This window comes from Sphingorhabdus lacus, from assembly GCF_009768975.1.
GTDB classification, from domain to species: domain Bacteria; phylum Pseudomonadota; class Alphaproteobacteria; order Sphingomonadales; family Sphingomonadaceae; genus Sphingorhabdus_B; species Sphingorhabdus_B lacus.
The window spans coordinates 402221-459891 of the sequence record NZ_CP035733.1 but is presented as its reverse complement, the minus strand read 5'-3'; the positions used below and the strand labels follow the sequence as shown (position 1 = coordinate 459891).

Sequence of the window (57671 nt, the reverse complement as noted above, 5' to 3'; positions counted from 1 at the left end):
AGTGGTGGGCGCGATGCCGCGTAATGCCCAGGCCCAATATCTACTGGGCGCCAGTTATATGGCGCTTTCGGACTTCAAAAAGGCCAAGGGTCCGTTGACGGCAGCTGTGCGCTATGACGACAAATTGATTGAAGCACGGCGGGATCTCGGAATTGTGCATGCCAAGCTTGGCGCCGCCGACAAAGCCAACGAACAGGTTGCGGCGCTGAAGGCCATGGCGTCCAACTGCGGCACCGGCTGCCGCGATGCGGCGCGCCTGAATGATGCCATTGCCAAGGTCGAAGCTGCGGTTGCGGCCGGTAAGACGGCCATGGGCCCGGTAAAACCTGATGTCGATCTGGCCCAGGCTATTACCGCCGACGCCGTCTATGTGCAGGCCGTCAGCCTCATCAACGAAAAGCGTTATGAAGAGGCGATTGCCCAACTCGACAATGCCCTCTGGGCTGCAGGACCGCACCCCGACATCCTCACATATCTGGGTTTCGCCAACCGGAAGCTGCATAAATATGATGTGGCCGAGGGCTATTATCAGGCGGCGCTTTCCATCGCACCGAAGCATCGCGGCGCGCTGGAATATTATGGCGAATTGAAGTTGGAGCGTGGAAATGTGGCCGGGGCCAAGGCGCATCTGGCGCAGCTGGAAACAATCTGCGGCTTTGGCTGTCATGAGGCCGACGAGCTTCGCCGCTGGATCAAGGAGGCGGCCACATCCGCAGGCTGATTACAGCTTTCGTAACCGCACTATTGGGCGGAGCGGCCTTGGCGGCCTCTCCGTCCGATGTCCTGCAATCGCTCTGGTGGACAGCGCCCGGCCATGAAATGGTCGCGGCAACGAAGCAGCCAAGCGCCTGCCTTTCCTATTCCGAAACAGACGCGAAGATGGTGTATGCCGGACAAGCGCTCTTCAACACCCCTGCCCTATTGGGCGGACAAGCAGCGAAAGCGAACATCAGTTGCGCCAGTTGCCACGCTAACGGCCGCGATAATCCGCATTTTTTCGTGCAGGGTTTGTCCAAGGAGCCCGGCACGGCCGACGTCACAAGCGCCTTTTTCAGCCTTGCACGGGCGAATGCCGTTGCGGATGCGGCGCATATTCCCGACCTTGCGCAACCGGGCAAAATCTCCCGGGCGGATAATGACCCTGCCCTCGAACGCTTCATTCGCACGCTGATTGTCGAGGAATTTTCGGGAAAAGAACCGAATGCGACGACCTTGTCGGCCTTGGCACATTATGTCCGCTCCATCCGGAACTGCGAGGGCGGCGGCCTGCAATCGCGCAGTGTGCGCGACCAGATCGCTCTCATTGACGCGGCATTTGAAGGTCTGCAGCGCCCAAGCGACGCCGCCACGACACAGTTGCTGATCCGCACCGTCCGCCACCAGCTCGGCCTGATCAATGAACGCTACCCCGGCGCGCGCTTTGCCGCACAGCGTCAGGCGTTGCTGAACAGTTCACGGCATCTTGAAACACTCGGCGAAGAAAGCGACATCGCGTTGCGTGCGGTAGCGCTTGCCGCGTGGCGCCACGACTTCAAGGCTGACTTTGTCCCCGGCCTGATCGCGGCTGAGCGCCATTCGCTCTACAATGAAAGGGTCTTCAGTGCCGCCCTGAAAAAGGCCCGCTGACGCATCTCTGTCCGTTTGCACGACACATATCCCACGCAGACCGCAGGAATTGCGGATGGAAAGACGTTCGAATGTTGCGCCGCAGCACATATTGGGTTAAGGGCGCGCCAGAATCTGGTGGCATGTTGCTGCCAAACTGACCTCCCAAAAGGCCTATTGCACATGTCTTTGCGTAACATCGCCATCATCGCGCACGTCGATCACGGCAAAACCACCCTTGTTGACCAGCTTTTCCGCCAGTCCGGCACCTTCCGCGACAACCAGCGCATTGAAGAGCGCGCCATGGATTCGAACGACCTCGAAAAAGAACGCGGCATCACCATTCTTGCCAAGTGCACCAGCGTCGAATGGAACGACACGCGCATCAATATCGTCGACACCCCCGGTCACGCCGACTTCGGCGGCGAAGTTGAGCGGATTCTCAGCATGGTCGACGGCGTCATCCTGCTGGTGGACTCGTCCGAAGGCGCAATGCCGCAGACGAAATTTGTGACCGGCAAGGCCCTCGCCCTCGGTCTGCGCCCCATCGTTGTCGTCAACAAGGTCGACCGCCCCGATGAGCGTATCCAGGAAGTGCTCGACGAAGTGTTCGACCTGTTCGTCTCGCTCGACGCGACCGATGAGCAGCTCGACTTCCCCGTACTCTACGCATCGGGCCGTAACGGCTATGCCTCGATGGACCCGAGCGCACGCGAAGGCACGTTGACGCCGATGTTCGAAACCATCGTTTCGCACGTTCCCGAGCCCAAGGCCGATGTCGATGGCGAATTCAAGATGCTCGTCACCTTGCTTGACCGCGACAACTTCCTCGGCCGCATTCTGACCGGCCTCGTGCTTTCGGGCACGGTCAAGGTCAATCAGCAAATCCATGCGCTGAACCCCGATGGCAAGATTGTCGAGGCGGGCCGCGCGTCCAAGATCATGTCCTTCCGCGGACTGGAGCGTATTCCGGTCGAACAGGCACAGGCGGGCGACATCATCTCGATCGCAGGTCTGACCACCGCAACTGTGGCCGACACCATCGCCGAACCAAGCGTGACCGAGCCGCTGCACGCGCAGCCGATCGATCCGCCCACGCTGTCGATGCGCTTTTCGGTCAATGACTCGCCCATGGCGGGCCGCGAAGGCACCAAAGTCACGAGCCGTATGATCCGTGACCGTCTGCTGCGCGAAGCCGAGAGCAATGTGGCCATCCGCGTTACCGAATCCGATGACCGTGACAGCTTCGAAGTTGCCGGTCGCGGCGAACTCCAGTTGGGCGTTCTCATCGAAACGATGCGCCGTGAAGGCTTTGAACTCGGCATCTCGCGTCCCAAGGTGCTGTTCCGCGAAGACGAATCCGGCAACCGGACCGAGCCTTATGAAAGCGTCGTGATCGACGTTGATGACGAACATTCGGGTACCGTCGTCGAGAAAATGGCGCTGCGCAAAGGCGAAATGACCGACATGCGCCCTTCGGGCGGCGGCAAGACCCGCATCACCTTCAGCGCACCTTCGCGTGGCCTGATCGGTTACCATGGCGAATTCCTGTCCGACACGCGCGGCACTGGTATCATGAACCGCCTGTTCGAAAAATATGGCCCCTATCGTGGTCCGATTGAAGGCCGCAAAAATGGCGTGCTGATTTCGAACGGCAACGGCGAAGCAGTAGCATATGCCCTTGGCCCGTTGGAAGAGCGTGGCATCCTGTTCGTATCGCCCGGTGAGGCCCTCTATGAAGGCATGATCATCGGCGAAAACGCGAAGCCGGATGATCTTGAAGTCAATCCGATGAAGTCGAAGCAGCTCACCAACTTCCGCTCGACCGGTAAGGACGATGCCATCCGCCTGACACCGCCGAAGGTGATGACGCTGGAACAGGCCATCGCCTATATCGACGACGATGAAATGGTCGAAGTAACGCCAAAGAATATTCGTATCCGCAAATCTTTGCTCGATCCCAATGAGCGCAAGAAAGCATCGCGGAAAAAAGAAGCGGCCTAACCCGCAGCCTCGCATAACCGAAAACACAAAGGGCGCCGGAATTCCGACGCCCTTTGTTTTTGTCTGACGTCCGTTTCGTTTAGAAGCGGAACGCTGCGGTCAGGCGGATATTGTGCATATCGAAATCGCTGTCGTCACGCTTCATGTTCGTACCCGCCGCATTGGTAAGCAGGAACGGATTGGTTGCGGCTGCGGTTCCCGGACCAACGGCGACCACGAAATCATCGTCGACATAATTGGTGTAGAGATATTCGAGACCCAGCGAGAAATTGCGCGAGATCTTCACTTCGGTACCACCGCCATAGCTGTAGCCCCAGCTGCTGGTCTTGCCATTGGTTGAGAAGCTGTTCGCGCCGTTGCTGGTCGCAAACCCGTTATCGATCTTGGCGTAAGCAGCACCACCGGTTGCATAGAACAACGCTCCCCGTGCGGCATAACCCACGCGTGCGCGGGCACCGAGCGAATAGTCGAGTTCGCGGGTGAAGGTGTAAAATGCGGGGGTCGTGCTGTAAGCAGTTACGCTGTCGCGCGACTTCGACTTACCGCCGTCCAGCACCACACCGAAGACAATGTTGCCGTTTTGCACGTCATAACCGGCACGGCCATAATATTCGAGGCCGTCCTTATCACCACGGCAGCCGTCGATCGGCGCAGTGCCATTGGCCGCACCACCGCAGAAACCGGGCGAGAACGCATCTGCGCCCAATACGGTACGAACAGTGTCGCTGTAATCTCCGTCGAGATTAGTGTCGAAGACAACGCCTTCGTTACGGTCGTTATTTTGCGCACCGATACCAATGGAGCCGCCAATATAGCCGCCTTCCCACTGTTCATCTTCAGATTGTGCGAAAGCAGGGGTGGCGAGGAGCGCGAGCGATGCCGTCGCCAGCATCAAGGGAGAGGAGAATTTCATAAGCTTGTCCTTTTCGTGTCAGTAAATGACGCGGGACAAACACGGCAAAGCTGCTTTGGTGCCAGAAATGGGCAAAAAATTTTACGCTGCGTCCTAAAAGACACGCGTAAAAAGCTGAAATTGTTCCCTAATTGCGACGAACCGAGTACGGGGACGCAACAATTGAGGCTATCAACGCTTAGAGGGATGAGCCCGCGGCCACCCCGCTGGCCCAGGCCCATTGGAAGTTGTAGCCGCCGAGCCACCCGGTCACATCAACCGCTTCCCCGATGAAAAACAGACCTGGGACCGTGCGCGCTTCCATAGTCTTCTGTGACAGGCCATCCGTGCTGATCCCGCCTGCAGTGACTTCAGCCTTGGCATAGCCTTCGGTGCCATTGGGGGTGAAAGGCCAGTCGGACAATTTGCGTTCCGCTTCCTCCAGCCGGCGGTCAGGCCAGTCGGCCAAATTGCCCCCATCCCCGATCCGGTCGGCCAAGATGTCGGCAAGCCGCGAAGACAAGGACGCGGAAAGCGCGGACTTGATCGTCGTGCGCGGTTTCTCTCGTTTCAGGTCACGCAACCATCCTGATGGCTGGTCCGGCAGGAAATCGACGCCGATCGGCTGCCCGTGCCGCCAATAGGAGGATATCTGCAGAACAGCGGGGCCCGAAAGACCCTTATGCGTCAGCAATGCCGCCTCGCGGAAACGGACCTTGCCGCAGCGCGCCTCGACATCGGCCGAAACGCCCGAGAGTTCCCGAAACAGCACGTCGTCACCGCCCAAGGTGAACGGAACCAGCGCAGGACGCGGCTCGACGATTTTCAGGCCGAATTGGCGGGCAAGATCATAGGCAAAGCCGGTCGCCCCCATTTTGGGAATGCTCGGGCCGCCTGTCGCGATCACCAGCGCTGGTGCCGAAGCCTTCAGGCCATTGTAGACAACATGATATAAGTCATCCGCGCGGCGGACATCCGAAATGGGTGCGTGGAAAGCAAAATCTACCCGACCACCCGCGGCTTCGGATTTGTCGCACTCGTCCATGAGCATTTCGACAATTTGCCGCGCACTGTCGTCGCAGAACAACTGCCCCAGCGTTTTTTCGTGAAAGGCAATGCCGTGCGCCTGCACCATTTCGATAAAATCGGTCGGAGTATAACGGCCCAAGGCCGACTTGGCGAAATGCGGATTGGCAGAAAGATAGCGTTCCTGAGCATTGGCGCTGGTCGCGTTGACATTGGTAAAGTTGCACCGGCCACCGCCCGAGATCAGGATTTTCTTTCCCGGTCCGCTCGCATGGTCGATCACGAGAACGCGCCGCCCTCGCTGCCCCGCTGTTAGGGCGCACATCAGCCCTGCCCCGCCTGCCCCGAGGATGATCGCATCATAATTACCGGATTTTGCCATAGAAAGCCTCTGCACTGCTCAGTCGATATTGCCAAGTGCGAAGCTTTCCGGCAAAGGCGCGGCCTATGACCGACAAAGCCGATACTCCGCCCGATCACCTCTCGATCAATCCCATGAGCCCCCATTTCGATGGCGACCTTCTTTCGCGAGGCGTTGGCATTCGCTTCAAGGGCGAACAGCGCACGACGGTGGAAGAATATTGCATTTCCGAAGGCTGGATCAAGGTTCAGGCCGGCAAGGCGCGCGACCGCAAGGGCAATCCTCTGCTGATCAAGCTGAGCGGACCGGTCGAAGCCTGGTTCGAAGATCTGGGCGACGACGCACCGGTCGCCAAGGCCTAAACGTCTTTTTTATCCCCGCGGAAAAAGCGCGATCAGCTTGACGAATTGATCGTCGAGTGGATCGAGCTTGTCATCCGGTGTCTTACCCAACCGCACGATCGTCAGGCGATGTTGCGGCGACACGATGACGAACTGCCCCAGATGCCCCAGTGCGGCAAAAACATCCGACGGCGCCTTTCCGGGAAAGAGCACTTGATCCTGCCCATTGGCGCGGGGACGGTTCAGCCAGATATGTGCGCCATAGCTATTGTCGTTCCGGCTCGGTGTTTTCATGAACCGCGTCCAGCTCGTCGGCAGAAGCTGCGCCGCCCGTACGGACCCATTGTTCCTCAGAAACTCGCCGAACTTCGCCCAATCGCGGGCGGTGGCATGGATCATGCTGCCGCCAAGCATCGTGCCGTTACGGTCAAACTGGGGAACGGCGCTGGTCATACCCAAGGGTTCGAACAAACGCCCCCGCGCATATTCAAGCATGGCGTCGCGCCGGACTTCGGGGTCTTTGCTTTCCGTGAGCGAGCGCGTCATGATGTCGGCCAATATGTTGCTGGTCGCGCTGCTATATTCGAACTTCTTGCCGGGGTCGGCTTCCAATGGTCGCGTTTCGGCATAGCGGGCGACATTTTCGCGGCCATCCAGAAACAGCATTCGCGGCGTATCGGCATCGAAAATCTCGACCTCACCTTCCGCCATTTCGGTATGGTCGAGGCCGGACGACATATGCAGCAAATGGCGCAGGGTAATCGCAGCCCGTCCGTCGCGCGGGGTTTGCCATTCAGGAACCGGTGCCGGTTCATCGAGCGCGAGCCGTCCGTCTGCAACCATTAGGCCCACAAGAGTGGCGGTGACGCTTTTCGCCATGGACCAGCTGATCAGCCGCGTGTCGGGACCATAGCCCGGCGCATAACGTTCGGCGATGACCCGTCCGCCCTGCATGACAACCAAGGCCCGTGTCTCGGACAGTGCGGGATCTTCAAAAAAGGGTGCAATCGCAGCCGCAAGACGATCCTTGCTGACCACGGCGTCATCGACAATGTAGGTTTCACCGGGTCCGGCAGCTGCTTTCGCAGTTGGCTCTTGGGCACAGGAACCCAAGGCGATTGACGCGATGGCACAAAAAGCGGTTGCGGCGGTGGTAAATTTGTTCCTAGGCATGGCGCGTACCGATGCACCAGATGGAGGCCATATGGCAACCGCAACTTCAAAGCCGACCGCGAAAGAGCCGAACATCCTGATGCGCAGGCTGCGTCTTGCCGTCCTCGTCGTTGCGGCGTGCGTTATAGTGTGGGCCGTCTGGAATTGGGGAACCATCAAGGGACAGGCCAAGGTCGGCGCGGCCTATGGCGCGCATATCACCTGCTCATGCCGCTATATTGAGGGCCGCAGCATGGACAGCTGCGAAACCGACAAGGAAGCGGGCATGGAAATGGTCCGGCTGTCCGATGACCCCGAAAACAAGCGCGTCTACGCAAGCGTACCCTTTCTGGCCGAAGCGGTCGCCGAACGGCGCGGGACTTTCGGATGTGTCCAGTTGAACGCGAAAGAGATTGAAGCGCTCTGACCCAAATCGTCAGGCGGCGTTGACCAGCTCGACCGCCATTGTTTCTTCGATCCAGCCACCACCCAGTACACGCTCGCCATCATAAAAGACGGCGGCCTGACCGGGGGCAACGCCATATTCGGGCGCATCAAAGCTCAGCCATTCGCCATCCATCCGCGCAGCCACCGGCTTTGCCATAGAACGCACTTTGGCGAATATGGCGCGTCCCTGAACATCCGCCAGCCAGTTTGCGTCCACAATGCGCGCCGCCTGCACCGCCAAGGCCTCGCGTGGTCCGACAATTACCTGCTGCGTCGCGGGATCAAGGCGGATGACATAGAGAGGCACCGGCTGTCCGCCGACTTCCAGACCTTTGCGCTGTCCAACGGTATAGTGGATCATGCCCTTGTGCTGCCCCAGCACGCGGCCGTCGAGATGGACGATATCACCGCCCAGTTCGGCATCGGGGCGCACCTTGCGGACGACTGACGCATAATCGCCATCGGGTACGAAGCAGATATCCTGACTGTCGGGCTTCATCGCGACTACGAGACCCAGTTCCTGCGCAATGGCCCGCACCTGTGGCTTGGGCATACCGCCCAACGGGAAACGCAAATAGTCGAGCTGGTCTTGTGTCGTGGCAAACAGGAAATAGCTCTGGTCCCGCGCCGGGTCCGCAGCACGATGCAGCTCCGCGCCTGCGGGGCCTTCGACACGGCGGACATAATGGCCGGTGGCGAGGCAGTCCGCGCCCAATTCCTTGGCCAGCCGGAACAGATCGGTAAATTTGACACCCATATTGCAGCGCACGCAGGGGATCGGTGTGCGCCCCGCCATATATTCATCGGCGAAATGGTCGATTACGGATTCGCGAAAGCGGCTTTCATGGTCGAACACATAATGGGCGATGCCCAATTTGTCGGCAACAGCCCGGGCATCGCGGATATCCTGCCCGGCACAGCACGCCCCGGCACGCTTTACCGCGCTGCCATGATCGTAAAGCTGCAGGGTAACGCCCACGGTTTCCGCGCCGGAACGCGCCGCCAGGGCCGCCACGACGGACGAATCAACGCCGCCGGACATCGCGACAACGATCCGTTTTCCCGCCAAATCGGGGCCAAGTTGAAAATCGTTCAGATATATATCGTCAATCATTTGACAGGCCACATAGGCGCAGCGGAACGAAAAGGCCAGTTTTCCGTCGTTACTTCTCAATTTGAAACAGCATTGGGGGCAAAAAGATAATTACCGTTAACCTCGGCTAACATCCTCTGAATGGCGCCTTTACCCCATGTTATAAAATGCTGCGCTAGGGGGGTGTCATGGAAATGACATTCCCCCACTCGGCACCGCGTCAAGATTCGGTCGACCGCAAAAATGATTATGTGGCGATGTTGGCGATGGCTTCGGCGCGCCAGGCAAATAGCCGTACCGTGCGTGCCGTGCGACAGGCTGCAAATGGCATGGAAGCAAGTGGGGACTTTATTACCCGGCGGATCAATTTTTTCGCTACCAAGGACCGGGCGAAAGTGGCGGTTTGCGGTGCTTTCGGGCAGAAAATTAAGGCGGAACCAATGTGTGAAGCGGATGTTTACCAATCCGATTCAGGCTATATCAAAGACCATCGCCTAGAAGATGAAGCAACCGGGGTACAGTTAACCCATGCGGGGCATGGAGTATCGAGGACGTTATGATTGAGAATCAAAAAATTCGCCCGGCACAAGTAATCGGCCCGTTGGGAGAGCCGTTAACATTGTCGAGTCTTCCACCGGCTGGGACCACACGCTGGGTTGTGCGGCGCAAGGCTGAAGTGGTCGCAGCGGTCAATGGTGGTCTCTTGTCCATCAACGACGCCTGCGAACGCTATGGCCTGACGCTGGAAGAGTTTGCCTCTTGGCAACGTGCCGTCGATCGTTCGGGCATGCCGGGTCTGCGCGTCACGCGTATCCAGCATTATCGTGACCTGTACGAGCGTCAGCAAAAATACTAAGAAATGCATGCTAAGCATATGAAAACCCCTGCGCTTCGGTGCGGGGGTTTTTCTTTTGCCCGATAAGTTTACAAGATATCGGCCTATTGCATGTAGCGTTCCCGCCCGACCGCGTTATTATCTTGCCGCGCCCGTTCCTTTGGAGAACGGCCGAGAGGAGGTAAATATGGGTTGGATAGTTGCAATTATCGTGGGCGGAATCGCTGGTTGGCTCGCGAGCAAGGTGATGAACCGCGACGCTTCGATGGGCATTTTCTGGAATGTCGTTGCTGGATGCGTCGGATCCGTAGTCGGCAATCTGATTGCCAACCGCTTTGGAATCATGGGCAGTGTGCAGCAGTTTTCGCTGACCGGACTGATCGTGGCCTTTATCGGCGCAATCATCGTTTTGGGCATTTTAAACCTGATTCAGCGCGGTCGCGTCCGCTAAATTCTCATTCGCAGATTATAGGAGCCGCGCAGAGATTCTGCGCGGCTTTTCTGTGCGACGTCGTTCGTCGAATAGTGTAGGTATCCCACTGTATTGTGGTTCAACCGCAATGACGGTAGGGTTAATGAAAATGGGTCGTTAATCGAAACCTAAACGCACGCCTTGCAGGCGGTGACTTATTAGGGTAACACAGTTCTGCAAACGTGCTGGCACTGTGTATCATTGCCCCGCGATCAAATTTGGAAAGCCGATATGAATTACGAAACTACAATGAGCGGAACGTTGGACGGCGGAGTGCTCGCGGAGCGCGAAAACACGAGCCGTCGTCGGGTCATCATCGCCTTGATCGTCGTGGCCATATTGGTTGCCATCGGTGCAGCCTATTATTTCATGGGCGGAAGCGGCGCTGCAGCCCCTGCCGGTGACGAAAAGAACTCGCAGGCGCAGACAGTGACTGTGGTGGCCCCCGGACGCGACACCGTTGTCCGCGCGATCAACGCCACCGGCACATTGGCCGCCCGCCGCGAAATCCCCGTCGGCGTCGTCGGCGAAGGTGGTCAGGTAACGCGCGTTTTTGTCGACGCAGGCGACTGGGTCCAGCGTGGCCAGGTTCTCATTTCCGTCGACCGTTCGGTGCAGGTCCAGCAGGCCGCCGCGCTGGAGGCCCAAATTGGGGTCGCCCGTGCAGACCTGTTGCTGGCACAAAATGAACTAGACCGCGCACTTCAACTGGTTGAGCGCGGCTTTATTTCGAAGGCGGATGTGGATCGCAAAACAGCGACTCGTGATGCCGCCCGCGCCCGCGTCAATGTTGCCAATGCGCAATTGGGTGAAACCCGCGCACGCAATGCACGGCTCGATATTCGTGCGCCTGTTTCGGGCTATGTTCTGGAACGCAATGTGGAGACCGGCCAGACCGTCTCGGCCGGCAGCGGCATCCTGTTCCGCTTGGCCCAGGACGGTCAGATGGAATTGCAAGCACAGCTGAGCGAAAATGACCTCGCGCTCGTCACCGAAGGCGTGCCCGCAAGCGTTACGCCCGTCGGCACCGACCGCGTGTTCAACGGGACCATCTGGCAGGTTGCGCCGATGATTAACACGCAGAACCGCCAAGGCATCGCCCGCATCTCCCTGCCCTTTGACAAGGCCCTGCGTCCGGGCGGCTTTGCCTCGGTCGAGATCAAGGCCGGATCAATGTCGGCGCCAGTATTGCCCGAATCCGCCGTTCAGACCGGTCGCGAGGGTAGCTTTGTCTACATCGTCGGCAAGGACAATAAGGTGAAGCAGCGTCCTGTGAAGGTTGGCGACACGACCGCAAATGGTCTGATCATCGCCAGCGGTCTGGACGGAACCGAACGCGTCGTTCTCTATGCAGGTGGTTTCCTGAATCCGGACGAAACGATCAATCCCAAGCTTCTGAAAAAGCCATAATAACATTGTACAATCGGGACCCTCGCCCATGAATTTCAGTAATATCTCCGCATGGTCCATCCGTAATCCGGTGGTTCCGATTGTATTGTTTTTGGCGCTCACGCTGGCGGGCATCATGTCGTTCCGGAATATGGACGTACAGAATGACCCGGATATCGAATTTCCGGTTGTGGTGGTTTCCATTTCGCAACCCGGCGCGGCGCCGTCCGAAATCACAACCCAGATCACGCAAAAGGTCGAATCTGCCATCCGCAGTGTGCAGGGCGTGCGCAACATCGATGCGTCGGCAAGCGAGGGCAACACCACCGTCAGCGCGGAATTTGAAATTGGCGACGACATCAATGCCGCCGTCAGCGAAGTCAAGAATGCCGTAGACCAGATCCGCAGCGATCTACCCGACGGCATCTTGGAACCCCAGATTTTCAAGGTTGCAACCTCGAGCGACCCCATCGCCTATTTCGCCGTTGAAGCCAGCGACATGACGCTGGAACAGCTGAGCTGGTTCGTGGACGACACGGTCGCCCGTCGCCTGCTGGCGGTCGAAGGCATGGCCTCGGTCAGCCGGAACGGCGGCGTCAACCGCGAAATCCGCGTCATCCTCGACCCTGCGAAGATGCAGTCGCTCGGCGTCACAGCTAGCCAGATCAACGGCGTTTTGCGCCAACAGAATGTCAACGCATCGGGCGGCCAGTCGCAAATCGCTGGCTCGCGCCAGTCCGTCCGCGTTCTTGGTAACGCCCCGGATGCCTATGCCCTCGGCCAAGCCCAGATCAGTCTGGGCGGCGGACGCAACATCAAGCTTGCCGACGTAGCCGAAGTCACCGACGGCTTCAGCGAACAGCGCGCCATGGCCTTCGCAGGCGGAAAGCAGGTCGTTACATTCGGCATGTCCCGCGCAAAAGGCGCGTCCGACGTGACCGTTTTCGATGAAGCGATGAAAAAGATCGCGGAAATCGAAAAGGAAAATCCCGGCGTCAAATTCACGACCCTGTTCAACAGTGTCGACTATACGAAGGCGCAGTATAAGAGCTCGATGGCGGCGATGATCGAAGGCGCATTGCTTGCCATCGTCGTCGTGTTCCTGTTCCTGCGCGACTGGCGCGCGACGGTCATCTCGGCCATCGCGATTCCGCTGTCCGCTATTCCGACTTTCTGGTTCCTCGATCTTCTGGGCTTCACGCTCAACACCATGTCGCTGCTGGCGCTGGGCCTTGTGGCCGGGGTGTTGGTCGATGACGCCATTGTGGAAATCGAGAATATCGTGCGCCATATGCGCATGGGCAAATCCGCCTATCAGGCATCGATTGATGCCGCCGATGAAATCGGCCTGGCTGTTGTCGCCACCACATTCTCGATTGTCGCGGTGTTCCTGCCCGTCGGCCTGATGCCAGGGGTCGCAGGCCAGTTTTTCAAGAATTTCGGCCTCACCGTCGTCGCCTCGGTTCTGATGAGCTTGGCGGTCGCCCGTATGATCACGCCGATGATTGCGGCCTATTTCCTCAAATCCGGTGGCATTGCCGAACATGGCGAAAGCGCCTGGATGGAAAAATATATGAAAATCCTGCGCTGGTCGCTTGGCCATCGGCGCTGGATGATGGGCATCGGTGTGCTGGCTCTGGCTACGACCGTCGCGCTCATGGTCGTCTTGCCGAAGCAGTTCTTCCCCGATGGCGATATGGACTTCAGCCGCGTCCGTATCGAAATGGTCCCCGGCACCACGCTGGAGCGGACACGCGAAGTTACGAATGAAGCCGCGGCTATCATTGAAGCGCAACCCGAAGTCAAAACGGCACTGCAAAGTGTGCGTGAAGGCAGCGCGAGTATATTTATCACCTTGAACAAGGAACGCGCGCGTACAAGTCAGAAGTTTGAAGAAGCCCTGACGCCGCAGCTGACCAAGATCGCCGACGCCCGCGTCACCTTCCAGGCCAATGGCCCGGGCGGTGGTGGATCGGGGCGTGACGTCTCCGTCATGCTGTCCGGTTCGGACCCCAAAAAGCTGGACGAGACAGCAGCAACCCTGGTCGAGCAGATGAAGACCCTGCCCGAACTGCGCGCACCGCGTATCTCGGCTGACCTTCAGCGTCCCGAACTACTGATTACCCCGCGCACCGACCTTGCCGCCCAATTGGGTGTCACGACCGTCGCGCTGAGCCAGACCATCCGCATCGCAACCTTGGGCGACATTGACCAGAACAGCGCGAAATTCTCGCTGTCCGACCGCCAAATTCCGATCCGCGTGATGCTCGCGAAGGAATCGCGCGAAAGTCTCGACATCATTCGCAATCTGCCGGTGCCGCTTGCCAATGGCGGGTCGGTTCCCCTGTCGCGTGTCGCGGATATCAGCTTCGGTGCTGGTCCGACATCGATCCAGCGGCGGAACCAGAATTTCCGTATCTTCATCGGTGCCGACTTCGCACCGGGCATTGTGTCGTCGATGGCGGACACCAAGATCAACAATCTGCCCATCATGAAGAACCTGCCGACAGGCGTGTCGCGCGCTCCGTTCGGTAGCCAGGAGTGGGAAGCCGAAATGCAGCGGGACTTCCTGACGGCGCTGATTTCGGGAACGCTGCTGGTGTTTGCGGTTCTGGTGCTCTTGTACCACCGCTTCATGTCGCCGCTGGTCAACATGGGCTCATTGCTCCTCGCGCCGCTGGGCGGGATGCTGGCACTCGCTATCGTGCAGCAGCCGATTTCGATGCCGGTGTTCATCGGTGTGCTGATGCTGTTCGGTATCGTTGCGAAAAACTCCATCCTGCTGATCGACTTCGCGATCGAGGAAATGGCACGCGGTGTTCCCAAATTCCAGGCGATTATGGAGGCAGGCCACAAGCGTGCCCAGCCGATCGTCATGACCACCGTTGCCATGACCGCAGGGATGGTGCCAACCGCGCTATCGCTGGGTGGTGACGGACAATGGCGTGCGCCAATGGGAACGGTTGTGATCGGCGGGTTGATTGTTTCGACATTGCTGACCTTGCTGATCGTTCCTGCAGGCTTCAGCCTTGCCGACGGCTTTGAAAAGCGCGTTGGTCCATGGCTGCGCACGCGCCTGTTGACCTATGATCCCGAAAAGCATGGCGAAAAGCCGGTCGTGCCGGCAACGACGGGCAAGAAATCGGGCAAGGACGCGGGCGATCTTGGCGGTTTGCAGCCTGCCGAGTAAGCGAGCCTTTGCAGCACGGCATGCCTTCGTCTAAGGCATTGATGTGAAGTCAGCCAATCAACTGGGGCAGTCTGAAAAGACGCGCTATGCGGAGCGTGATGCCGAATTGCGGCAGATGCGGATCATTGCGACCGCACTGCTGCTGTTCATGGTTGCGCTGTTCGTTGCCGGAAATTATCTCGAAACCCGTTATCAGGGGCATTGGGGCTTTTTGCGGGCCTTTGCCGAGGCGGGCATGGTCGGCGGTCTCGCCGACTGGTTTGCGGTCACGGCGCTATTCCGGCATCCGCTGGGGATTCCCATTCCACACACGGCGATCATCCCGAACAATAAGGAGCGGCTTGGCCGCACGCTCGCAAGCTTTCTGCGGTCGAACTTCCTGACTACCAAGGTTGTCGCCCGCCGTGTGCAACGCATGGATGTCGCAGGCGCCATGGGCAAATTTCTGAGCGCGCCTTCAGGTGGCGAAGGCCGGATGCGTATGGGCGCATCGCGCCTGATGGGCGATATCATCGCCGCGCTGGATGACGAAAGGCTTGGTGGCGTCGCCAAGGGCGCGATCCGCAAACAGCTCGACAAGCTCGATATTGCCCCCCTGCTCGGCCAGTTGCTGACCGCAATGATCCGTGAGCGGCGGCATATTCCCGTTCTCGACGGCATCATCAAATGGGCGTCCAAGACGTTGGAGGCCAACGAACATCTCATCCGCGAAATGGTCGAGGAACGCGCCAATACCATCATGCGCTGGACCGGTCTCGACGACCGGCTCGCCAACGCCATCGTCAATGGCCTGAACAAGCTGCTGCATGACATGGCCGAAGATCCCGACCATCCCTTGCGTGAAAAGGGCGAAGAGGGTTTGGCCAGCCTTGCCCACGACCTGCGCCATGACAAGGAATTGCAGGCGAAGGTCAATCATTGGAAGGGCCAATTGCTCGAAAATCCAGCAATGAGCAAATGGATCAACAGCCTGTGGGACCAGGGACGCAGCGGTTTGCTGAAGGCGGCGCGAAATCCCGATGCGGCCCTGGCGGGCAGCTTTGGCGACGCGCTGATCAAATTGGGCGGCACCTTGCAAGAGGACGCCCGGCTGAAGCACCAGATCAACCGCTTCGCGCGCCGCGCCATTGTCGGTACCACCGAAAATTATGGCGACAATATCGTCGCGCTTGTGTCCGACACCATCAAGGGCTGGGACGCTTCCACCATCACCGACCGCGTCGAAAATGCGGTGGGCAGCGACCTCCAGTTCATCCGCATCAACGGAACGTTGGTGGGCGGCATGGCAGGGATTGTAATCCATGCCGTCGGCCTACTGATTTAGGCCGTGAACTCATAAATATCGTCGTCGAGGTTTGAGGCCATTTTGCTCAGGGCAAGGAAGGAAGCCGCCGGGATATAGATATATCTCAAGGCTTTCTGACGCAGCCATGGGCAAAATGGGTCAAATCCTTCGGACGCCAAAATGGCTTCGATCTCGAACCAAAATGCGCTTGCCGGTAGAATGACTATCGGCGGCGCGCATTTTGGCCCGATATCTTCGCCATTTTGACGCCTCGACGTCGATATTTATGAGTTCACGGCCTAGCCGCCAATCAGCGAGATCATCCGTTCGGCGGCTTCGGCGGCCCGTTTGGCACCGCGTTTCAAATTGCTTTGGAAGTCCCCGCTGCTCGACCCGTCGGCATTGTCGGTCGTCGCCTTGATCGCGGCCCAGGGCAGGTTCATCCGTGCGGCCGCCTGCGCCACGGCGGCGGTTTCCATATCGATGATATCGCCGCCCAGCGCCTGATGCAGCCTGCGGCCATGGTCAGAGCTTTCGACAAAGCAATCGCCGGTAATGATCCGCACCTTCGGCAAGCCGATATCGGGCGTCGCCATCGCCCGGAAAGGTTCGATATGCTCCTCGCCTATAGGCCAGGCGCCTGCGCTATAATGCGCGAAATGGTCGTGGCGGGACGCGCCATAGTCGCCCTGCACCGCTTCGGTGATCTGGAAACAATCCCCGTCAATATCGGACAGTTTTCCCGCTGTGCCCACGACCAGCAGCATCTGTACATTATAATGTTCGGCCAGCATCATCGCCGCCATAGCTGCGTTGACCTTTCCGATCCCGCTGCAGGTGATGGCAATATTCTTGCCCGCAAATTGCACCTGCCGGACCAGAAATCCGTGCAGTGGTTCCGCATCCTTACTTTGTCCCGGGAAAAGCGCGGCCGCTTCGGCATCGACGCCCGTAATGATACCAATTTGTTGAATCATAAAAGCCTTCTCTTCGAACACAAAGAGGCCTTAGCGATGCTTTGATGTGATTATGATGACAGCGCCGAAATTATCCACCGGCGGCGATCATGTCTTCGATCCGCACAAATTTTTCGCGCGGCGCACCGTCGCGGGCACGGGCGATTTCGGCTTCCTCGATCTTTTTCCAGTCGCTGAACTTCACTACCTGTACCCCGCGCTTTTCCAGCAGCGCATCCAGTCCCGGCCGGCCTGTCTTGCCGTCCCCTTCCCCGATATCTTCAGCAACTGCATCGATGATCGTATAGCCATCGGGCCGGTTCGTGCCGATCGTGCCCGACGGACCGCGACGGGCCCAGCCGACGCAATAGAGCCCCGGCAAAATCCGTCCCTCGACATTGGCGAAACGGCCGCGCCCATGTTCATAGGGCACGCCTTCAATGGAAGGAGTCTGGTACCCGATGCAGCTGATGACCATGGAGCATGGAATGGCATAGGTCTCGCCTGTTCCGACGCTGCGCAACTGCTCATCCAGCTTGGTGCGCTCGACCACGATCCGTTCCACCTTACCATCACCTTCGACCCGTACCGGTGCGGCAAAGAAATCGAAATTGATGCTGATCTGCTTGTCGGCACGATAGGCTTCGGGAATGGCGGCGAATTCGCGCAAATGGGTGACGGACTTGCGCATGCCGGGTTCCAGAAGGGCATCTTCACCAACTTCAGGTAAATCAAGCTTGTCCACACGCGGCGTCGCACGGTCGAGATGGGCGAGTTCGCCCAGTTCCTTGGGCGTCATCGCAATCTGGTGCGGGCCACGGCGGCCCAATATGGTAATTTCCTCGGTCGCGGAGGTTTCAAGCACGTCTAATGCATGGCTGACAATATCGGACCCTCCAAATTCGGCGCGAGTCTTGGACAGGATACGCGCGACATCCAGCGCCACATTGCCGTTGCCGATGATGGCAACATGCTTGCCGTCAAGTGGCGGTTCGAGGTCGGCGAAATCCGGATGGCCATTATACCAGCCGACAAAGGCGGCGCTGCCATAGACGCCGGGCAAATCACCACCGGGAATGTCGAGCTTGCGATCATCGGGTGCCCCGGTCGCCAGCACGACGGCGTCATACAGGCCCTGCAGCTCATCAATGCTGACATCCTTGCCGACGGTCACATTGCCGACAAAGCGCACATTTTCGGACAGGGCCACTTTCTCATAACGGCCCGACACTGCCTTGATCGACTGATGGTCCGGCGCGACGCCGAAACGGATCAGTCCAAAGGGAACCGGTAGCCGGTCGATGATATCGACGCGCACATCCTCCCCGAATTTTTTCTGTGCTGCCTCGGCGGAATAATAGCCTGCCGGACCCGAACCGATAATCGCGATATGCCGCATGGGTTTCTCCCTACCCTCGAGTCGACACGCTAACCTACTCCGCGCAAAAGAAAAGGGCCGGAACGCGATATGCGCTCCGACCCTTCGGTTCCAATTCTACGAGTGCTTAGAATTTGGCTCCGACCTTCACGCCGTAAAAGCGTGGAGGCGCAGGATAAACGGCAAAGCTGTTCCCTTGTTCCGGGATCGGGAATGCCGTGATGTTGTAATAGGTGTCGAACAGATTCTCGACATAGCCTTCGATGCTGTACTTGCCGTCGCCAAAATTGACGCCTGCACGCAGGTTCACAATTCCGAAGCCGTCATTCGCCGTAAAGCGACGACCCAGGGGATCGTTCAACGGGAATGCATCGCTGTTGACGCGATAATCGACATGGAACAGACCGCCTACACCTTCGCTGATTTGCGGGGTCCAGGTCACAGCACCGGTAACGGTGTGCTTGGGCTGGTTCGACGCTTGACGACCATTGTCGGCACCCGCCAACGGATCCGTAACCTTGGCATCCACATAGGTGTAGCCGAGGTTGAACGCCAAATCCGGATGCGGACGGATGATGCTTTCCAGTTCGACGCCCTTCGACACCAGCTTGTCGTAGTTCAGAACGACGAAGCTGTTTCCGAGGAAGCGGTTGGACTGATAGCCCTTGAAGTTCGAATAGAAGAGCGACGCGTTGAACTGGAACTGACGCGTGAAGTTGGTCTTGATACCGAATTCATAGGCATCCACCGTTTCATTGCCGAACTCCAGATCGGTCATCTGCGCGCCGTCACCGCCGAGAAGGACGGAATCGAAGCTGCCACGGTCGAGGTTGTAACCACCCGACTTGTAACCGCGATCATAGCCGCCATAGACCAGCACATCGTCATTCACCTTGAACGACAAACGTGCGGTTCCGGTGAACTCGCTTTCCGAACGATCATCCGAACGGACGCCGTTGAATTCGCTGTTCACCGTGGGGTTGCAGGTCAGAAGGAATGCCGAGTTCAGCAATCCTGCACCCTGCAATGCCGCGCGGTAAGGCGCCGTTGCCGGATTCTGGAAGAAGGCACAGGCAGGAACCGACGAGGTCAGGTCGCTGTCGATGTCCTTGGTCTCATGGTTGTACCGCAGACCCAATGTCAGCGACAGATTGTCGGTGAAATTGATGATGTTGTGCGTGAACAAGGCATAAGCTTCGGTATCGACCTTATACGCGTCATTCTGCTGGCCTGCGCCATTTGGCGTGCGGGGCAGCGGGCTGTTGAACAAGGCGAACAGGGCCGGGTTACCAGCGGCTGCAGCGGCCAGTGCCGGGTTGGACGCCAATGCGACCTGACCGAACAAAGGCGTTGCCGGGCCGAGTGTTCCGAACAATTGCAGACCGCTCGGCAATGCCGCGCTGCGCGTCAGTTCACGGATCACGCCGTCCACATATTGGTCCGCCTGGTTGCCGAAACGCACGGTGTCGTTCAGCGTCAGCTTTTCATTCAGGTAGAAACCACCGACGAGCCAGTCGACCCGGTCGTTGAACGCGGTGCCCTGCAGGCGGATTTCCTGTGTGAAATCCTTGATTCCGGTGCGGTAGTTATCACGAAAGGCGCGGTCCAGACCCGAAAAATCGATGTCCTGGTTACGCCGTGCATCCCAGTCGCGATAGGCCGTGATCGAGGTCAGCGTCGCGCCGCCCAGATCCCAGTTCAGTTCGCCCGAAACGCCCCATTCGCTGACCTTTTCCGAAAGGTCACGACCTGGCGAAACCGCCATGGTGCGGCTGCCGCGGCTGTATGCGGGAATACCGACGGTGCCTGCGGTGCCACCTAGCGCCGGAACGCCGGCAAAACCGTTGATGATGTTGGTGGCAACAAGCGCAAGCGCCGAGTTGCTGGTGGCATCAATGCCGGGGAAGATCTGCAGGCCGCTCAGCGTGTTGACCGCGCCGCAGCAGACTTCGTCCGTCTTGGCATAGTCACCGATGAAGCGGAAGCTGACCGTGTCATTTTCAAACAAGGCCTGACCGCGTACGAAATAACGGTCGATATTGTTGATGCGGTTGTCGCTGTTCACATCGACGATGTAGCCATCGCGCTTGTGATAGCCGCCGTCGAGACGCAGGGCGAGCTGTTCCGAAACAGGGCCGGTCACGCCAGCCTTGACTTCGATCTCGTCGAGGTTGCCGTAGCTTGCCTCGACATAGCCGCCCAGTTCGAACTTGGGCTTCTGCGTGGTGATGTTCAGCGCACCGGCCGAGGTGTTGCGGCCAAACAGCGTACCTTGCGGTCCGCGCAGCACTTCAACGCGCTCGATAGGGGGCAGTTCAGCCAGCGCCACACCGGCGCGCGAACGGAATACGCCGTCGATGAACACGCCAACAGCAGGTTCAAAACCGGGGTTGTCGCCAGCGGTGCCGATACCGCGGATCGACAGAACTGCGCCGGTTGCCGACGATTGGCCGGTTGTGGTCTTTAACGAAGGGGCAAGCTGCTGGATGCCGCGAATGTCAACGACACCGGCATTGGCAAGCTGTTCGCCGCCGACAACGCTCACCGACAATGGCACGTCTTGGGCGGCCTGGTCACGGCGGGTTGCGGTAACGATGATTTCGTTATCGGAATAAGCATCTTCGGTCGCTTGTTCGGTCTGGACTTCGCCATCCTGGGCGAACGCAGACGTTGCCGGCGCGACAAGCACGGCAGTGCTGACAAGCAGCATATGTATCGATTTCATGATGTTCCTCTGTAGACTTTTTGCGGTCAAACCGCATGGGGGAGATAAACTTCAGGCTCGGGCCCGAGGTCCTCTCTAGATAGAGGAACTTAACAAATCACACCAAGAAAATAACGAATTTCCGTGCGTTTACGCCGATGGCTGTGACTCAAATATCACAATCTCCCGCCCGCAACCCTTTCGCAATCCTTTGTCAGGCAGCCTGACGCGCCTCTGCCGCAGGGCGATCCAGAAATTCCACGATGGCCGCGATACTTTCCTGCACATGGCTGAGCAGGAACAGGTGGCCGCCGTCTTCGATGACGAACAATTCGCTGTTCGGAATCAGGAAATCGAGGAACTTGCCATTGGCCAAGGGCACGATCTGGTCGTCGCCGCCCATCATGATCAGCGTCTGCGTTTTCAGGAACGGCAGGAACGGCGCGCTGGTCCAGCCCATCATTGCCATCAACTGGTAGAAATAGCCCGTCTTCGAAGGTGGCTTCAACCGGTTGATATGCTCGGCTTTATTACCCACCATGCCGCCGTAGAGTGTCTTGAAATGCTTGGCCATGAATTCAGGGTCGATATAGCGGCGCGGGTCCGCCATTTTCATCAACGCAGCCGGATTACCGGGCACCATCAGCATACCGGCGCTGGTCGCCACAAGGATCAGCTTGTTCACGCGTGCATTGTTCTGCAGCGCGAATTGCTGGGCCATGGCCCCGCCCCAACTGACGCCCATGACGTCGACCAGCGGCATTTCGTACCGGTCGAGCAAAAGGTCGGCAATCCGTGCCATCAAAATGGCGTTATAGGGCACCACCGGGTCAGGCGAACCACCGATACCGGGCATATCATAGGTGATGAAGTCGCGGTCATCGATCAGCTCTGCCATCGGCGCCATCGCCTCGATGTTCGCGCCAATGCCGTTGAAAAACAGGATCGGAAGCTTGCCCGATGCCTTGCTGGCCCGCCACACGGCAACGCGCAAGGTGCGGCCATCAACGGTTTCCATGCTGTAAACTGGTTCGCGGCCCTGTGCCATATTCGTTCCCCTTGCCCTTATATACGGGTCGCTGAGCCGTGGTTTAACCGAACGGTTAGATGGCGCAAGGGGGTTTGTGGGACCTGTCTTATCCCGGGAATAGCAGCCGGGCCGTCGTACCGCCCTGCCCTTCCATGTGCAGCGTGCCGTTCAACTGCTGCGACAGGGCCTGCGTAATCAGCGTACCGAGACCGTTGCTGTTGAGTGGATCATAATCGTCCGGCAGTCCATGGCCGTCGTCGCGCACCGTCAATTCCAGCATTTCGCCATCAACAGGGTGCAGCTTCAGCCAGATATTGCCACCCGGCCGTCCCGCAAATCCGTGCTTCAGGCTGTTGGTGACCAGTTCGCTGACCAACAGCGAAAGCGTCATCAACCGGTCCATTTCCAGTTTGACTGCCGCCGCATCGACCGTGAACCGGACATTCGCCTGCTTCTTGGCCGCGCGCAGCAAATCAGTGCCGAGTTCATCAAAATATTGGTGGATGGGTAGTTCCGCCGATGCCGGATCGTACAGGCGGCGGTGGATACTCGACATGATACCGATACGCTTTGCCGCTTCGTCCAGTGCGGATGATGCGGTTGTCGGATCGGCGGCAACCTTGCGCTTCTGCATATTCAGCAAGGCGGCCACAACGGTCATATTATTTGCCACGCGGTGCTGCAGTTCCTGGAACATCGTCCGTTGCCGCTCATACAGCCGTGCGGTGACCTCGCGTTCGGACCGCAACTGGTCCGCGGCTTTGAACATGAAATGGAACAGTGCAATATCGACGCCGACGATGAAAGCGTAAAAGCCAAGCGCGAACGCGGTTTGCACGTCCATCCCGAAGACACCGAAGGGCGGGATAAAAAAATACCAGGCCGCGATCCCGGATAATGTGGCACACAATATCCCCGGGCGCGTACCGGCAATGAAGGCAGTCAATATGACGGCCGGAAAGAAGGTCAGATAGGGAAAGCCGGGTGGCAACACCTCTTGCAGCGCAAAACGCAACAGCAGCGCCGTTGCAAAAGCGGCAACGGCAATGCCGTACCTCAAAAATGTGTTACTCCGGATCGGTTTTACTGTTTCGGCAATCGAGTGCATGCCATCCCCATTAGCACGTGTAGAAACAGCGCGCGTAGTTTTCCTGTGTCCGCTGCGCAATACCTCACGCATATTTGCACCTGCGATGAACCGATTTCAATGATTGGGTCAACCGATTGAAAAATCCGACCAACGGCATTCTGAACCGAAAGAACTACTCCAGAACATAGAGTCCGGGCGCAGCCTCCATCGCTGGATAGGCTTTGCTGCCCAAGGTCGCCGGTGCAGCCACTTCCTTGCCCGATCGGGCGTGCAGCCATTCCATCCAATAGGGCCACCAGCTTCCGGCGACTTCCTCGGTCCCCTTCATCCATTCGCCCACATCGGCAGGGGTCTTGCCCTTGCTATGCTTCCAATATTTCGCCTTGGGGTTGCCCGGCGGGTTGAGGATGGCCTGCATATGGCCAGCCTGGCTGAGGATGAATTCGACATTTTTCGCGCCGAACAATTGGGTCGAACGATAGCACGCGCGCCATGGCGTAATATGGTCAGTTGTGCCGCCCAATATGAACATGTCGCCAGTCACCTTGGTCAGGTCGAGCGTATGATCGGCAATCTCGAATGTTCCGGGCGCTGCATAGGCGTTGGCTTCGAACAGTTCCAAGAAATCGCCCATCAGGGCCGACGACAGGTTGGTCGCATCGGCATTCCAGAACAAGATGTCGAATGCCGGGGGATCATCACCCAGCAGGTAATTGTTGATCACATAGTTCCAGATCAGGTCATTGGGCCGCAGCCAGGCAAAGCCCCGCGCAAGGCTGGAGCCTTCGATCACACCCTTTTTCTGCGCCCGCTGCCGCGCGAGCGCGATGCCGTTGTGCGATACCAGCGAAGACGCTTCGGTATCGCCCGGCTTGGGTTCGAGCACGCACACCATCATGGTGATGGCGTTGGCGCGGGTGTCACCCATCGACGCCAGCTTTGACAGCAGAACCGACATCGTCTGCCCGCCGGAACATCCGCCCGAGACATTGACCTTGTCGCTGCCGGTGATGTCGCACACAACGTCCAGCGCCTTGATGCAGCTTTCAATATAATCGGCCATGCCCCAGACGCCCATTTCGTCGGTCGGGTTGCGCCACGAGATCATGAAGGGCTGGATACCATGGTCGGTCTGCCACTTGATCACCGACTTTTCAGGTGAAAGGTCGTTGATATACATTTTGTTGATCTGCGGCGGGATCGTCAGTTGCGGGATCGCATAGACCTTCTCGGTGGTCGGCGCATATTGGACCAGCTCGAATCGCTCATCGCGGTAGACGACGGAGCCCTTGGCGGTCGCAACATTCTCACCCAGTTTGAACGGCTTTTTGTTGACCTGGCTCACCATCATGTCGTTGTGGACCATGTCGTTATAGGCGTTTTTCAAGCCCTTCACGAGGCTGAGCCCGCCTGAGTCCACCAGCCGCTTTTGCGCGGTCGGGTTTCCGATCAGGCTGTTGGTCGGCGACAGCGCGTCAATGATGATCTGCGAAATGAAATTCGCGCGGTCACGTTCCAGCGCGTCCAGTTCGAGATCCTCGATATAGCTTTTGACGCCCTTCTGGACCGCCAGATAATATTGCGCGCCCGCCTTGAAAAAGGGATTGAACCGCCATGCCGGGTCCATGAAGCGCTTGTCCTTGGGATCGGGGGCCAGATCGGACTGGCCGGTCATGATCTTGACCACATCCTCGCTGAAATTCCCCGCGGCCTTGAACGCCTTGTCCGGATTGGTCGCCGTCTGGCGCAGCATCAGCCCGATCGCGCCAATAAAATCCTCCCGCGCAAGCCCGGCCAACGGCCCGAGCGCCATGGTAGCATCATTGGCGGCATCAAAGGCCCCTGCCATCCCGCTAAAAGGTGCACCCTTTTTAGGCTTCTTCGCGCCTGTCTTTTTTTCAGGCCCCTTGTCAGCTTTTGCAGCCATGTTTCTCTCCTCTTCCCGGACGAGAGATTGCACGGACTTCGGCCGACGTCAATTGAGGTGAAAGCGTAAAATGATCACTGTTCCAAATCGGAAGGCTCCAGCATCTGCTTTGCAACCAATAGCGCGGCGAATGCCCCCAGCAGTTGCGCGGCAATAAATGGCGCGACATCGGCAGGCGCGATGCCGGCAAAGCTGTTGCTCAGGCTGCGCGCCACGGTGATTGCGGGGTTGGCGAAGCTGGTGGACGAAGTGAACCAATAGGCGGCGGTGATGTAGAGCGCGACGCTGACCGGCACGGCCTGCGGGCGGGTGCGCAGCGTTCCCAATATGGTCAGGACCAACCCGAAGGTCGCAATAAACTCGCCTGTCCACTGGCCCAGACCGGTGCGGACCTTGTCCGAAAATTGCACGACGGCGTCATCAAACATCAGATGCGTCATCCAGACGCCCAATATGCCGCCCGCCACCTGCACCAGCATATAGGCCAGCGCTGCCTTTGCCTGCAGTTCCTTGCGCAGCCACATGACCAGCGTAACCGCCGGATTGAAATGCGCGCCCGATATCGGCCCGAGCATGGTGATCAACACATAGAGCATCGCGCCGGTCGCGACGCTGTTTCCCAGCAGCGCCACGGCGACATTGCCGCCCGACAGCCGCTCGGCCATGATGCCCGAGCCGACCACGGTCGCGAACAGAAAGAAAGATCCCAAAGCCTCCGCCGCCAACGGCCGCCGTAATGCAGCCATGGCTCAGCAGCAGCCCTTCGGTGCCGCCTCGACCTTGGGGGCGCAGCAGGCGGTGGCGGCGGCATTGTCGCCGCTGAGTTGGTCGAAATCGGGGCTGTCGCCATAGACGGTGGACTCGCCTTGGGTCAGGAACGCTTCCCACACGACGCCATCGGGATCGGCGATCCAGCTTTTTTCCGATTTGGCATAGCAGCAGGTCGTCGCGCCTTCTTCCAGCACGGGCCCGCCCGCGACCTTCAACCGACCATAGACGTCGGCCAGTTCCGCCCCATCCTCGACCTGGATACCCAGATGCTCCACGCCCTTGGCGGCGCCTTCCTTGCAGGAAATGGCGAAATTGACGCGGGGGTCCTCCAGCATCCATTTGGCATAGTCGGACTTGGTCACGCTCGGTTCAGCGCCGAAAAGCGCGGAGTAAAAACCTATCGACTGGTCCAGATTGTCGACGCCGACATGCACATGCAGCCTTTTCATGCAGCATTCCTTTCTGTGTCATTTGGGGTTTCGCACGATGCCGCAGGCGCGCAGCTTTGCCCGCCGCAGCAATTTTCGGTGAGATAGGCCATCAACCCGCCCATCGCGGCATAGTCCGCGCTGTAGATCAGCGACCGACTCTGCCGCCGTTGCCGGATGAGTCCGGCATGGCTGAGCTGTGCCAGGTGGAAGCTCATGGACGAGGCAGGCGCGCCGACGGCCTCGGCAATGGCGCCTGCCGGAAGCCCCTCTTCGCCCGCCTGCACCAGCAAGCGGAACGCCGCGAGGCGATGCTCCTGCGCAAGGGCGGCCAAGGCACGGATGGTGGTGTTACTGTCCATGACGAATCCATATTTCCATAATTATCGAATCATCGAATAAAACGCCGTCCCCATTTTGTCAACACAGGCGGACTGGATTTTGCCCGGCCATGCTGCCATCACCCCTGCCCATGTCGTTGATTGAACTTGCCGCCGTCCTGCTCGGCCTTGCCAATATCGTGCTGATTATCCGGCGGTCGGTGTGGAATTTCCCGGTCGCCGTGGCCATGGTCAGCCTCTATTTCTTCATCTTCCGCGATGCGCGGCTCTATAGCGATGCGGGGCTTCAGGTCTTTTTCCTCATCGTCAATCTCTATGGCTGGTGGAACTGGCACCGCAGCAAGGGCGACGATGGCGCAGTAGAGGTGCGCCGCCTGCCCGCCACCGGCTATGCCCTGTGGATCGCCGGGTCGGTCGCCGCGATCTGGGCATGGGGCAGCTTCATGGGCAGCTATACACAGACCAGCTACCCCTATTGGGATGCCTCGATCGCGATGCTCTCGGTCGCAGGACAGATTTTGATGGCACGCCGCTTTGTCGAAAACTGGCATTGGTGGATCATCGTTAACCTGATCTCCATCCCGCTTTATGTCGCCAAGGACCTGCACCTGACCGCCGGACTTTATGGCATGTTTCTGGTGCTCGCCATTGGCGGGCTGGTCGCCTGGCGCAAGGCGGAGGTCGCGGAATGACGACGTTGCGTATTTGTCTCCACGGCCCGGAAAGCACCGGCAAGTCGACGCTTGGCACAAGGCTGGCGGCACATCTGGGGTGCGAGGTCGTCCCCGAATATGGCCGCGCCTATTGCGAGGCGCATGGCACCGATATCGGTATGGCCGAACTGGTCCATATCGCACAGCAGCAGGATGTCATGAACCGCGCAGCCGCAGCGCGGGCGGCGGAGCTGGAGATCGGACAGGTGCTGTTCGACACCGACCCCCTGATCACGGCCGTATGGGCCGAGATGATGTTCGGGCAGCGCGATCCGTGGTTCGACAGCTTTTCAAGCTATGCGGATCTTTACCTGTTGCTCGACATCGACTTGCCCTTTGTCGACGACGGCCTGCGCGTCTACGCTAGCCCCGAACAACGCCAGCGCTTTTTTGACCTGTGCAAGGCGGAGCTCGACCGGCGCGGCGTGCGCTATGCCCTGATCCGCGGCGAAGGGGATGCGCGTTTTGATACGGCGTTGCGGGCGATTGAGATTTCCGCTGTTGCGGACAATCCCTAAACCTTCTCCAAAGCCTCGCTCGCCGCAACCCATCGGGCCTCGGCAGCTTCCTGCGCGGCGACGATCTTGCCGCGGCGTTGGGACAGTTCGCCCATGGTCAGGTTCTTATATTCATTCGCCGCCGATGCGGGGTCGAACATTGCGCGGTCGATGGCGGACAGGACCACCTCCAGCTTCGCCAGATCCGCCTCGGCATCGCTGACCTCGCGCTTCAGCTTGGCCTGCGCCTCGCGCGCGGCGGCGGCGGCTTTTTTGTCTTCCTTGCGGTCGGCCTTTGACACCTTCTCCTTCGCGGGGCCCTTGCCCAGGATGAAGTCGGTATAATCCTCAATCGTGCCGGAAAATTCGGTTGCCGTCCCGCCATCGACCAGCACCAGCCGGTCGGCGGTCAGTTCCAGCATATGGCGGTCATGGCTGACCAGCACGACGGTGCCTTCATATTCGTTCAGCGCCTGCACCAACGCCTCGCGCGCATCGACGTCCAAGTGGTTCGTCGGTTCGTCGAGGATCAGCATATGCGGCGCATCGCGGGTGATCAGCGCCAGCGCCAGCCGCGCGCGCTCGCCGCCCGACAGCTTGCCGACCTTCGTTGTCGCCTTTGCGCCGGAAAAGCCGAAGCGCCCCAGTTGCGCGCGCACCGCGCCGGGAGTCGCCCCCTTCATCTGGCGGGTCATATGCTCCAGCGGGGTGTCGTCGCCGTCCAACTCCTCCACCTGATATTGGGTGAAATAGCCGACGCGCATCTTGCCCGACGATTGCATCGCGCCGTCCATGGGCGTCAGCTGCGCCGCCAACAGGCGTGCCAGCGTCGTCTTCCCGTTGCCGTTCCGCCCCAGAAGCGCGATCCGGTCATCGGGGTCGATCCGCAGGTTCAGCCGCTCCAGCACCGGATTGCCCGCGCTATAGCCCACACTGGCCAGATCAAGCGTCACGAGGGGCGGCTTCAACTCATCGGGGCTCGGGAAGTCAAAGCTCAGCGTCGGGTCATCGACCATTGCCTGCACCGGCTGCATCCGCGCCAGCGCCTTGGCGCGGCTCTGCGCCTGTTTCGCGGTTGAGGCCCGTGCCGAGTTGCGGGCGATATAATCCTGCAGCTTGGCACGCTGCGCATCCTGTGCCGCCTTTGCCGCCGCCAGTTGCGCCGCGCGTTCGGCGCGTTGCCGTTCAAAACTGTCATAGCCACCGGCGTAGAGCGTCACCTGCCCGTTTTCGAGGTGCAGGATATGGTCGACCACATTGTTCAGCAGGTCGCGTTCATGGCTGATCACGACCATCATCGCCGGATAGCCCTTCAGGAAGTTTTCCAGCCACAGCGTCGCTTCCAGATCCAGGTGGTTCGACGGTTCGTCGAGCAGCAGCAGGTCCGGCTGCGAAAACAGCAAAGACGCCAGCGCCACGCGCATTTTCCAGCCGCCCGAAAAACTGTCGAGCGGACGGCCCTGCATTTCTTCGTCGAAGCCAAGACCCACCAATATGCGCGACGCGCGCGCAGGGGCGGTATAGGCGTCGATAGCGATCAGCCGTTCGTGCACCTCGGCCATGCGGTCGGGATCCAGCCCCTCCTGCTCGCTTTCGATCATCAGCGCCGCACGCTCGGTATCGGCGGCGAGCACGGTGTCGAACGGTGTCGAGTCCCCGGCCGGAGCCTCCTGCGCGATATAGCCGATACGCGTGCCCTTGGGCATTTCGAGCGAGCCGTCATCGGCCTCCAGCGAGCCGATCATCACCTTCATCAAGGTAGACTTCCCCGCGCCATTGCGCCCGATCAGGCCCACCCGCCCATAAGGAGGTAGGGCCGCCGTGGCGCGGTCAAGGATAGTGCGTCCGCCAAGGCGCACGGTGATACCGTTCAGATTTAGCATGATGCGCGGCCCCGTAGCAGGGACAGCGCCCTATGTCACCGCATTACGTACAGCGAATTCCGGCCGGCGATATTCACCGCTTTCGACAATCTCGACCAGCATCTCCCCCGCGCGCCAGATATCGGCGTGGCTGAGCGTCAGCGGGGTCAGGCCGAAGCGCAATATGTCGGGGTCGCGGAAGTCGCCGATCACGCCGCGCGCGATCAGCGCCTGCACGATTTCGTAGGCGTGCGCGTGGCGGAAGGAGATATGGCTGCCCCGTTTGGCCGGGTCCGATGGCGTTACGCATTCAAGGCCAGCGGCGGTTCCTGCCGCATGGAATATGTTCCACAACGCCGCCGACTTCGCCGCGACCTGCGCGGTGTCGATCCCGTCCCAAAGCGCGAGCCCGCTTTCCAGCGCGCCTAGGCCCAAGACCGATGGCGTGCCGGTCAGCCAGCGCTTCATCCCCGCCGCCGCCGCATAGGCATCGGCAAAACCGAACGGTTCGGCATGGCCCATCCAGCCGGATAGCGGATTGTGCAACGCGTCCTGCCACCGCTTCGCCACATAGAGAAACGCAGGCGCACCGGGGCCGCCGTTGAGATATTTATAACCGCACCCGACCGCCAGATCGGCCCCCGCCGCGTTCAGCTCAACCTTCACCGCGCCCGCACTATGGCTGAGGTCCCAGCAGACCAGCGCACCCGCATCATGTGCGGCCTTGGTCCAGCCCGCCATGTCGAAGCGTTCCGCCCTCTTGTAATGCACATGGGTGAGCAGCAGCAACGCGGTATCCGCGCCCAGCGCCTCCGCCAGCGCGCCGCGCTCCACCACGCGCAATTCCGCGCCCGCGACCGCAGCCACCGCGCCCTCGGCAATATGCAGGTCGGTCGGAAAATTCCCCGCTTCGCTGACCACGACGGTGCGTGCCGGATCCCGCCGGAGTGCCGCGACGATCAGCTTGTAGAGATTGACCGACGTCGAATCCGCAGCAATCACCTCGTCCGCTTCGGCCCCGATCAGCGGCGCGATCATGGCGCCCACACGGGCCGGCGCGTCGATCCAGCCCTCATTCCAACTGCGGATCAGCCGCTCGCCCCAGGCCTTGGTCACAAGCTCCGTCGTCGCGGCGATCGTCGCCTTGGGCAATTGCCCGAGCGAATTGCCGTCGAGATAAATCAGCCCCTCGCTCTGCACAAAACGATCACGAAAATGCGCCAGCGGGTCCGCCGCATCAAGCGCAAGGGCCGCCTCCAACGTCACTTCTTCGCGTCCTTCAGGCCAAAGGCCTTCAAGATCACCGCCCTCTGCTTGCTCCAGGATATGGTGTCGGGCGCGATCAGTTCGGCATGGCCCTCCCCCGCCGTGGTGACCATCTCGGCCCCATAGGCCGCGCCGAACGATGGTGGCGCAATGCTGTCGCGGTCATTGTTGAACTGCAACTCGCGCGCGCGGCCCTTGGGCATTTCGGGCGGTGACGTGCGCGCAAATTCGCCCCGCGCCATTTGGGCCGCAGCCTCCGCCCCGCAGCCATGATCGGGCAGCGTCGTCTGCGCGCGCAGATCGGGCAGACCGCCCTGCGATATGGCAAGGTCGACCTTCAAAGGCTTGTCCCCGCGCAAGGCATCCCCCTTCGCCAGCCCCCACCGCCGCGTCAGCCATAAGGTCAGATGCCCGCCCGCCGAATGGCCGATGACCACCACAGGCGCGCCGGTCTTGAACCCATATTCGCGCCCGCGCAGCGCAAACATATCCGCCGCCGCCCCCACATCGAGATAGGTCCCGGGATAGCCACCGCCCCGGTCCACGCCGCGATATTCGATATTCCACACGCCCACACCATGCTCGCGCAAATCACCCGCAATCCAGTTCATGATATCGCGCTCGGCGATGCCGGTCTGCCAGCATCCGCCATGGATCATCACCACCGCCGGATGCGGGCCCTTCCCGTACTTGGCACCCGAAGGTTTCCACACATCCACCACCTGCAAGGCATCCGCACCATAGCGGACCGTCGCATCGGGTGCTGGCTTGGGCCGCGAAAGCAGGTCCTTCCAGGTCATGAGCGGTTTCGCAGCGTCCACCGCCGCCTCGGTCGGGAGCGGCTTGACCGACGGACCAGCACAGCCCGCAACCGCGACCGCCATCCCGATCAGCCCAGCAATAATCGCCTGTTTCATGTCCCCAAAACTCCCTGTGTACGCCGTGGCCGTGGCGAAGGTGGATGCCCATAGGACGCACTTGCCAAAAGAGCATCTAACCCATTCGCTTAAGCCGCGCCACTTCCCGCCGTCCTTAAATATGGCCGCCGTTCCGACCGATAAAATGTTGATTTTAAATTAGCAAAGGAAACCGCTTATGCCCCGCATATCGCCCAAGAGCCAAGCCGAGGACATGTCCGCCGAGCACAAGCCCGCCGGAGGTGAACCCATCTGGAGGAACGAAGAAGGCGCAACGGCGATTGAATATGGCCTGATCGCCGCGCTGATCGCGCTGGCGTGCATTATTGCGTTTACGTCGCTGGGGCTGAATTTGGCGGGGATTTTTAATACGATTTCGGATGCTTTGAGGTAGGGGGATTGTCTTAAGTCAGTCTGCGCGCGCTATTGCGCTTTGCACAAATAGGAAGAATACCGTCCTTGCCACGACGCGCCGGAGGGACTTTTATCAGAAAGTTAAATACTGATCATAATGCAGCACTGAATTTAAAGGAACCGGGCGTGAGTCGACGAAGCGTGGTCGGACCGATGCCGCATCATCTGGGAGTATCGACGTTTACCTCAAGCCTGGGTTGTCTCGGCTTGGCATGGATCTGATAGAATCTCGGCTCGCGTGAATCAATTGCCTCTATCACCTCTCCACTTTGAAGTGTGCTGTCAAATAAAATGGCGAAGCGCTTGCTTTCTCTGTTTAGCGCTCCCGCAAGAATCGATGTAGCATTCGTCCCAACAGGTGTTCGCACGACATCGCCGAAAACTCGCCGTCCAGCGATTTCTCCTGTGAACGCAATCTCATATTCCTTGTGCTTTACCGTTGCTAACAATCCAGTGAGGGCATTCATTTTCTCTTGATATCGACCGCTAGCCTCAAATTTGCTGTCCTTGATAGCGACCGTCAGTTCGCAGTCTGGGCATATCCATTCAGCATTAAGCGTAATAATGTCTGGTTCTAAGATTGCTTGGCCAAGCTTTTCAAACGCCGCAATTTTTTTGGATGCCGAAGCGAGAATTTCATCTACCTCTTTCTTCTCTTTATCTGGAGTTTCCATCACACTCGAAAGAGCTTCGCTGACGTTTTTGTGAGGTTCCTCCGTATTCAAAGCGTTATCAAGTTGCTCTTTTGCTTCCTTCAAGAAACCCACGTTTAGATAGCGATAAGCAAGGTTACTCATCGCCAAAGTATTTCCTTCAGACGCGGCATGCCGAAAAGCATCAATTGATCGTGCGGGAATCGAAAAGTGCTGATATGCGACACCAATATTATTCCATGTTCCTTCTTTCCTTCGGGCATGGGGAATTGCCAAGTAATGGTGCAATGCCATATCATTGTTGGAAGCTTCGGAATGTGCGAACGCAAGAGAAAATCTGGTGTCGTCGTCATCTGGACGCAACCAAATCATTTGCTCCATTGCTTCAATGCGAAGCGTGTCATTTTTTTCAGCTTCTGCGAATCTACTGATCCCACGAGCAAGCAAGTATGCCAAATCGGGATCGTTCTTCACTAAACCCTTCACTTCATTGAAGTGCTGTAAAGCAAGTTGTGATTGGCCGCCTTTTGAACGCTGAATTGCAGCTTCAATCTTGTTTTCGACTTTATCGCTTAGGATTGTGCCGATACTTGATGCTTCTTCGAACAATTCCGCACTTTCTTTGTGCTTTGAGTATTTGCCCAAAGCCAATGCATACATCGTTTTTACTTTAATGTTTTCTGTATACTTTCCGTGCAATTCCCTGAGGGTTCGTAAATCTCCCTTTTCTGTCCACTGAAGTCGGCGCAGCTCGCACCTTGAATCCCACTCGGCCCGAGCTTCATCGGATACAGCTAGTTCAGAGGCATGGAATGCCTCGCTTATCGCTTCAGCCGCTTCCGTTTCTCCCCGAATGAGTTTCCAAAAGAAAGCTCGTTCAAAATCGTCAACTGTCCAACCACTTTTTGGAGCATCGTCTTCAGTATTGAGATCTGACTTATGCTCTGGTTCGTGCGCTACCCCAGACGCCGTGTCGATTGCGCCTTCCGTTTGCGAGCCAATTGGTGGACTGATTGCCCTGAGCATCTCCAAGATTTGACCAAAGGCTTTTTCTGGCGCTTGCCTTTCAAAGGAAATAAACTCTACGTTTCCCTGCAATCCACCTGGCCGTCTACATCCGTCTTCAAGAAGGATTATCAACGACATTTTTCGGCCAAACGCGAGGCCTATTTCTTGAATGATCCAGTCTGACGTTTTCCAGTTTAGCCTATCGTCGCGAATAATCGAAGAATTGGCTTTCAAAAAACTCTTTTTTATCGCTTCCGGTGGACTGACCAATTCCTTCTTAGTACAAATCGCTATGAAAGTATTGCAGTCTGCAACTAACTTTAACACCTTACTCGAAAGTTCCTCAGGCTCTGCCTGTTTGGCATTCGTCCAGTCAAAATTGGGCATTGCGACTTTGATTTGATCGAACATTTTCAGGAAGCGCGCGACAACCTGCTCATCATCGCTAGTAAAACTATGCCCTACGAATGCCTTAATGTTACCCATTTGCCTAAGCTAGCAGCGACGCATACCGAAGTATATCCCTTTGGAAATACCTAGATTACTAATCAATTCCCGCCGCTAGGCAAAATCGGGAGGGTTCGACGAATGCTCACTTATCCTGAAGGCAGCAATAAATGCTTCCTTCAGAATGCTCACATTCCCATATTGACCTCTGTTCGCCTATCGGCCCCCCGCATCCGCAATGATCCTTCGACAAGCTCGGGGACTATCGGAAGTTACTCCTCCCCCATCCTAAGCGCCGCAATAAACGCCTCCTGCGGGATGCTCACATTGCCATACTCCCGCATCCGGGCCTTGCCCTTCTTCTGCTTCTCCAGCAGCTTCTTCTTGCGCGATATGTCGCCGCCGTAGCATTTTGCCGTCACGTCCTTGCGCATGGCTGCGATGGTTTCGCGGGCGATGACTTTGCCGCCGATGGCTGCCTGGATGGGGATTTTGAACAGGTGGCGGGGGATCAGGTCTTTTAGGCGTTCGCACATGCCGCGGCCGCGGGCTTCGGCGGTGCCGCGGTGGACGATCATGCTGAGCGCGTCGACGGGGTCGCCGTTGACGAGGATGCTCATCTTCACAAGGTCCCCTGCCCGATGCCCGATCTGGTGGTAATCGAACGAGGCATAGCCGCGCGAAATGCTCTTCAACCGGTCGTAGAAATCGAACACCACTTCGTTGAGCGGCAGTTCATAGACCAGTTGCGCCCGGCCGCCGACATAGGTGAGCTGTTTCTGCACCCCGCGCCGGTCCTGACAGAGTTTCAGGATGGAGCCGAGATATTCGTCGGGACAATAGATGGTCGCCTCGATCCAGGGTTCCTGGATCTCGTCAATGCGGTTGACGTCGGGCATGTCGGCGGGGTTGTGCAGTTCCATGCTGCGCGCGTCGTCGGTTTTGGAGCGGCTGAGCTCGAGCTTGTAGACCACCGACGGCGCGGTGGTGATCAGGTCGAGGTCAAATTCGCGGGTCAGGCGCTCCTGAATGATCTCCAGATGGAGCAGCCCCAAAAATCCGCAGCGGAAGCCGAAGCCGAGCGCGGCGCTGCTTTCGGTCTCAAAGCTGAACGATGCGTCGTTGAGGCGCAGCTTGCTGATGCTTTCGCGCAGCTTTTCAAAGTCCGCCGCGTCGGTGGGGAACAGGCCGCAGAAGACGACCGGCTGCACTTCCTTGAACCCGGGCAGCGGTTCGGCGGCGGGGCGCTTGGCATCGGTGATGGTATCGCCGACGCGGGTCTGCGCGACTTCCTTGATCTGCGCGGTGATGATGCCGACTTCGCCCGCGGCGATTTCGGTCAGGATCTCAAGCTTTGGGCGCATACAGCCGACGCGGTCGACCAGATGCTTTGTGCCGGCGGCCATGAACTGGATTTCCTGGCCCTTTTTGATGACGCCGTCGATGACGCGGATCAGGATGACGACGCCGAGATAGGGGTCGTACCATGAATCGACCAGCATCGCCTTTAACGGCGCGCTGCGGTCGCCCTTGGGCGGCGGAATGCGCGTGACGACCGCCTCCAGCACCTCGTCAATGCCGATGCCGGACTTCGCGCTGGTCAGCACGGCGTTGTCGGCGGGAAGGCCGATGATTTCCTCAATCTCTGCCTTCACCTTGTCGACCTCTGCCGCGGGCAGGTCGATCTTGTTGATGACGGGCACGATTTCATGGTCATGCTCGATCGACTGGTACACGTTGGCGAGCGTCTGCGCCTCCACCCCTTGCGCCGCGTCGACGACCAGCAACGCGCCTTCGCACGCCGCCAGACTGCGCGATACTTCATAGGCGAAGTCGACATGGCCCGGCGTGTCCATCAGGTTCAGCTGATAGGTGATGCCGTCTTTTGCGGTGTAATCCAGCCGCACCGTCTGCGCCTTGATCGTGATGCCGCGCTCTTTCTCGATCTCCATATTGTCGAGCACCTGGCTCGTCATTTCGCGCGCGGTCAGGCCGCCCGTTTGCTGGATCAGCCGGTCGGCCAGCGTCGATTTGCCATGGTCGATATGCGCAATGATGGAAAAGTTACGGATGAGGGAGAGTTCAGTCATGGACGCGCCCCTAGCAGGGGGGCGGCAAGGCTTCAAGCCGGGGGAAATTCCTATATGGCGATGGCGGGGCGGTTTGTGTGCGCGCTGGCGGCCCGGTGGGGCTATCGCGGGGGTGAATCGAGCCGGATTGACGGCGCAATTTCAACGGCTATTCTGCCCCCTCCCCATTCAGGAACCGCCATGCCCTTTTCGTCCCTCCTCAAATTTCCCCCAATAATGTTAGCGCTATCATTGTTTGCGGTGAGCGCGGCGCATGGCGGGGCGGAGGCCGAAGGGTCCAACCCGATCCTGCGCGATACCTTCACCGCCGACCCTGCCCCGCTGGTCGTGGGCAACCGGCTCTACCTCTATGTCGGCCATGACGAGGCCCGGGGGAACGAGATGTTCACCATGCGCGAATGGCTCGTCTATTCGACCACCGACATGAAACGCTGGCGCAAGCATGGCGCGATCATGAATGTGAAGGATTTCACATGGGCGAAGGCCGACGCATGGGCCTCTCAGGTCATCCGCAAGAACGGGCGCTACTGGCTCTATGCCGCGGTCGAGCATGACGACAGCCGCCCGGGCAAGGCCATCGGCGTCGCGGTTTCGGACAGCCCGACCGGCCCCTTTGTCGACGCCCGCGGATCGGCGCTGATCGCCAATCAGGACACGCCCAAGGGCACGCATAGCTGGGAAGATATCGACCCCACCGTCCTGACCGACGACGACGGCACGACCTGGATCGCCTGGGGCAACCGGCAGGCCTATATCGCCCGGCTGAAGCCCAATATGACGGAGATTGACGGCCCCATAAAGGAAATCACCCCGCCCCATTTCGAAGAAGGCCCATGGCTGCACAAGCGCGGCAAGCTCTATTATCTGACCTACGCCTCGCTGGACCGCGCGACGCATAGCGATGAGCGCGTGTCCTACGCGACCGCAACCTCGCTCGATGGCCCGTGGACCTATCGCGGGGAGCTGACCGGGTCGGCGGTCAACAGCTTCACCATCCATCCCGGCATCGCGAAGTTCAGGGGCAAATGGTACATCTTCCTCCACAATGGCGCGCTGACCATTGGCGACCTGAAAGGCGCGCTCGGCCGCCGCTCGGTCACGGTCGAGCATCTCCGCTACAATTCCGACGGCACGCTGAAGCCCGTTGTGCAGACCACCGCCGGCGTGACGCAACCGCCGCCAAAGGACTGAACCCCAGCAGCATAGAACAAGACGAATAAGGAGAGAGATAATGCGAAAGATCGCCGCAAAGCACAGGACGCGCGCCAGCTCTATGGTCGCCGCCGTCCTTTTGGGACTGGGCACCGCCACCGCCACTCCCGCGCAGGTGCCGGACGAGAAAATGGTACCCATCGCTATCCCCGATCAGCCCACAGCCATCCTGCTCGGCACAGGCCCCCTGCCCGACGCCACCGCGCCCGAGGTCTGGCACCGCCAGTATCAGCGGGTCTTTGCGCGTAATGTGACCGTCGCCACGCTCACCCCGTTCCTGCCAAACCCGCAAAAAGCCACCGGCGCAGCGGTCATCGTCGCGCCCGGCGGCGGGTTCCGCACGCTGTCGATGGAGAATGAAGGCTGGGACGTCGCCCGCGCGCTGGCCGACAAGGGCGTCGCCGCCTTTGTCCTGAAATACCGTCTGGTGCAGACCCCGGCGGATATGCCCGGCTTTGAACGGTCCATGACCGAAATGTTCTCCGCCACTGCGCAGCCACGCACCCGGCCCACCAGCGACAATGCGAAGGCCATGCTCGCCCCGCAACTCGCCGACGCGCGCGCCGCTTTTGCCCTGATCCGCCGCCGCGCGCCCGAATGGAAGGTCGATCCCGATCGCATCGGCATGCTCGGCTTTTCCGCAGGCGCGATGCTGACCATGGCGACGGCCCTGCATGGTGAGGATGCCAGACCTGCCTTTATCGGCAATATCTACGGCCCCATTGATGCGATGCCGACGCCTGCGCAGAGCACCCCACTGTTCGTCGCGCTCGCCGCCGATGATCCCTTTTTCGCAAATTCGGGACAGGGCCTGATCGACGCATGGCGCAAGGCGAAACAGCCCGTCGAATTCCATCTCTATGAACAGGGTGGCCACGGGTTCGGAATGTACCAGAAGACAACCACCAGCACAGGCTGGTTCGGCGACTATGTCCGCTGGCTGCAGATGCGGGGATTTGCGGGGACGTAAGGCCAGGCGCACCCGCCGCCCCCTACTGCCTTATCCGCTTGCCGCCGGGATGCGCTGCAGCTGCGTGGCATGCGCCCGGGCACGCGCCGCGTCCTCGTCCCGCCTCTTGCGGAGAAGGTCCCAGTCCTTGGGACCATTCAAAAGCTCCCACGCCGCCATCTTGGCGGGATCGTCGAGATAGGAGGCGAGCGTGATATGCTCTTCACGTTCGGCCATCACTTCGCATTTGCGGATGATATCCTCCTTCACCGCCTCGACATCGACGGGCTTGTTCCATTTGGCCCGCTTTTCCTGCCACTCCTGCTTCCATTCCTTTTTCCATTCACGTTTCAGCCGCTTCATCCGCGCCGCGCCCGCCGCGCCGCCATATACCGCGTGCATCAGGCCGCCGGAGACCGCATATTTCCGGGGATTGTGATGCGCGACCAGCCACATCATCAACCGGTGGTCAAAACGCCGCCGCTCCCCCACCAGATGGCCATTATGGTAGACATATTCGGGCGTGCCGTTGATCGCATGGTCGACCAGAAGATCGATCACCCGCCCCACCCCGAAATCCAGCGCCCGCGCCCACGCCTTGGCAAAGCTGCCCCCTTCAGGCCGGTTCCGCAGATAGTAGAACGCCGCCTTCGTATTCCCCGTCGCCTTCGCCGCCAGCGAAACACGACCGGTTTCGGCGAGCACGCGGATAAAGACCCGCTGCTTCATAGCCGTAATCTGCCCCCGCCCCCCGCGCAGCAGCACCGGTTCAAATTCCAGCTTGTCCGGAAGTGTGATGTCCGCAGCATCGCCGGACCATTCCTCGCCCTTGGGCAAGGCGGGGAGGATTTCGATTTCGAGATCGGGGGTGGAGGTGCTTGGGGCGGGGGTTGTTTTGGATTGGTTCGTCATTTGACGATTTATAACCGATATGGTTATATGTAGGAAAGCTGTTTTTGGACGCCGTTCATTGCATTGTGGGTCGCGGCTCTTCCTCCGCAGTTAATGCATTTTATGCCAAAGTTGCACTTCGTGAAGGTCATTAACGAGCGGTAGCTAGCAATGTCGGAAAATAGTTGCCTGAATGTCTGGAACTTTTGTGTGATGCGGACAGGCAGGTTTTGGATGTTAAAACGCGGAAAAGTGCCCCGCGTTCATTTATCCCTATTTTACCTCAGGGTAGGACGCTGCCGATTGTCAGACATTGAAAGCCATTGGCGGAAAGTGGGGTAAGCGGCGCTGGAGGAAAAAGTTAGTCGCGTTAAAGTTAGCGGTTAGCAAATGCCCCGGCGAGCGCAACGACCCCTTCAACCATAGAAAAATCGTTCCTCTATGATGTGCCCGTCGCGGACCGTGAAAATGGCGATTTCGGCGAAGGGTTGCGTCCTTCCAGTCGCTAGGTCGGTGATCAACATGTCGAGGAACAGTGCAAACTGGTCGCCGGTAACAAAAGGGCCATCGATGCCCAAATCATCTATTTCTTTATTCGCAAACCGCGCTCTTGCCTTAAGGCGCGCTGCTTCCCTGCCGGAGACAAGTGCTGGAATGTCTTGGGATATATCCGCAGGCTCCGCGCTCCTCACATCTGTCGCCCAGAATTTCTCGCCTGCTGCCTCGAACTGGCCGAGCCGGAGCATAGCGGTGAAATCACGGGCAACAGCGTCGATGGCAGCCACAGGAGCCTCCACATCGATTTAGGAAATGGGATTGGGCGGGGGCAAGCTGGGGAGGTTGCCACCCGCCATATTCGCAAAGCAGGTCGCTTACTTCACAACCCATTCTTGATATTCGGTCGAACCCATCGACGTGCGGATTTTTTCGCGATCGAGGTTTGCGGCAGCATTCTTTATTCTGTCCGTCTTCATGGCTTCATTAAAGCGCTTGCTGGCGGCTTCGCGCTCGGCCGCACTTGCATAATCCTTATATTCGATCAGCAAAATGATATCGGGTTCGCCGTTACGCGCGTGGTTGGTGCTCAATATCCGGTAGCTAAGGATGTAGCCTTGGGCCTTGCCCCACTCCATTTCCTTTTTCCATTGGGTGGCCAGATAATCGGTATAGGCCGGGTTTTGTCCAGGCAGCACGTCAATCCGGCTGGCAACCCAGACGCTTCCGCGCTTCAATGGCGATTCCTGTGCGGCGGCAGGTACAGCCATGGTGGCGGCGACCAACAGAGCTGCTCCGGCGTAAAAGCTTTTCATCATCTTCATATTTCATGCTCCTCAGATTGAACCCCATTGGAATGCTGGGGCGTGTCAAAACCAAAAGTGCCGCGACGCCTGGCGCCAAAGGCACAGCTCTCCTCTTGGCAAAACCGGCTTTTCCGGTTCGTCCAAAATCCACTGAAATATCTGCAATCTCCGGGTGCTATCTTGCGATGACGTAGCGTAATCCGTCAATCCAGCGGATCGTCAATAAAGCGTCAGTAAAGCGTCAATACGTCACTAAACGCGGTTGCTGGGCGGGGGCAGTAAATCCGGCCAGCCATATTTGGCCCAAGCATCGGCCATGCCGATACGCTGGGCAAAGGGGATGAAATCGGGGTGCTGCCAGATTTGGCGGATAGGATCGAAGTCCATCCACAGCATGGCCAGCCACACCATATTGGCCGGTGTCAGGCGAAGCCCAAGGCCATTGAACACCAATTCTACATGGCCGGTCATAATGGCAGGTGCGATGATCGCCATATCCGCTTTGTCATGCAGCGTGACGAACATCATATTCAAAAGCTGGTGATAGGTCAGGCGATCGGCTTCCTGTCCGCTGCACACGCCCTTTGCCGCAACCAGCCAATACGCATCCATCGCTTCGTCCGTCATTGGGCCGCTGCCGACCGGAGGCAGGATGATGGTGTTGACCAATTTTTTGGTCAGCTGATACTGTTCGACCGCCAAGTCATGTCGGCCGGTTGCTGCCATCGCCAGCCCCAACTGAACCGACGGCCAGCCTAGATCAACCGAGCGCTGCCCGACCTGCACAGCCGCTTCAAACTCGCCGCGATGCAAATGCACCGCGATCAGCAGGGCAAATTTGCGCGTGTCGACCGGGTCTTGTTCAATTGCGGCCATAATATAGGGTGCGGCATCGCTGGTGCGCCCGAGGAAAAGAAGGAACGAGCCGACGCGCATTGCGACCCCGGGATGGGTCGGCTCGCGGCGATAGGCTTCGAACACCAGATCCATGGCCCCGACAATGTTGTTTCGCGTCCATTCATAGATGGCAAGAAGCGCATGCGGATAGCCAAGCTGGGGGGCAAGGACGATTGCCTTGTGGGCGCACTCGGCCATGCAGAGCGCCTCTGCATTGCGGTCAAGGCATTGGGTCCAGACCGAAATATTGTGATGTACCTCAGCCAGTTCGACCCATGCTTCGGCAAATTGCGGATCAATCGCGACTGCCTGCTGCAGCAGTTCGACTGCCTTCTCGAGCACGCCATCGCCGAACAATCGGGCATTGAGCGCGCGACCCTGCAAATAGAGATCAAAGGCCTTTTTGCTACCGGTCATGGTGCGCACCAGCGGCGCAGCCATATCGAGATTCAGCGCGTCGGCGAGCGCCCGCGTCACGGCCTGCGCGACATCCTCCTGCAATCGGAAGATCGAATCGAGGCTGCCGTCAAACCGCTGCCCCCAAAGTTCAAAGCCTGTGTCACCTGCAATCAGATGCACATGGATGCGCACCTGCTCGCCCTGCCGCTGCACCGATCCCTCGATCAGATGGGTGACCCCCAATTCCCTGGCGATCTGTGTGGGCATCAAGGGGCTATCGCGGAAATGGAAGGACGATATCCTGCCCGCGACGAGCAATTGGGGTACCTGACCCAGCGTCGTGATCAACTCATCGACCATCCCGTCGGTGAAATAATCCGGCCCATCGCCACTGCCCAAAGACTTGAAAGGCAAAACGGCAATCCGCGTCTTGCTGTCAGTCGGTGTCGGCATGGCAGCGGGCGCAACAGACGGCTGCCGCACCGCCCAGGCGCCCAGCAGGCGTTTGCGCAGCGCCGTATCTCCAATGTCATCCAGCGCCCGCTCGACCAAAGCCTGCAGCCGCAGCGAAACTTGTTTCCGCCGCGCCTCCAGCCAATCGGCAAAAGCATCGCCAACATTCAGATCGTCGAGCAGCCGCCTTGCGCCAATCGTTTCCAGCAGCTTGATCGCCTCTTCATAGCGCCCCGCCATCAGCGCCGCTTCGAGATCGGCCAGATCCGTTCGGAAACGCATATTGGTGAGCGTAACCCGCTCGCGCGAGACCGACAGCAGCGGCTGCTCCAAAGGCTCCAGCGCCTTGGCCAGTTCGAGCAGGCATTGCCGCAAACTCGCTTTCGCCTGCGCCTCAAACCGCCCGGGCCAAAGCAGCCGGGTAAGCTGTTCGCGCGCGACGGGCTGGTCGGGCTCCAGGCACAGCATCGCCAAAACGGCGCGGGCCCTGCGATTGGATAGAGTGATATGCGCTCCGCCCTGATCGGCCAGCACGAAGGGGCCAAAGAGCGACGCACGCGCAATTAACGTCGCCCGTTCCTCCACCTGACCGTCAGCATTTGTTGCCATCGATGCTCCCCAACTGCCAGACTAGAGCAGATCGGCCCGCCATGCCATGAAATTTACATGTTATTGCATTTGCGCCGCCAGCAGCTTCTTCTTGCAGCTGAACAAACGGCGGGATTGGAGGATCGATATTGAGGCCGCTAGCAGCAGAAATGTTGTCGTGTCCGGACAGTCCGGTTTTATCGAATATTGTCGGAAAGATGCTCTGACTTCAACCTATGGGTCGGGTGTCTCGGCGTTGTTGGCGGTCTCTGCGTTGGGGACTGTCCCCGACACCTGCCCCTGTCCCCGATCCGTTCGTGTCGAGCGTAGTCGAGACATTTATCGGTTGGGCGCTGCCTCTCGGCATCTCGACTTCGCTCGATGCGAACGGTGTTGGGGGATGGTGCTTTATGCGTCTTATTTGCGATCGGGGTTGGGAAATAACGCGTTCTACATCATCCGTTCGTGTCGAGCGTAGTCGAGACACCTATCGGTTGTGCGTGAACTCACGGCATCTCGACTTCGCTCGATGCGAACGGGAATTCAGGACCGACACCCTCCCTCAATAAGCTCCGGACGCCCTTGACCCCCACCCCCTCGCCCTCTATATGAAATCCAACATCCAAACCGTCGGGAACAGGTGCGTCATCGCGTGGGCGTAGCTAAGGCATTGGCGGAACAGGATTTTCACATCGCGAAACGGCTGCACGGCAGGACCCGAATCCGGGGCTATCGCCATGCGGCCTTTTCTCGTCTTGTGGAGCCCCCTACGCGCCTGACATTTTGAAACTGAGGCAAATCACCTTATGGCATCTCGTACCGCTCCTGCGACACTATCGCGTCAAAAGCGTATCCGTAAAATTTTCGGTGACATCCACGAAGTCATCGACATGCCCAACCTGATCGAAGTCCAGCGCGAAAGCTATGAACAGTTTTTGCGTTCCGACCCGTCGATCGGTTATGTATCGGGCCTCGAAAAGACGCTGCGCAGCGTGTTTCCGATCAAGGATTTCGCCGGCACTTCGGAACTGGACTTTGTCCATTACGAACTGGAAGAGCCGAAATATGACGTCGAAGAGTGCCGCCAGCGCGGGATCACCTATGCGGCGCAGATGAAGGTGACATTGCGCCTGATCGTGTTCGAGGTTGACCCCGACACCGAAGCGCGCTCGGTCCTCGATATCAAGGAGCAGGACGTTTACATGGGCGACATGCCGTTGATGACGCACAACGGCACCTTCTTCATCAACGGGACAGAGCGCGTTATCGTATCGCAGATGCACCGTTCGCCGGGCGTCTTGTTCGACCATGACCGTGGCAAGACCCACTCATCCGGCAAATATCTGTTTGCCGCGCGCGTCATTCCCTATCGTGGTTCGTGGCTCGACTTCGAATTTGATGCCAAGGACATCGTCAACGTGCGTATCGACCGCAAGCGCAAGCTGCCGGTGACCACGCTGCTCTATTCGCTCGGCCTGAACGACGAAGAGATCCTCAACCATTTCTATGACCGCGTGACCTTTGAACGTGGCAAGGGCGGATGGAAGATTCCGTTCAACGCCGAACAATGGCGCGCGTCGAAGCCGATGTTCGACATTGTCGATGCGAAATCGGGCGAAGTCATTTTCCCGGCTGGCCAGAAAGTCACCCCGCGCGCTGCCAACAAGGCGGTGAAGGACGGGCTTGATACGCTGCTGATCCCGACCGAGGAAATTTTTGGCCGCTATTCGGCTTTTGACCTGATCGACGAGAAGACAGGCCGCATCTATGTCGAGGCGGGCGATGAAATCACCGCCGAGAACCTCGAAATGCTGGACAAGGCGGGCATTGATGCGATCGAACTGCTCGACATCGACCATGTCATCACCGGCGCCTGGATGCGCAACACGCTGAAGGCCGACAAGGCCGAGAACCGCGACATGGGCCTCGATGCGATCTACCGCGTCATGCGCCCGGGCGAGCCGCCCACGCGCGAAACGGCAGAGGCGCTGTTTGCCGGTCTCTTCTTTGATGCGGACCGTTATGACCTGTCGGCTGTGGGCCGCGTCAAGCTGAACATGCGTTTGGGCCTTGATGCCGAAGATACGCTGACCACGCTGCGCACCGAAGATATTCTTGCGGTGGTCAAGGAGCTGGTCAACCTGAAGGATGGCAAGGGCGAAATCGACGATATCGATAACCTCGGCAACCGTCGTGTGCGTTCGGTCGGCGAGCTGCTCGAAAACCAGTATCGCGTTGGCCTTCTGCGGATGGAGCGTGCCGTCAAGGAACGCATGTCAAGCGTTGACGTCTCCACTGTGATGCCGAATGACCTGATTAACGCCAAGCCGGCGGTGGCTGCGGTGCGCGAATTCTTTGGTTCGTCGCAATTGTCGCAGTTCATGGACCAGACCAATCCGCTGTCCGAAGTGACGCACAAGCGCCGCGTTTCGGCCCTTGGACCAGGCGGTCTGACCCGCGAACGCGCCGGCTTCGAAGTCCGCGACGTCCATCCCACCCATTATGGACGCATCTGCCCGATTGAAACGCCGGAAGGCCCGAACATCGGTCTGATCAACAGCTTGGCAAGCTTCAGCCGGGTTAACAAATACGGCTTCATCGAAACCCCCTACCGCAAAGTTATCGACGGCAAGGTAACCGATGAAGTGGTCTATCTGTCGGCAATGGAAGAGCAGAAGAACACAATCGCCCAGGCCAACGCTGAGCTGAACGACGACGGCAGCTTCGCCGAAGAACTCATCTCGGCCCGCGAAGCCGGCGAATTCCTGATGGCCCCCCGCGACCAGATCACCCTGATGGACGTCAGCCCCAAGCAGCTGGTTTCGGTTGCTGCGTCGCTGATCCCCTTCCTGGAAAACGATGACGCCAACCGCGCTCTGATGGGATCAAACATGCAACGCCAGGCTGTGCCTCTGCTCCGCGCAGAAGCCCCGTTTGTCGGCACCGGCATGGAAGAAACTGTGGCCCGTGACTCCGGCGCTGCCATCGGCGCACGCCGCACCGGCATCGTCGACCAGGTGGACGCAACCCGCATCGTCGTCCGAGTAACCGGCGAAGTAGAACCCGGCCAATCCGGTGTGGACATCTACACCCTGCAAAAGTTCCAGCGTTCGAACCAGAACACCTGCATCAACCAGAAGCCATTGGTGAAGGTGGGTGACGTGATCGAAGCCGGTGATATCATCGCCGACGGTCCTTCGACCGAATTGGGTGAACTGGCACTGGGCAAGAACAGCCTCGTCGCGTTCATGCCCTGGAACGGCTACAATTACGAAGACTCGATCCTCATTTCGGAACGTATCGTTAAGGACGACGTGTTCACGTCGATCCATATTGAAGAATTCGAAGTGATGGCCCGCGACACCAAGCTTGGACCGGAAGATATTACCCGCGACATTCCAAATGTCGGTGAAGAAGCATTGCGCAGCCTTGATGAGGCAGGCATTGTTTACATCGGCGCCGAAGTCCATCCGGGCGACATCCTCGTTGGCAAGATCACGCCGAAGGGCGAAAGCCCGATGACACCGGAAGAAAAGCTACTGCGCGCTATCTTTGGCGAAAAGGCCAGCGACGTTCGTGACACCTCACTGAAACTGCCGCCCGGCGTTGCCGGTACGGTTGTTGAAGTGCGCGTGTTCAACCGTCATGGTATCGACAAGGACGAGCGTGCGATGGCCATCGAACGCGAAGAGATCGAGCGCCTTGCCAAGGACCGCGAAGACGAACGTTCGATTTTGAACCGTGCAACCTACAACCGCTTGAAAGACATGCTCATCGGACAAACCGCTGCGGCGGCACCGAAGGGCCTGAAAAAGGGCGACAAAATCACGGAAGAAAATCTCGCCGAAGTCGAGCGTCACGAATGGTGGAAAATCTCCGTAGCGGACGACAAGGTTCAAGGTGACTTGGAAGCGGTCAAGGTTCAGTATGACGACGCCGTCAAGCTGATCGTTGAAAAGTTCGAAGACCGTCGTGAAAAGCTTGAGCGTGGTGATGAACTCGCTCCTGGCGTTCTGAAGATGGTCAAGGTCTTCGTCGCGGTGAAGCGCAAACTGCAGCCAGGCGACAAGATGGCCGGACGTCACGGGAACAAGGGTGTTATCTCGCGGATTTTGCCGCAAGAAGACATGCCGTTCCTCGCGGACGGTACGCCTGTCGACATCGTGCTGAACCCACTGGGTGTTCCATCGCGTATGAATGTCGGACAAATCTTCGAAACGCACTTGGGTTGGGCCGCACGCGGTCTCGGCATGCAAATTAAGGATGCTCTCGAAGAGTGGCGTCACGCAAACCCGAACCCCGAAGCGGCAGCCCCGCCTGAAGCGGTTCGTGAGCGTCTGGTTCATGCTTATGGCGAAGATTATGCCAAGGAGATCACGGGCCGTAGTGATGCTGACATCCTCGAACTCGCTGGCAACGTCATCACCGGTGTGCCGATGGGCACCCCTGTGTTCGACGGCGCGCGCGAAGCGGATGTGACGACCATGCTGCAACTCGCTGGTCTGGATGGTTCGGGTCAATCCGACCTCTTTGACGGGCGTACAGGTGACAAATTCGACCGCAAGGTGACCGTGGGCATCATCTATATGCTCAAGCTGCACCACTTGGTTGACGACAAGATCCACGCACGCTCCATCGGACCTTACAGCCTTGTTACCCAGCAACCGCTGGGCGGTAAGGCCCAGTTCGGCGGCCAGCGCTTCGGGGAAATGGAGGTCTGGGCACTTCAAGCCTATGGTGCCGCCTACACCCTGCAGGAAATGCTGACGGTCAAGTCGGATGACGTGATTGGTCGTACCAAGGTTTACGAAGCCATCGTCAAGGGTGACGACACCTTCGAAGCCGGTATTCCCGAAAGCTTCAACGTTCTGGTCAAGGAAATGCGTTCGCTGGGTCTGAATGTAGACCTGAAGGCGTTCGACGCACTTGTAGACGAAGACGGCAACGATCTTGCGGAGGCTGCGGAATAAGCAGTGCCGGGCGGACGGAACTCCGCCCCCTGCCACCCTGCCCCACGGATTTCATGGGCTTAGCCCAATGAGGAAATGAAGATGAACGAACTATCCAAATTCAACAATCCGATCGCCAAGGTCGAAACCTTTGACCAGATCCAGATCGGGATCGCGTCGCCGGAAAAAATTCGCAGTTGGTCCTTTGGCGAAATCAAAAAGCCGGAAACCATCAACTACCGTACGTTCAAGCCTGAGCGTGATGGCCTTTTCTGCGCCCGTATCTTTGGTCCTGTGAAGGACTATGAATGCTTGTGCGGCAAGTATAAGCGCATGAAATATAAAGGCGTTGTGTGCGAAAAGTGCGGCGTTGAAGTTACCGTAACAAAAGTACGTCGTGAGCGTATGGGCCATATCGAGCTCGCTGCGCCCGTCGCACATATCTGGTTCCTGAAATCGCTGCCTTCGCGCATTGGCCTTCTGCTCGACATGCAGTTGAAGCAGCTTGAGCGCGTTCTGTATTTCGAAAACTATATCGTCACAGAACCCGGCCTGACCGCGCTGGAAAAATTCCAACTGCTCAGCGAAGACGAATTGCTGGATGCCCAGGACGAATACGGTGAAGACGCCTTCACCGCGTCGATTGGTGCCGAAGCCGTCAAGACCATGCTGATGGACCTTGATCTGGAGCAAGAGCGCACCGATTTGCTCGACGAGCTTGCAACGACAAAGTCCGAACTGAAGCCGAAGAAGATCATCAAGCGGCTGAAGGTCGTCGAAAGCTTCATCGATTCTGGCAACAAGCCTGAATGGATGATTCTCGACGTCATTCCCGTCATTCCGCCAGAACTGCGCCCGTTGGTGCCACTGGATGGCGGCCGGTTTGCAACGTCCGACCTTAACGATCTTTATCGCCGCGTTATCAACCGTAACAACCGTTTGAAGCGTCTGATCGAGCTGCGTGCGCCGGACATCATCGTCCGCAACGAAAAGCGTATGCTGCAAGAGGCCGTCGATGCCCTGTTCGATAACGGTCGTCGTGGCCGCACCATTACGGGTGCCAACAAGCGTCCACTGAAGTCCTTGTCCGACATGCTCAAGGGCAAGCAAGGCCGCTTCCGTCAGAACCTTCTGGGTAAGCGCGTCGATTATTCGGGTCGTTCGGTTATCGTGACCGGCCCTGAACTGAAACTGCACCAATGCGGCTTGCCGAAGAAAATGGCGTTGGAGCTGTTCAAGCCGTTCATCTACTCGCGTCTCGATGCGAAGGGTCTGTCGATGACCCTGAAGCAAGCCAAGAAGTGGGTCGAAAAAGAGCGCAAGGAAGTTTGGGACATTCTGGATGAAGTCATCCGCGAACATCCCGTTCTGTTGAACCGCGCCCCTACCCTTCACCGCTTGGGCATCCAGGCGTTTGAGCCTGTTCTGATCGAAGGTAAGGCCATCCAGCTTCACCCGCTCGTTTGCTCAGCCTTTAACGCCGACTTTGACGGTGACCAGATGGCTGTCCACGTTCCGCTGAGCCTTGAGGCGCAGTTGGAAGCACGCGTTCTGATGATGTCCACCAACAACATCCTGTCGCCTGCAAACGGTAAGCCGATCATCGTGCCGTCGCAGGACATGGTGCTTGGTCTTTACTATCTGTCGATGGACCGTCGCGGCGAACCTGGCGAAGGGATGATGCTGTCGGATATGGCCGAAGTGCATCAGGCTCTTGAAGTTGGTGCTGTTACGCTGCACTCCAAGATCATCGCCCGCGTCCCGCAGACCGGCGAAGATGGCGTTGAGCGCATGGTTCGTTTCGACACGACCCCTGGCCGTATGCTTCTTGCCGAGACCCTGCCGAAGAGCCATCGCGTGCCCTTCGAAACGGTCAACCGTCTTCTCACCAAGAAGGAAATCGGCGACGTTATTGACCAAGTCTATCGTCATACAGGTCAGAAAGACACGGTCCTGTTCGCCGACGCGATCATGTCGCTTGGTTTCAAATATGCGTTCAAGGCCGGCATTTCGTTCGGCAAGGACGATATGATCATTCCGGAAGAAAAGACCGAGATGGTTGCCGAAACAAAGGCTATTGTTGCCGATTTCGAGCAGCAGTATCAGGATGGCCTGATCACGCAGCAGGAAAAATACAATAAAGTCATCGACGCATGGTCGACATGTGGTGACAAGGTGGCAAACGCCATGATGGACAAGCTGAAGGCATCTCCTTTGGATGAACATGGCCGTGAACTGCCCGTCAACTCGGTCTATATGATGAGCCACTCCGGTGCGCGTGGTTCGCCAGCGCAGATGAAGCAGCTTGCCGGTATGCGTGGTCTGATGGCCAAGCCGTCGGGTGAAATCATCGAAACGCCGATCATTTCGAACTTTAAGGAAGGTCTGACCGTTCTCGAGTATTTCAACTCGACCCACGGTGCCCGTAAGGGTCTGGCCGATACCGCGCTCAAGACGGCAAACTCAGGTTATTTGACCCGTCGTCTCGTTGACGTATCGCAAGACTGCACGATTGTCGAAGTTGATTGCGGAACAGAACGCGCACTTGAAATGCGTTCAATTGTCCAAGGTGGCTCTACAATTGCTTCGCTTGGTGAGCGCGTCCTTGGCCGGACCACTGCCGAAGACATCATGGGTCTGGATGGCAAGGTTCTGATCCCTGCAGGCACGTTGCTGGACGAACCAATGGTTGCCGCCATGGAAGAGACCGGCCTACAGGCTCTCAAAATTCGTAGCCCACTGGTCTGCGAGTCCAAGGTTGGGGTTTGCGGTACTTGCTACGGCCGCGATCTTGCACGCGGTACGCCTGTGAACATCGGTGAAGCTGTCGGCGTTATTGCTGCCCAGTCCATCGGTGAACCCGGCACCCAGTTGACAATGCGTACCTTCCACATCGGTGGTGCTGCACAGTTGAACGAACAATCGAACCTTGATGCAACCGCATCGGGTAAGGTCATGTATCGCGATCTGCCTAGCATTGTCGACAAGCGCAAGAAGCGCTTGGCAATGGCACGTAACGGCGAACTGGTTATCGTCGACAAGGATGGCCGTGAAATGGAAATCCACCGTCTGCCTTACGGTGCGACGCTGGCATTCCCCGATGGCGCCGAAGTCAATGTCGGTGACCGTCTGGCAGAATGGGATCCATTCACCATGCCGATCATCACCGAAAAATCGGGTATTGTGAAATATCAAGACCTGATCGACGGCAAGACGCTTACCGAGCAAACGGACGAAGCGACCGGCATCGCCCAGCGTGTCGTTACCGAAGATCGTGCTGGAAGCCGCAGCAAGAAGGAAGACCTGCGTCCTCGCCTGACCCTTCTGGATGACCAGAGCGGTGAAGCAGCACGTTATCTTCTGGGTGTCGGCACAATGCTTTCAGTCGAAGATGGTGCCGAGGTTCAGGCAGGCGACGTTCTCGCTCGTGTGACGCGCGAATCTGCTAAAACCCGGGATATTACCGGTGGTCTGCCTCGCGTTGCCGAACTGTTCGAAGCTCGTAAGCCTAAGGATTGCGCGGTTATCGCAAAGATATCGGGACGCGTCGAATTTGTCCGTGACTATAAGGCAAAGCGTAAAATCGCGATTGTTCCGGAAGAAGGCGATCGGATTGAGTATCTCATTCCGAAGTCGAAGGTTCTCGACGTGCAAGAAGGCGACTTTGTCCGTAAGGGCGATAACCTGATTGCCGGTTCGCCTGATCCGCACGACATTCTGGAAGTTATGGGCGTTGAAGCGCTGGCTGAATATCTGGTTGCTGAAATTCAGGAAGTGTACCGTCTGCAGGGCGTGAAGATTAACGACAAGCACATCGAAACGATTGTTCGCCAGATGCTGCAGAAAGTTGAAATCACCTTTGGTGGCGACACGACCTTGCTTCCCGGCGAGCAGGTCGACCGTGAAGAAATGGATGCGATCAACGCAAAGCTCTCCAAGGGTCAGGCTCCGGCGACAGGCAACCCTGTTTTGTTGGGCATTACCAAAGCGTCGCTTCAGACACGTTCGTTCATCTCGGCGGCATCCTTCCAGGAAACCACACGCGTGCTCACACAGGCGGCGGTCGAAGGTAAGAAGGACGTTTTGACCGGATTGAAAGAAAACGTGATCGTCGGGCGTCTGATCCCGGCCGGTACGGGTTCAGCCATGAACCGTATGCGCGTCACTGCAACCAGTCGCGACGCCGCACTTCGCGCCAGCTACCGCGCGCTTCAGGAGAGCCTGATTGCGCCGGAAACTGCTGCTGAAGAGCATGCAGCCGAACTGGCACAGGGTCCTGAAGCCGCGATTGGCAACGATGTTCTGGCGAAGGTCATTGCAGATGACCTAACAACAGAAGACGCGGCAATTGATGACGTTATCGAAATTGGCGACGAAGAAGAGTAATCTTCTTCACCGCCTACAAGCATTAGCCCCGCCGGAAGCGATTCTGGCGGGGCTTTTCTTTTTGAAGCTTCAATGATCTAGCTAGCTTATGGTTCAGCCCCCTCCTATAAAGGACGCCTAACAGCGGGGCAGAATTAAATGGTTCAACGCGTCACGACTTGGATGAAACGACATCCCATTTGGTCGGGTATCATTTTGTTGATCCTGCTGTTCATAGTGTATCGGATCGTGCGGCCTGCGCCGCATGAATATGAATATGTCAGTGAACCGGTCACACAGGGCGAAGTGCTCCGCAAGGTTTCGGCCAGCGGCAAAGTAAGGGCACTGAACACCATAAAAGTCGGAACCGAAGTTTCGGGTCAAGTCACGAAAGTCTATGTCGACTTTAATTCGCCAGTCAAAGCGGGGCAGATACTCGCTGAAATCGATCCGACACGAGTGCGTGCCAGAGTGCAGCAATCCGAAGCTCAAGTAGCTCTTGCCCAAGCAAGTTTACAGCAGACTGTTGCCAATGTAGCGCGTGCCCGTGCCGAACTTGAGATACAGGAACGCGACTTCGCCCGTCAAAAAGGGCTTGCGGAGCGCGGTTTCGTCTCAAAAGCAGGGCTCGATATTGCGCAGAGCAAACTAAACAGCGCGCGTAATGCCCTGCAGGTGGCGCTTGCCCAAACGCAAAGTGGAAACGCGCAAATCCGGCAAGGCACTGCGGAACTATCGTCCGCGCAACTTGATCTGAGCCGCACCGTGATCATTGCACCGGCGAGCGGGGTAATTATTAACAAGTTGGTCGAGCCGGGAACCACGGTTGCTGCCAGTTTTCAGACTCCAAATCTTTTTGAAATCGCTGCCGATACAACGAAAATGCAGGTAGAAGCATCTGTCGATGAAGCCGACATAGGTCAGGTTCGCGAGGGTCAAGACGTAACATTCACCGTCGATAGCTATCCCGATGACGTGTTTAAAGCCAAAGTAAGGCAAGTCCGAAAAGCGCCGGTGGAGACCCAAAACGTGGTCAGTTATCTGGTCATCATCGATGTCGACAATCTCGATGGTAAGCTTTTGCCTGGAATGACAGCTAATGTGGAGATTGTGACCGGCGCGAAAACGCGTGTCACCCGGGTACCCACCAACGCGCTCCGCTTCCGTCCAAAAGCGGCAGATCGCGCATCAGAGCAGAAAAAACCCGAAGACCCCAATCGCAAGACGGTACCGAAACTAGCGGTGTATCTGGTTTCGACTGATCCGTATCGCCCGGTCCGCAGAAATGTACAAATTGGACTTCAGGGTGACGAATATACCGAAGTCACGTCCGGTCTGAAACCCGGTGACAAGATATTGGTGCGGACAAAATCCCTGAAACCTAAAGCACCGACGGACGACAGCGCGGACGAAGATGACGATTCCGCTAATTGAAACCCACGATCTCGTAAAAGATTACGAAATTGGCGGTGAAACAGTGCACGCTGTCAACCACGTCTCGCTATCCATCGAACGCGGCGAATTTGTCGCCATCATGGGGGCCAGCGGATCGGGAAAATCGACATTCATGAACATGATCGGCTGTCTCGATGTTCCTTCGTCTGGAACACTCCTTCTCGACGGGATAGATACAAAATCACTCGACAGCGATCAACTGGCGGAAATTCGGAACCGTAAAATCGGATTTGTATTTCAACAGTTCAATCTGCTCGCCCGCACCAGTGCGCTCGATAATGTCGCTGTCCCGCTCATCTATGCCGGCGTAGGTTATGCCGACCGGCGCCAGCGGGCGCAGTTAAAGCTGGAAGCAATGGGATTGGGCAATCGCCTGGAAAATACGCCTGCAAAGCTATCCGGCGGACAGCAGCAACGTGTAGCAATCGCCCGCGCGTTGGTTACCGATCCGTTGATGCTGCTTGCGGATGAACCCACCGGGGCGCTCGACACGCAAACATCGCTCGACATCATGGGGATATTCCAAAAGCTGAACGATGACGGAATTACATTAGTTGTCGTAACGCACGAGCCTGACATTGCGGAATATGCCGCGAGACGAGTTGTATTTCGCGATGGTAAAATCATTGAAGATGAACCGGTAAAGTCTCGCCGACGGGCAGAACATCATGAATAGCATAGTTGCCTCGCTCGCAGGTTGGGGCGTCAACGTCGCCATCGCTTTGACGGCATTGCGTACTAATTTGATGCGATCTATTTTGACGACCCTAGGCGTCATGATTGGCGTTTTCTCGGTCATATTGGCAGTAGCGGTCGGGAACGGCGCGCAAGTGTCGGTGACGCAGCAGATTGCGACATTAGGGTCGAATATGGCCATCGTGGTTCCGCAACCCGATAGCGGCAGTGGCCCTCCCCGACCTAATGATCGGGGGCGACTGACAGAACGAGATGGTCAAGCTATACTGCGCCAAGTGTCCGGCGTCCGGGCGGTGGCGCCTCAAATACGAAACAGCGTTCAATTGGTAACGCCCGGCCGGAGTGCAACGACCCAAGCAACGGGCGCAACGCCTGAATATGGATTCGTATCGAACATCAGCGCTTCCGAAGGTCGTTTTCTCACGAAAAGTGATGTCGGATCGGCGGCGCGGGTTGCGGTTATAGGGCAGACGGTTTCGGACAAGCTGTTTGGCGACGACAGTCCCGTTGGGCAGACGATTCGCGTAAATCGGGTGCCATTCACGGTCGTTGGCCTGCTCGAAAGCAAGGGCAGCAATTTGGGCACGGACAATGACGACCAGATTGTCGTCCCCATTACAACATTGCGCCAAAGGCTTTTGACGACACCCACTCAAGGCCCGGACGATGTCACATTGCTCTTCGTTGGTTTCGAAGATGAAGACGCGTTACTGGCAGGGCAGAAAGAGATCAAAAATCTCTTGCGGGATCGGTATCGTGTCCAAAAGGGCAAAATTAATCCCTTCACCGTCCGCACAACGACGGAAATTGCCGAGACAACGGGTCAGGTCACGCAGATTTTCCAAGCGGTGCTTGTGGCTATTGCCTCTATCTCCCTCTTGGTGGGAGGTATCGGCATTATGAATATCATGCTGGTCAGCGTCACCGAGCGGACCCGCGAAATTGGTTTGCGCATGGCGCTGGGCGCAAAACGCAGCGACATCCGTAACCAATTCCTCGTCGAGGCAGCGGTCCTTTGCATTATCGGCGGCGCCATCGGCTTATTCCTTGCAATGCTAGCCGCTACGATTTTTCAAAAAGTCGCCGATTTTCCGGCACCCGTTGGCATTGACACGGCGATATTTTCCGTAGCCTTTTCCGCCGTTATTGGGCTTCTATTTGGTGGATATCCTGCCATTCGGGCTTCACGGCTTTCGCCGATTGAAGCTCTTCGAAGCGAATAGTCAGAATTTTCCGCTCAGGGTTATCTGGAACAGCGGATCGAGGTAACGCCGACGGTTAACGATCTGCGTAATGGGACCGGTTGCTCGCGTACCCGCATAGATAAAGCGGTCGCGCCCGAAGTCGGGGATACTCGTATATTGTATGCGCAACGTGCCTAACTTAAACTTCGAATATTCAATGAACACATTTGTCCGGACGCCTTCCTTTTGCCGGCGATACTCATTGAAAAAATAGGCGTTATTCTGGGCCTGCACATAGGCAGTAACGCCATACACGAAGCCGCTTTTTGCAATATCATGCCGCAACGCCCACTCCTGATGCCAGACCGGCCGATTGGACATACGTCGCGATTGCCCGGTCACCGGGTCAGTCACGCGGCTGCCGTGGTAATGGCCGGTATATTTGACTTCCATACCGCTGAACCCGACACTCTTGGTGAACCAATCGAGCGGAAGGGTAATTTCCAGCTCCCCATTCCACCTCTTGCTGTCGCCAATGTTTCCTGCACCATCGAACTGAGCTGTGATATTGCCTGCGGCGTCGCGTAAAGTTACCGGGACCAGATCCTGCGTATCGCCGATCATCTGATATTCGCCGCGAAACTGTATGCTTCCTCGCTCGAGGAATTTATGCCGTATCTGAGCCGCTAAAGTTGTAACTTTCTCCGGCACTAAGTCCGCATTCCCTGCGTCAACCTGATTTCCCAACGCCACATCAATAGATGTGGCGAACTCGCCAAAATCCAACTGGGCGACCTGACGATCCACCCTGAACTCCACAGTGGTGAATGGGTCCACCGACCATGTTGCTATGACACGAGGTTTTACAAACTGAAAACTGCGCGAGGCGGAACTGTCTCCAGACAGTGTCAGTTTAGAAAATTCAGCAATAGCTCCAGCTTCGATTTTCCATTTTGAACTTACCGCCCAGACATCGGTTAAAAAGGGTTCAATTCTGGTTTCTTCAACGAGAACATTTGATGCCGGAAAAACGGTAACTGCTCCTAAAACGGAATTGGCAGCCGAGAAACGCGCATCTAGTTGATTATAGGCGACCTCTCCACCAAATTGGATGGCGTGGCCTGCCAATGCGCTCCAGTCATTTTGGATTCTTCCGACAAATTCGACCGGCTTGTTTCGATTCCGCGTTTCAAAGAAAGTAGCTGGCTGACCTATGCGCGCAGTTTCAATACTGGAGTCGTTGCTTTCCGTTGCTGCGCGATAAAGGCCTATGATCTTGGTGGTTAGTTTGGGTGACAATTTAAACTCGATGTCGCCGCCAAACTCGTAGTTTATATCGCTTTTCGGTCCACCGCGCAGCAAGAGCTCATTGCCAATGAAAATGTCTGCGGCATTAGAGTAAATGCCAGTACGATGATCGAAACTATCATCAAGATGAACGCGGCCATTTAGATTAACTTTCGCGCCACCGATTCTTGTCTTTATCGCGCCGCCAAGCCCAGCACCATCATATCCTCCCGTCCCTTTATAGTATCGGCGCTCCACCAAGCTACCATCGCCCAATTTGAAATCTTCCGGACCATAGCCGTATACTCTTTCGGAGTAAGAGGTGACGTTAAACTCATAAGTGGTTTCACCCCGCCGAAGCGTCGCCGACCCATTGACTGATGGTCTAAATCCATAGCGATGTCCGAATACAACATTGCCCTCATAGGTGCCAGTCAACTTGGAAGAAATTCTCCGGACGA

The 57671-nt window shown here is 57.9% G+C and carries 44 protein-coding genes (2 of these 44 running past the window's edge); 21 read left to right on the top strand and 23 right to left on the bottom strand.

Annotation, left to right across the window (positions count from 1 at the left end):
• From EUU25_RS02100 to typA, 3 genes are all read left to right on the top strand, one after another.
• Nucleotides 1-721, top strand: partial view of a tetratricopeptide repeat protein gene (locus EUU25_RS02100; protein ID WP_158897857.1) — the 3' portion only. 215 nt of this gene lie to the left of the window's left edge; the window shows 721 of its 936 coding nt (coding positions 216-936); its start codon lies off the left edge, out of view; the stop codon is at nt 719-721.
• A 38-nt stretch (nt 722-759) separates the two neighbouring features.
• Nucleotides 760-1626, top strand: coding sequence for a hypothetical protein (locus EUU25_RS02095; RefSeq protein WP_158897855.1), 867 nt, complete (start codon nt 760-762; stop codon nt 1624-1626).
• A 162-nt stretch (nt 1627-1788) separates the two neighbouring features.
• Nucleotides 1789-3609 (top strand): translational GTPase TypA, encoded by a 1821-nt coding sequence (gene typA, locus EUU25_RS02090; protein ID WP_158897853.1) that lies wholly within the window; start codon nt 1789-1791, stop codon nt 3607-3609.
• Nucleotides 3610-3688: 79 nt separating this feature from the next.
• On the opposite strand, the gene EUU25_RS02085 is transcribed toward typA, so the two are convergent.
• Both EUU25_RS02085 and EUU25_RS02080 read right to left on the bottom strand, forming a co-directional pair.
• Entirely contained in the window at nt 3689-4522 is an 834-nt protein-coding gene (locus tag EUU25_RS02085) for an outer membrane protein (protein ID WP_158897851.1), read from the bottom strand.
• A 178-nt stretch (nt 4523-4700) separates the two neighbouring features.
• On the bottom strand, nt 4701-5909 hold the full coding sequence (locus EUU25_RS02080; protein WP_158897849.1) for a BaiN/RdsA family NAD(P)/FAD-dependent oxidoreductase: 1209 nt from the start codon (nt 5907-5909) through the stop codon (nt 4701-4703).
• Between the two features lie 65 nt (nt 5910-5974).
• On the opposite strand from EUU25_RS02080, the gene EUU25_RS02075 reads away from it, so the two are divergent.
• Nucleotides 5975-6250: a DUF3297 family protein gene (locus EUU25_RS02075; RefSeq protein WP_158897847.1), complete on the top strand. Its 276-nt coding sequence runs from the start codon at nt 5975-5977 to the stop codon at nt 6248-6250.
• 9 nt (nt 6251-6259) lie between these two features.
• On the opposite strand, the gene EUU25_RS02070 is transcribed toward EUU25_RS02075, so the two are convergent.
• Nucleotides 6260-7402 carry a serine hydrolase domain-containing protein gene (locus EUU25_RS02070; RefSeq protein ID WP_158897845.1) on the bottom strand — a complete coding sequence of 381 codons (1143 nt, stop codon included), beginning with the start codon at nt 7400-7402 and terminating at the stop codon, nt 6260-6262.
• Between the two features lie 31 nt (nt 7403-7433).
• Between EUU25_RS02070 and EUU25_RS02065 the strand changes: the two genes are divergently transcribed.
• Complete coding sequence (locus EUU25_RS02065) at nt 7434-7808, top strand: hypothetical protein (RefSeq protein WP_246162851.1); 375 nt, start codon at nt 7434-7436, stop codon at nt 7806-7808.
• 9 nt (nt 7809-7817) lie between these two features.
• On the opposite strand, the gene mnmA is transcribed toward EUU25_RS02065, so the two are convergent.
• Nucleotides 7818-8942 (bottom strand): tRNA 2-thiouridine(34) synthase MnmA, encoded by a 1125-nt coding sequence (gene mnmA, locus EUU25_RS02060; RefSeq protein WP_158897843.1) that lies wholly within the window; start codon nt 8940-8942, stop codon nt 7818-7820.
• Nucleotides 8943-9109: 167 nt separating this feature from the next.
• Here mnmA and EUU25_RS02055 point away from each other — a divergent pair, with 167 nt between their 5' ends.
• The 6 genes from EUU25_RS02055 (at nt 9110) to EUU25_RS02030 (ending at nt 16131) form a co-directional block, all read left to right on the top strand.
• Nucleotides 9110-9481: a hypothetical protein gene (locus EUU25_RS02055; protein WP_158897841.1), complete on the top strand. Its 372-nt coding sequence runs from the start codon at nt 9110-9112 to the stop codon at nt 9479-9481.
• Entirely contained in the window at nt 9478-9777 is a 300-nt protein-coding gene (sciP, locus tag EUU25_RS02050) for a CtrA inhibitor SciP (RefSeq protein WP_143775973.1), read from the top strand. Before EUU25_RS02055 ends, sciP begins: the two co-directional genes overlap by 4 nt.
• A 166-nt stretch (nt 9778-9943) precedes the next feature.
• Nucleotides 9944-10207, top strand: a complete 264-nt coding sequence (locus EUU25_RS02045) for a GlsB/YeaQ/YmgE family stress response membrane protein (protein WP_158897839.1) — start codon at nt 9944-9946, stop codon at nt 10205-10207.
• Between the two features lie 252 nt (nt 10208-10459).
• On the top strand, nt 10460-11638 hold the full coding sequence (locus EUU25_RS02040; protein WP_158897837.1) for an efflux RND transporter periplasmic adaptor subunit: 1179 nt from the start codon (nt 10460-10462) through the stop codon (nt 11636-11638).
• Nucleotides 11639-11666: 28 nt separating this feature from the next.
• The gene (locus EUU25_RS02035) at nt 11667-14807 is read left to right on the top strand and encodes an efflux RND transporter permease subunit (RefSeq protein WP_158897835.1); all 3141 of its coding nucleotides are present in this window, start codon (nt 11667-11669) and stop codon (nt 14805-14807) included.
• 115 nt (nt 14808-14922) lie between these two features.
• Nucleotides 14923-16131 (top strand): DUF445 domain-containing protein, encoded by a 1209-nt coding sequence (locus tag EUU25_RS02030; protein ID WP_158903022.1) that lies wholly within the window; start codon nt 14923-14925, stop codon nt 16129-16131.
• A 260-nt stretch (nt 16132-16391) separates the two neighbouring features.
• Here EUU25_RS02030 and EUU25_RS02025 read toward each other — a convergent pair whose 3' ends face one another.
• The 9 genes from EUU25_RS02025 to EUU25_RS01985 form a co-directional block, all read right to left on the bottom strand.
• A complete protein-coding gene (locus EUU25_RS02025; protein WP_158897833.1) occupies nt 16392-17069 on the bottom strand; it encodes a 5'-methylthioadenosine/S-adenosylhomocysteine nucleosidase family protein in 678 nt (225 codons plus the stop codon).
• A 70-nt stretch (nt 17070-17139) separates the two neighbouring features.
• The gene (locus tag EUU25_RS02020; protein ID WP_158897831.1) at nt 17140-18447 is read right to left on the bottom strand and encodes an FAD-dependent oxidoreductase; all 1308 of its coding nucleotides are present in this window, start codon (nt 18445-18447) and stop codon (nt 17140-17142) included.
• Nucleotides 18448-18553: 106 nt separating this feature from the next.
• Nucleotides 18554-21151: a TonB-dependent receptor gene (locus tag EUU25_RS02015; RefSeq protein WP_158897829.1), complete on the bottom strand. Its 2598-nt coding sequence runs from the start codon at nt 21149-21151 to the stop codon at nt 18554-18556.
• A gap of 193 nt (nt 21152-21344) precedes the next feature.
• Nucleotides 21345-22178, bottom strand: coding sequence for an alpha/beta fold hydrolase (locus tag EUU25_RS02010; protein ID WP_246162850.1), 834 nt, complete (start codon nt 22176-22178; stop codon nt 21345-21347).
• Nucleotides 22179-22266: 88 nt separating this feature from the next.
• Nucleotides 22267-23268 carry a sensor histidine kinase gene (locus tag EUU25_RS02005; RefSeq protein WP_158897827.1) on the bottom strand — a complete coding sequence of 334 codons (1002 nt, stop codon included), beginning with the start codon at nt 23266-23268 and terminating at the stop codon, nt 22267-22269.
• A 154-nt stretch (nt 23269-23422) separates the two neighbouring features.
• Nucleotides 23423-25177, bottom strand: coding sequence for a PHA/PHB synthase family protein (locus EUU25_RS02000; protein ID WP_246162849.1), 1755 nt, complete (start codon nt 25175-25177; stop codon nt 23423-23425).
• A gap of 74 nt (nt 25178-25251) precedes the next feature.
• Nucleotides 25252-25923, bottom strand: coding sequence for an aquaporin (locus EUU25_RS01995; RefSeq protein WP_158897825.1), 672 nt, complete (start codon nt 25921-25923; stop codon nt 25252-25254).
• A 3-nt stretch (nt 25924-25926) separates the two neighbouring features.
• Nucleotides 25927-26397 carry an ArsI/CadI family heavy metal resistance metalloenzyme gene (locus EUU25_RS01990; protein WP_158897823.1) on the bottom strand — a complete coding sequence of 157 codons (471 nt, stop codon included), beginning with the start codon at nt 26395-26397 and terminating at the stop codon, nt 25927-25929.
• The gene (locus EUU25_RS01985; RefSeq protein ID WP_158897821.1) at nt 26394-26738 is read right to left on the bottom strand and encodes an ArsR/SmtB family transcription factor; all 345 of its coding nucleotides are present in this window, start codon (nt 26736-26738) and stop codon (nt 26394-26396) included. The genes EUU25_RS01990 and EUU25_RS01985 overlap by 4 nt, the downstream gene beginning before the upstream one ends.
• Nucleotides 26739-26827: 89 nt before the next feature.
• Here EUU25_RS01985 and pnuC point away from each other — a divergent pair, with 89 nt between their 5' ends.
• Complete coding sequence (gene pnuC, locus EUU25_RS01980) at nt 26828-27409, top strand: nicotinamide riboside transporter PnuC (RefSeq protein ID WP_246162848.1); 582 nt, start codon at nt 26828-26830, stop codon at nt 27407-27409.
• Nucleotides 27406-27948: an AAA family ATPase gene (locus EUU25_RS01975; protein WP_158897819.1), complete on the top strand. Its 543-nt coding sequence runs from the start codon at nt 27406-27408 to the stop codon at nt 27946-27948. Before pnuC ends, EUU25_RS01975 begins: the two co-directional genes overlap by 4 nt.
• Here the strand turns inward: EUU25_RS01975 and EUU25_RS01970 are convergent.
• From EUU25_RS01970 to EUU25_RS01960, 3 genes are read right to left on the bottom strand one after another with little or no spacing between them, the layout of a single operon-like run.
• The gene (locus tag EUU25_RS01970) at nt 27945-29810 is read right to left on the bottom strand and encodes an ABC-F family ATP-binding cassette domain-containing protein (protein WP_158897817.1); all 1866 of its coding nucleotides are present in this window, start codon (nt 29808-29810) and stop codon (nt 27945-27947) included. The two genes, EUU25_RS01975 and EUU25_RS01970, sit on opposite strands and share 4 nt — an antisense overlap.
• Before the next feature lie 30 nt (nt 29811-29840).
• Nucleotides 29841-31055, bottom strand: coding sequence for a kynureninase (gene kynU / locus EUU25_RS01965; RefSeq protein ID WP_158897815.1), 1215 nt, complete (start codon nt 31053-31055; stop codon nt 29841-29843).
• Nucleotides 31052-31972 (bottom strand): alpha/beta hydrolase, encoded by a 921-nt coding sequence (locus tag EUU25_RS01960; protein WP_246162847.1) that lies wholly within the window; start codon nt 31970-31972, stop codon nt 31052-31054. Before EUU25_RS01960 ends, kynU begins: the two co-directional genes overlap by 4 nt.
• Nucleotides 31973-32186: 214 nt before the next feature.
• Here EUU25_RS01960 and EUU25_RS01955 point away from each other — a divergent pair, with 214 nt between their 5' ends.
• Nucleotides 32187-32366 carry a Flp family type IVb pilin gene (locus tag EUU25_RS01955; RefSeq protein ID WP_158903012.1) on the top strand — a complete coding sequence of 60 codons (180 nt, stop codon included), beginning with the start codon at nt 32187-32189 and terminating at the stop codon, nt 32364-32366.
• Nucleotides 32367-32547: 181 nt separating this feature from the next.
• On the opposite strand, the gene EUU25_RS01950 is transcribed toward EUU25_RS01955, so the two are convergent.
• Both EUU25_RS01950 and lepA read right to left on the bottom strand, forming a co-directional pair.
• Nucleotides 32548-34533: a tetratricopeptide repeat protein gene (locus EUU25_RS01950; protein ID WP_158897813.1), complete on the bottom strand. Its 1986-nt coding sequence runs from the start codon at nt 34531-34533 to the stop codon at nt 32548-32550.
• 233 nt (nt 34534-34766) lie between these two features.
• A complete protein-coding gene (gene lepA / locus EUU25_RS01945) occupies nt 34767-36584 on the bottom strand; it encodes a translation elongation factor 4 (RefSeq protein WP_158897811.1) in 1818 nt (605 codons plus the stop codon).
• Between the two features lie 54 nt (nt 36585-36638).
• On the opposite strand from lepA, the gene EUU25_RS01940 reads away from it, so the two are divergent.
• Together EUU25_RS01940 and EUU25_RS01935 are read left to right on the top strand one after the other, a co-directional pair.
• A complete protein-coding gene (locus EUU25_RS01940) occupies nt 36639-37775 on the top strand; it encodes a glycoside hydrolase family 43 protein (protein WP_246162846.1) in 1137 nt (378 codons plus the stop codon).
• An 82-nt stretch (nt 37776-37857) separates the two neighbouring features.
• Nucleotides 37858-38766 (top strand): alpha/beta hydrolase, encoded by a 909-nt coding sequence (locus EUU25_RS01935; RefSeq protein WP_222848840.1) that lies wholly within the window; start codon nt 37858-37860, stop codon nt 38764-38766.
• 30 nt (nt 38767-38796) lie between these two features.
• Here the strand turns inward: EUU25_RS01935 and EUU25_RS01930 are convergent, their stop codons facing one another.
• The 4 genes from EUU25_RS01930 to EUU25_RS01915 form a co-directional block, all read right to left on the bottom strand.
• Entirely contained in the window at nt 38797-39657 is an 861-nt protein-coding gene (locus EUU25_RS01930) for a hypothetical protein (protein WP_158897807.1), read from the bottom strand.
• 395 nt (nt 39658-40052) lie between these two features.
• Complete coding sequence (locus EUU25_RS01925; protein ID WP_158897805.1) at nt 40053-40421, bottom strand: nuclear transport factor 2 family protein; 369 nt, start codon at nt 40419-40421, stop codon at nt 40053-40055.
• Between the two features lie 87 nt (nt 40422-40508).
• Nucleotides 40509-40955 carry a hypothetical protein gene (locus EUU25_RS01920; RefSeq protein ID WP_158897803.1) on the bottom strand — a complete coding sequence of 149 codons (447 nt, stop codon included), beginning with the start codon at nt 40953-40955 and terminating at the stop codon, nt 40509-40511.
• A 234-nt stretch (nt 40956-41189) separates the two neighbouring features.
• Nucleotides 41190-43295, bottom strand: a complete 2106-nt coding sequence (locus EUU25_RS01915) for a tetratricopeptide repeat protein (protein WP_158897801.1) — start codon at nt 43293-43295, stop codon at nt 41190-41192.
• Nucleotides 43296-44080: 785 nt separating this feature from the next.
• On the opposite strand from EUU25_RS01915, the gene rpoB reads away from it, so the two are divergent.
• The 5 genes from rpoB (at nt 44081) to EUU25_RS01890 (ending at nt 55962) form a co-directional block, all read left to right on the top strand.
• Nucleotides 44081-48244, top strand: coding sequence for a DNA-directed RNA polymerase subunit beta (rpoB, locus tag EUU25_RS01910; protein ID WP_158897799.1), 4164 nt, complete (start codon nt 44081-44083; stop codon nt 48242-48244).
• An 81-nt stretch (nt 48245-48325) separates the two neighbouring features.
• Nucleotides 48326-52609, top strand: coding sequence for a DNA-directed RNA polymerase subunit beta' (gene rpoC, locus EUU25_RS01905; RefSeq protein ID WP_158897797.1), 4284 nt, complete (start codon nt 48326-48328; stop codon nt 52607-52609).
• 162 nt (nt 52610-52771) lie between these two features.
• On the top strand, nt 52772-54022 hold the full coding sequence (locus EUU25_RS01900; protein ID WP_158897795.1) for an efflux RND transporter periplasmic adaptor subunit: 1251 nt from the start codon (nt 52772-52774) through the stop codon (nt 54020-54022).
• Entirely contained in the window at nt 54003-54719 is a 717-nt protein-coding gene (locus tag EUU25_RS01895; protein ID WP_158897793.1) for an ABC transporter ATP-binding protein, read from the top strand. The genes EUU25_RS01900 and EUU25_RS01895 overlap by 20 nt, the downstream gene beginning before the upstream one ends.
• Complete coding sequence (locus tag EUU25_RS01890; protein ID WP_158897791.1) at nt 54712-55962, top strand: ABC transporter permease; 1251 nt, start codon at nt 54712-54714, stop codon at nt 55960-55962. Before EUU25_RS01895 ends, EUU25_RS01890 begins: the two co-directional genes overlap by 8 nt.
• Here the strand turns inward: EUU25_RS01890 and EUU25_RS01885 are convergent, their stop codons facing one another.
• Nucleotides 55963-57671 carry the 3' portion of a TonB-dependent receptor gene (locus EUU25_RS01885; protein WP_158897789.1) on the bottom strand. Its footprint extends 406 nt past the window's final position, so the window shows 1709 of its 2115 coding nt (coding positions 407-2115); its start codon lies beyond the right edge, outside the window; it ends in the stop codon at nt 55963-55965.

Excerpts from the sequence above, each read along its gene's own strand:
- typA (WP_158897853.1), top strand. The coding sequence starts at position 1,789 with ATGTCTTTGCGTAACATCGCCATCATCGCGCACGTCGATCACGGCAAA.
- EUU25_RS02085 (WP_158897851.1), bottom strand. The coding sequence starts at position 4,522 with ATGAAATTCTCCTCTCCCTTGATGCTGGCGACGGCATCGCTCGCGCTC.
- EUU25_RS02080 (WP_158897849.1), bottom strand. The coding sequence starts at position 5,909 with ATGGCAAAATCCGGTAATTATGATGCGATCATCCTCGGGGCAGGCGGG.
- EUU25_RS02075 (WP_158897847.1), top strand. The coding sequence starts at position 5,975 with ATGACCGACAAAGCCGATACTCCGCCCGATCACCTCTCGATCAATCCC.
- EUU25_RS02070 (WP_158897845.1), bottom strand. The coding sequence starts at position 7,402 with ATGCCTAGGAACAAATTTACCACCGCCGCAACCGCTTTTTGTGCCATC.
- EUU25_RS02065 (WP_246162851.1), top strand. The coding sequence starts at position 7,434 with ATGGCAACCGCAACTTCAAAGCCGACCGCGAAAGAGCCGAACATCCTG.
- mnmA (WP_158897843.1), bottom strand. The coding sequence starts at position 8,942 with ATGATTGACGATATATATCTGAACGATTTTCAACTTGGCCCCGATTTG.
- EUU25_RS02055 (WP_158897841.1), top strand. The coding sequence starts at position 9,110 with ATGGAAATGACATTCCCCCACTCGGCACCGCGTCAAGATTCGGTCGAC.
- sciP (WP_143775973.1), top strand. The coding sequence starts at position 9,478 with ATGATTGAGAATCAAAAAATTCGCCCGGCACAAGTAATCGGCCCGTTG.
- EUU25_RS02045 (WP_158897839.1), top strand. The coding sequence starts at position 9,944 with ATGGGTTGGATAGTTGCAATTATCGTGGGCGGAATCGCTGGTTGGCTC.
- EUU25_RS02040 (WP_158897837.1), top strand. The coding sequence starts at position 10,460 with ATGAATTACGAAACTACAATGAGCGGAACGTTGGACGGCGGAGTGCTC.
- EUU25_RS02035 (WP_158897835.1), top strand. The coding sequence starts at position 11,667 with ATGAATTTCAGTAATATCTCCGCATGGTCCATCCGTAATCCGGTGGTT.
- EUU25_RS02030 (WP_158903022.1), top strand. The coding sequence starts at position 14,923 with ATGCGGATCATTGCGACCGCACTGCTGCTGTTCATGGTTGCGCTGTTC.
- EUU25_RS02025 (WP_158897833.1), bottom strand. The coding sequence starts at position 17,069 with ATGATTCAACAAATTGGTATCATTACGGGCGTCGATGCCGAAGCGGCC.
- EUU25_RS02020 (WP_158897831.1), bottom strand. The coding sequence starts at position 18,447 with ATGCGGCATATCGCGATTATCGGTTCGGGTCCGGCAGGCTATTATTCC.
- EUU25_RS02015 (WP_158897829.1), bottom strand. The coding sequence starts at position 21,151 with ATGAAATCGATACATATGCTGCTTGTCAGCACTGCCGTGCTTGTCGCG.
- EUU25_RS02010 (WP_246162850.1), bottom strand. The coding sequence starts at position 22,178 with ATGGCACAGGGCCGCGAACCAGTTTACAGCATGGAAACCGTTGATGGC.
- EUU25_RS02005 (WP_158897827.1), bottom strand. The coding sequence starts at position 23,268 with ATGCACTCGATTGCCGAAACAGTAAAACCGATCCGGAGTAACACATTT.
- EUU25_RS02000 (WP_246162849.1), bottom strand. The coding sequence starts at position 25,177 with ATGGCTGCAAAAGCTGACAAGGGGCCTGAAAAAAAGACAGGCGCGAAG.
- EUU25_RS01995 (WP_158897825.1), bottom strand. The coding sequence starts at position 25,923 with ATGGCTGCATTACGGCGGCCGTTGGCGGCGGAGGCTTTGGGATCTTTC.
- EUU25_RS01990 (WP_158897823.1), bottom strand. The coding sequence starts at position 26,397 with ATGAAAAGGCTGCATGTGCATGTCGGCGTCGACAATCTGGACCAGTCG.
- EUU25_RS01985 (WP_158897821.1), bottom strand. The coding sequence starts at position 26,738 with ATGGACAGTAACACCACCATCCGTGCCTTGGCCGCCCTTGCGCAGGAG.
- pnuC (WP_246162848.1), top strand. The coding sequence starts at position 26,828 with ATGCTGCCATCACCCCTGCCCATGTCGTTGATTGAACTTGCCGCCGTC.
- EUU25_RS01975 (WP_158897819.1), top strand. The coding sequence starts at position 27,406 with ATGACGACGTTGCGTATTTGTCTCCACGGCCCGGAAAGCACCGGCAAG.
- EUU25_RS01970 (WP_158897817.1), bottom strand. The coding sequence starts at position 29,810 with ATGCTAAATCTGAACGGTATCACCGTGCGCCTTGGCGGACGCACTATC.
- EUU25_RS01960 (WP_246162847.1), bottom strand. The coding sequence starts at position 31,972 with ATGAAACAGGCGATTATTGCTGGGCTGATCGGGATGGCGGTCGCGGTT.
- EUU25_RS01955 (WP_158903012.1), top strand. The coding sequence starts at position 32,187 with ATGTCCGCCGAGCACAAGCCCGCCGGAGGTGAACCCATCTGGAGGAAC.
- EUU25_RS01950 (WP_158897813.1), bottom strand. The coding sequence starts at position 34,533 with ATGGGTAACATTAAGGCATTCGTAGGGCATAGTTTTACTAGCGATGAT.
- lepA (WP_158897811.1), bottom strand. The coding sequence starts at position 36,584 with ATGACTGAACTCTCCCTCATCCGTAACTTTTCCATCATTGCGCATATC.
- EUU25_RS01940 (WP_246162846.1), top strand. The coding sequence starts at position 36,639 with ATGGCGATGGCGGGGCGGTTTGTGTGCGCGCTGGCGGCCCGGTGGGGC.
- EUU25_RS01935 (WP_222848840.1), top strand. The coding sequence starts at position 37,858 with ATGGTCGCCGCCGTCCTTTTGGGACTGGGCACCGCCACCGCCACTCCC.
- EUU25_RS01930 (WP_158897807.1), bottom strand. The coding sequence starts at position 39,657 with ATGACGAACCAATCCAAAACAACCCCCGCCCCAAGCACCTCCACCCCC.
- EUU25_RS01920 (WP_158897803.1), bottom strand. The coding sequence starts at position 40,955 with ATGAAGATGATGAAAAGCTTTTACGCCGGAGCAGCTCTGTTGGTCGCC.
- EUU25_RS01915 (WP_158897801.1), bottom strand. The coding sequence starts at position 43,295 with ATGGCAACAAATGCTGACGGTCAGGTGGAGGAACGGGCGACGTTAATT.
- rpoB (WP_158897799.1), top strand. The coding sequence starts at position 44,081 with ATGGCATCTCGTACCGCTCCTGCGACACTATCGCGTCAAAAGCGTATC.
- rpoC (WP_158897797.1), top strand. The coding sequence starts at position 48,326 with ATGAACGAACTATCCAAATTCAACAATCCGATCGCCAAGGTCGAAACC.
- EUU25_RS01900 (WP_158897795.1), top strand. The coding sequence starts at position 52,772 with ATGAAACGACATCCCATTTGGTCGGGTATCATTTTGTTGATCCTGCTG.
- EUU25_RS01895 (WP_158897793.1), top strand. The coding sequence starts at position 54,003 with ATGACGATTCCGCTAATTGAAACCCACGATCTCGTAAAAGATTACGAA.
- EUU25_RS01890 (WP_158897791.1), top strand. The coding sequence starts at position 54,712 with ATGAATAGCATAGTTGCCTCGCTCGCAGGTTGGGGCGTCAACGTCGCC.